Annotated in this window: 54 protein-coding genes and 4 tRNA genes (1 of these 58 running past the window's edge); 50 read left to right on the top strand and 8 right to left on the bottom strand. The window is 62.2% G+C overall.

Annotated features, from left to right (window positions below; translation table 11 throughout):
- Positions 1–288 precede the first annotated feature (288 nt).
- From GC119_RS02505 to GC119_RS02495, 3 genes are all read right to left on the bottom strand, one after another.
- The gene (locus tag GC119_RS02505; RefSeq protein WP_151952336.1) at positions 289–567 is read right to left on the bottom strand and encodes a hypothetical protein; all 279 of its coding nucleotides are present in this window, start codon (positions 565–567) and stop codon (positions 289–291) included.
- Positions 568–765: 198 nt separating this feature from the next.
- Entirely contained in the window at positions 766–1,770 is a 1,005-nt protein-coding gene (locus GC119_RS02500) for an isopenicillin N synthase family dioxygenase (RefSeq protein WP_151952335.1), read from the bottom strand.
- A gap of 190 nt (positions 1,771–1,960) precedes the next feature.
- Positions 1,961–2,866 carry a DUF2268 domain-containing protein gene (locus tag GC119_RS02495; protein WP_151952334.1) on the bottom strand — a complete coding sequence of 302 codons (906 nt, stop codon included), beginning with the start codon at positions 2,864–2,866 and terminating at the stop codon, positions 1,961–1,963.
- Positions 2,867–3,540: 674 nt separating this feature from the next.
- Between GC119_RS02495 and GC119_RS02490 the strand changes: the two genes are divergently transcribed.
- The 3 genes from GC119_RS02490 (at position 3,541) to GC119_RS02480 (ending at position 5,498) form a co-directional block, all read left to right on the top strand.
- On the top strand, positions 3,541–4,353 hold the full coding sequence (locus GC119_RS02490) for a hypothetical protein (protein ID WP_141750122.1): 813 nt from the start codon (positions 3,541–3,543) through the stop codon (positions 4,351–4,353).
- 198 nt (positions 4,354–4,551) lie between these two features.
- Positions 4,552–5,145 (top strand): TetR/AcrR family transcriptional regulator, encoded by a 594-nt coding sequence (locus GC119_RS02485; RefSeq protein WP_151952333.1) that lies wholly within the window; start codon positions 4,552–4,554, stop codon positions 5,143–5,145.
- Positions 5,142–5,498, top strand: a complete 357-nt coding sequence (locus tag GC119_RS02480; protein ID WP_151952332.1) for a DoxX family protein — start codon at positions 5,142–5,144, stop codon at positions 5,496–5,498. Before GC119_RS02485 ends, GC119_RS02480 begins: the two co-directional genes overlap by 4 nt.
- 73 nt (positions 5,499–5,571) lie before the next feature.
- Here the strand turns inward: GC119_RS02480 and GC119_RS02475 are convergent, their stop codons facing one another.
- Both GC119_RS02475 and GC119_RS02470 read right to left on the bottom strand, forming a co-directional pair.
- The gene (locus tag GC119_RS02475; RefSeq protein WP_151952331.1) at positions 5,572–6,111 is read right to left on the bottom strand and encodes a GNAT family N-acetyltransferase; all 540 of its coding nucleotides are present in this window, start codon (positions 6,109–6,111) and stop codon (positions 5,572–5,574) included.
- Positions 6,111–6,959, bottom strand: coding sequence for a DUF3097 domain-containing protein (locus GC119_RS02470; RefSeq protein ID WP_193215591.1), 849 nt, complete (start codon positions 6,957–6,959; stop codon positions 6,111–6,113). Before GC119_RS02470 ends, GC119_RS02475 begins: the two co-directional genes overlap by 1 nt.
- 246 nt (positions 6,960–7,205) lie before the next feature.
- On the opposite strand from GC119_RS02470, the gene hrcA reads away from it, so the two are divergent.
- The 12 genes from hrcA to GC119_RS02410 all read left to right on the top strand — a co-directional run bounded on the left by hrcA (position 7,206) and on the right by GC119_RS02410 (position 15,462).
- The gene (gene hrcA, locus GC119_RS02465; protein ID WP_151952330.1) at positions 7,206–8,210 is read left to right on the top strand and encodes a heat-inducible transcriptional repressor HrcA; all 1,005 of its coding nucleotides are present in this window, start codon (positions 7,206–7,208) and stop codon (positions 8,208–8,210) included.
- Between the two features lie 87 nt (positions 8,211–8,297).
- On the top strand, positions 8,298–9,404 hold the full coding sequence (dnaJ, locus tag GC119_RS02460; protein ID WP_151952329.1) for a molecular chaperone DnaJ: 1,107 nt from the start codon (positions 8,298–8,300) through the stop codon (positions 9,402–9,404).
- Positions 9,401–10,174 (top strand): 16S rRNA (uracil(1498)-N(3))-methyltransferase, encoded by a 774-nt coding sequence (locus GC119_RS02455; protein ID WP_151952328.1) that lies wholly within the window; start codon positions 9,401–9,403, stop codon positions 10,172–10,174. Before dnaJ ends, GC119_RS02455 begins: the two co-directional genes overlap by 4 nt.
- Positions 10,175–10,208: 34 nt before the next feature.
- A complete protein-coding gene (locus tag GC119_RS02450) occupies positions 10,209–11,159 on the top strand; it encodes a PhoH family protein (RefSeq protein WP_226829209.1) in 951 nt (316 codons plus the stop codon).
- A gap of 13 nt (positions 11,160–11,172) precedes the next feature.
- Positions 11,173–11,649 (top strand): rRNA maturation RNase YbeY, encoded by a 477-nt coding sequence (ybeY, locus tag GC119_RS02445; protein WP_070572484.1) that lies wholly within the window; start codon positions 11,173–11,175, stop codon positions 11,647–11,649.
- Positions 11,650–12,909 (top strand): hemolysin family protein, encoded by a 1,260-nt coding sequence (locus tag GC119_RS02440; protein ID WP_070572487.1) that lies wholly within the window; start codon positions 11,650–11,652, stop codon positions 12,907–12,909. It begins immediately after the preceding gene.
- Positions 12,906–13,841 carry a GTPase Era gene (gene era / locus GC119_RS02435; RefSeq protein WP_151952327.1) on the top strand — a complete coding sequence of 312 codons (936 nt, stop codon included), beginning with the start codon at positions 12,906–12,908 and terminating at the stop codon, positions 13,839–13,841. Before GC119_RS02440 ends, era begins: the two co-directional genes overlap by 4 nt.
- Before the next feature lie 72 nt (positions 13,842–13,913).
- Positions 13,914–14,960 carry a cell division protein ZapE gene (gene zapE / locus GC119_RS02430; protein ID WP_151952326.1) on the top strand — a complete coding sequence of 349 codons (1,047 nt, stop codon included), beginning with the start codon at positions 13,914–13,916 and terminating at the stop codon, positions 14,958–14,960.
- 137 nt (positions 14,961–15,097) lie between these two features.
- Positions 15,098–15,170, top strand: a tRNA-Gly gene (locus tag GC119_RS02425).
- A gap of 29 nt (positions 15,171–15,199) precedes the next feature.
- Positions 15,200–15,270 (top strand) — tRNA-Cys (locus GC119_RS02420).
- A gap of 13 nt (positions 15,271–15,283) precedes the next feature.
- Positions 15,284–15,355: transfer RNA gene (locus GC119_RS02415), tRNA-Val, on the top strand.
- A 35-nt stretch (positions 15,356–15,390) separates the two neighbouring features.
- A tRNA-Val gene (locus GC119_RS02410) sits at positions 15,391–15,462 on the top strand.
- Positions 15,463–15,622: 160 nt separating this feature from the next.
- Here the strand turns inward: GC119_RS02410 and GC119_RS02405 are convergent.
- Positions 15,623–16,453 (bottom strand): DUF4352 domain-containing protein, encoded by an 831-nt coding sequence (locus tag GC119_RS02405; protein ID WP_226829185.1) that lies wholly within the window; start codon positions 16,451–16,453, stop codon positions 15,623–15,625.
- A gap of 408 nt (positions 16,454–16,861) precedes the next feature.
- Here GC119_RS02405 and GC119_RS02400 point away from each other — a divergent pair, with 408 nt between their 5' ends.
- The 13 genes from GC119_RS02400 (at position 16,862) to GC119_RS02340 (ending at position 30,957) form a co-directional block, all read left to right on the top strand.
- Positions 16,862–18,025, top strand: coding sequence for a DUF4190 domain-containing protein (locus GC119_RS02400; RefSeq protein WP_151952324.1), 1,164 nt, complete (start codon positions 16,862–16,864; stop codon positions 18,023–18,025).
- A gap of 249 nt (positions 18,026–18,274) precedes the next feature.
- A complete protein-coding gene (gene thrS / locus GC119_RS02395; protein ID WP_370919376.1) occupies positions 18,275–20,227 on the top strand; it encodes a threonine--tRNA ligase in 1,953 nt (650 codons plus the stop codon).
- Positions 20,227–20,808, top strand: coding sequence for an HIT family protein (locus tag GC119_RS02390; RefSeq protein ID WP_070572496.1), 582 nt, complete (start codon positions 20,227–20,229; stop codon positions 20,806–20,808). The genes thrS and GC119_RS02390 overlap by 1 nt, the downstream gene beginning before the upstream one ends.
- Positions 20,795–21,409 carry a phosphatidylinositol phosphate synthase gene (pgsA, locus tag GC119_RS02385; RefSeq protein ID WP_070572498.1) on the top strand — a complete coding sequence of 205 codons (615 nt, stop codon included), beginning with the start codon at positions 20,795–20,797 and terminating at the stop codon, positions 21,407–21,409. The genes GC119_RS02390 and pgsA overlap by 14 nt, the downstream gene beginning before the upstream one ends.
- Positions 21,406–21,903, top strand: coding sequence for an NUDIX hydrolase (locus GC119_RS02380; protein WP_070572500.1), 498 nt, complete (start codon positions 21,406–21,408; stop codon positions 21,901–21,903). The genes pgsA and GC119_RS02380 overlap by 4 nt, the downstream gene beginning before the upstream one ends.
- A 74-nt stretch (positions 21,904–21,977) precedes the next feature.
- On the top strand, positions 21,978–22,733 hold the full coding sequence (locus GC119_RS02375) for a YebC/PmpR family DNA-binding transcriptional regulator (protein WP_070572502.1): 756 nt from the start codon (positions 21,978–21,980) through the stop codon (positions 22,731–22,733).
- A gap of 1 nt (position 22,734) precedes the next feature.
- On the top strand, positions 22,735–23,337 hold the full coding sequence (gene ruvC / locus GC119_RS02370; protein ID WP_070572503.1) for a crossover junction endodeoxyribonuclease RuvC: 603 nt from the start codon (positions 22,735–22,737) through the stop codon (positions 23,335–23,337).
- A 49-nt stretch (positions 23,338–23,386) separates the two neighbouring features.
- Entirely contained in the window at positions 23,387–23,989 is a 603-nt protein-coding gene (ruvA, locus tag GC119_RS02365; RefSeq protein WP_226829183.1) for a Holliday junction branch migration protein RuvA, read from the top strand.
- The gene (gene ruvB / locus GC119_RS02360; protein WP_070572507.1) at positions 23,986–25,056 is read left to right on the top strand and encodes a Holliday junction branch migration DNA helicase RuvB; all 1,071 of its coding nucleotides are present in this window, start codon (positions 23,986–23,988) and stop codon (positions 25,054–25,056) included. The genes ruvA and ruvB overlap by 4 nt, the downstream gene beginning before the upstream one ends.
- A 105-nt stretch (positions 25,057–25,161) precedes the next feature.
- Positions 25,162–25,596, top strand: coding sequence for a preprotein translocase subunit YajC (yajC, locus tag GC119_RS02355; RefSeq protein ID WP_070572509.1), 435 nt, complete (start codon positions 25,162–25,164; stop codon positions 25,594–25,596).
- Between the two features lie 20 nt (positions 25,597–25,616).
- The gene (gene secD, locus GC119_RS02350) at positions 25,617–27,542 is read left to right on the top strand and encodes a protein translocase subunit SecD (protein ID WP_070572510.1); all 1,926 of its coding nucleotides are present in this window, start codon (positions 25,617–25,619) and stop codon (positions 27,540–27,542) included.
- Entirely contained in the window at positions 27,542–28,561 is a 1,020-nt protein-coding gene (secF, locus tag GC119_RS02345) for a protein translocase subunit SecF (RefSeq protein WP_070572512.1), read from the top strand. Before secD ends, secF begins: the two co-directional genes overlap by 1 nt.
- Before the next feature lie 89 nt (positions 28,562–28,650).
- Positions 28,651–30,957, top strand: coding sequence for a RelA/SpoT family protein (locus GC119_RS02340; RefSeq protein WP_070572514.1), 2,307 nt, complete (start codon positions 28,651–28,653; stop codon positions 30,955–30,957).
- A gap of 62 nt (positions 30,958–31,019) precedes the next feature.
- Here GC119_RS02340 and GC119_RS02335 read toward each other — a convergent pair whose 3' ends face one another.
- Together GC119_RS02335 and GC119_RS02330 are read right to left on the bottom strand one after the other, a co-directional pair.
- On the bottom strand, positions 31,020–31,589 hold the full coding sequence (locus GC119_RS02335) for a hypothetical protein (protein WP_070572516.1): 570 nt from the start codon (positions 31,587–31,589) through the stop codon (positions 31,020–31,022).
- A gap of 87 nt (positions 31,590–31,676) precedes the next feature.
- The gene (locus GC119_RS02330; protein WP_226829181.1) at positions 31,677–33,227 is read right to left on the bottom strand and encodes a DUF349 domain-containing protein; all 1,551 of its coding nucleotides are present in this window, start codon (positions 33,225–33,227) and stop codon (positions 31,677–31,679) included.
- Positions 33,228–33,240: 13 nt separating this feature from the next.
- On the opposite strand from GC119_RS02330, the gene GC119_RS02325 reads away from it, so the two are divergent.
- The 22 genes from GC119_RS02325 to pyrF all read left to right on the top strand — a co-directional run.
- Positions 33,241–33,891, top strand: a complete 651-nt coding sequence (locus GC119_RS02325; protein ID WP_070572518.1) for an MBL fold metallo-hydrolase — start codon at positions 33,241–33,243, stop codon at positions 33,889–33,891.
- Positions 33,892–33,938: 47 nt separating this feature from the next.
- Entirely contained in the window at positions 33,939–35,282 is a 1,344-nt protein-coding gene (gene hisS, locus GC119_RS02320; protein ID WP_070776853.1) for a histidine--tRNA ligase, read from the top strand.
- Positions 35,283–35,348: 66 nt separating this feature from the next.
- Positions 35,349–37,130: an aspartate--tRNA ligase gene (gene aspS / locus GC119_RS02315; protein WP_070572522.1), complete on the top strand. Its 1,782-nt coding sequence runs from the start codon at positions 35,349–35,351 to the stop codon at positions 37,128–37,130.
- Positions 37,131–38,555, top strand: a complete 1,425-nt coding sequence (locus tag GC119_RS02310) for a replication-associated recombination protein A (protein ID WP_151952323.1) — start codon at positions 37,131–37,133, stop codon at positions 38,553–38,555. It begins immediately after the preceding gene.
- Positions 38,556–38,779: 224 nt separating this feature from the next.
- Positions 38,780–39,403: a 30S ribosomal protein S4 gene (gene rpsD / locus GC119_RS02305; protein ID WP_070572526.1), complete on the top strand. Its 624-nt coding sequence runs from the start codon at positions 38,780–38,782 to the stop codon at positions 39,401–39,403.
- A 122-nt stretch (positions 39,404–39,525) separates the two neighbouring features.
- The gene (gene alaS, locus GC119_RS02300; protein WP_070572528.1) at positions 39,526–42,183 is read left to right on the top strand and encodes an alanine--tRNA ligase; all 2,658 of its coding nucleotides are present in this window, start codon (positions 39,526–39,528) and stop codon (positions 42,181–42,183) included.
- Entirely contained in the window at positions 42,180–42,656 is a 477-nt protein-coding gene (ruvX, locus tag GC119_RS02295) for a Holliday junction resolvase RuvX (protein WP_070572530.1), read from the top strand. Before alaS ends, ruvX begins: the two co-directional genes overlap by 4 nt.
- Positions 42,653–43,786 carry an endolytic transglycosylase MltG gene (gene mltG / locus GC119_RS02290; protein ID WP_070572532.1) on the top strand — a complete coding sequence of 378 codons (1,134 nt, stop codon included), beginning with the start codon at positions 42,653–42,655 and terminating at the stop codon, positions 43,784–43,786. Before ruvX ends, mltG begins: the two co-directional genes overlap by 4 nt.
- Positions 43,779–44,624 carry a shikimate dehydrogenase family protein gene (locus tag GC119_RS02285; protein ID WP_070572534.1) on the top strand — a complete coding sequence of 282 codons (846 nt, stop codon included), beginning with the start codon at positions 43,779–43,781 and terminating at the stop codon, positions 44,622–44,624. The genes mltG and GC119_RS02285 overlap by 8 nt, the downstream gene beginning before the upstream one ends.
- Positions 44,621–45,370, top strand: a complete 750-nt coding sequence (locus GC119_RS02280) for a prepilin peptidase (protein ID WP_070572536.1) — start codon at positions 44,621–44,623, stop codon at positions 45,368–45,370. Before GC119_RS02285 ends, GC119_RS02280 begins: the two co-directional genes overlap by 4 nt.
- Before the next feature lie 10 nt (positions 45,371–45,380).
- Positions 45,381–46,565, top strand: a complete 1,185-nt coding sequence (gene aroC / locus GC119_RS02275) for a chorismate synthase (RefSeq protein WP_070572537.1) — start codon at positions 45,381–45,383, stop codon at positions 46,563–46,565.
- Positions 46,562–47,194: a shikimate kinase gene (locus GC119_RS02270; protein WP_070572539.1), complete on the top strand. Its 633-nt coding sequence runs from the start codon at positions 46,562–46,564 to the stop codon at positions 47,192–47,194. The genes aroC and GC119_RS02270 overlap by 4 nt, the downstream gene beginning before the upstream one ends.
- Positions 47,191–48,294 (top strand): 3-dehydroquinate synthase, encoded by a 1,104-nt coding sequence (gene aroB, locus GC119_RS02265; protein ID WP_070572541.1) that lies wholly within the window; start codon positions 47,191–47,193, stop codon positions 48,292–48,294. The genes GC119_RS02270 and aroB overlap by 4 nt, the downstream gene beginning before the upstream one ends.
- A 52-nt stretch (positions 48,295–48,346) precedes the next feature.
- Positions 48,347–48,910 (top strand): elongation factor P, encoded by a 564-nt coding sequence (gene efp / locus GC119_RS02260; RefSeq protein ID WP_070572542.1) that lies wholly within the window; start codon positions 48,347–48,349, stop codon positions 48,908–48,910.
- Positions 48,907–49,386, top strand: a complete 480-nt coding sequence (gene nusB, locus GC119_RS02255) for a transcription antitermination factor NusB (RefSeq protein ID WP_070572544.1) — start codon at positions 48,907–48,909, stop codon at positions 49,384–49,386. Before efp ends, nusB begins: the two co-directional genes overlap by 4 nt.
- Before the next feature lie 69 nt (positions 49,387–49,455).
- Positions 49,456–50,016 (top strand): bifunctional pyr operon transcriptional regulator/uracil phosphoribosyltransferase PyrR, encoded by a 561-nt coding sequence (gene pyrR, locus GC119_RS02250; RefSeq protein ID WP_070572546.1) that lies wholly within the window; start codon positions 49,456–49,458, stop codon positions 50,014–50,016.
- Positions 50,016–50,996 carry an aspartate carbamoyltransferase catalytic subunit gene (locus tag GC119_RS02245; protein WP_070572548.1) on the top strand — a complete coding sequence of 327 codons (981 nt, stop codon included), beginning with the start codon at positions 50,016–50,018 and terminating at the stop codon, positions 50,994–50,996. The genes pyrR and GC119_RS02245 overlap by 1 nt, the downstream gene beginning before the upstream one ends.
- Entirely contained in the window at positions 50,993–52,297 is a 1,305-nt protein-coding gene (locus GC119_RS02240; protein ID WP_070572550.1) for a dihydroorotase, read from the top strand. Before GC119_RS02245 ends, GC119_RS02240 begins: the two co-directional genes overlap by 4 nt.
- Positions 52,285–52,767 carry a hypothetical protein gene (locus GC119_RS02235; RefSeq protein WP_070572552.1) on the top strand — a complete coding sequence of 161 codons (483 nt, stop codon included), beginning with the start codon at positions 52,285–52,287 and terminating at the stop codon, positions 52,765–52,767. Before GC119_RS02240 ends, GC119_RS02235 begins: the two co-directional genes overlap by 13 nt.
- Positions 52,764–53,909: a glutamine-hydrolyzing carbamoyl-phosphate synthase small subunit gene (gene carA, locus GC119_RS02230; protein ID WP_070572554.1), complete on the top strand. Its 1,146-nt coding sequence runs from the start codon at positions 52,764–52,766 to the stop codon at positions 53,907–53,909. The genes GC119_RS02235 and carA overlap by 4 nt, the downstream gene beginning before the upstream one ends.
- Positions 53,909–57,181 (top strand): carbamoyl-phosphate synthase large subunit, encoded by a 3,273-nt coding sequence (carB, locus tag GC119_RS02225; protein ID WP_070572556.1) that lies wholly within the window; start codon positions 53,909–53,911, stop codon positions 57,179–57,181. The genes carA and carB overlap by 1 nt, the downstream gene beginning before the upstream one ends.
- Positions 57,178–57,671: the 5' portion of an orotidine-5'-phosphate decarboxylase gene (gene pyrF / locus GC119_RS02220; RefSeq protein WP_070572557.1), read on the top strand. Its footprint extends 343 nt past the window's final position; only the first 494 of its 837 coding nucleotides appear in the window; the start codon lies at positions 57,178–57,180; its stop codon lies beyond the right edge, outside the window. The genes carB and pyrF overlap by 4 nt, the downstream gene beginning before the upstream one ends.

Genomic DNA, 57,671 nt, shown 5'->3' with positions numbered 1-57,671 from the left:
GCCAGTCGTCCCCAACCGATCCCGAGCTCGTTGGCAAGGTCTCGCAACGTGGCGCCAGCCTTTTACTGTCTCTGTGCCACGTCGAGCAGGGCCTTGACGGCGCGAGGGAGCCTGCGCGGGAGTGACTCCTCGCGGCCGGCCTTGAGCACGCGGATGCGAATCGACTGGTGCATCGAACCGATCCGAACCAACGGCGGGCGAGTTTCGACAAGCCTTCCGCAAGGTCCACTTTGTGAAGCCCCGGGGGGGGACATCGTTCACTCGATGTCCCCGGAGGGGGACGCCTGCTTAGCCGTCTTCCGAAAGCGTGAACGACAGCCAATCCGCAATTTCGTCGCGCAGCTGCTCATCAGTTGGCAGGGGGCCGAACAACATCAGCTTCAGCATCTCGATCCAATAGGTCAGCCTGCTGTCTGCCGCGACGTATGCACTCGATGAGTACCCGCTGGGAAACTCCTCGCTCGGGCACGTCAGCCAATGCACGTGCTGTGTCCGCGGGGTAGCTACCACGCGAAAGCGATGCCCCTCGACTTCGAGGTAGGTGGTGCGGCGTCTGCGGAGCTTCATGCATCTCGTTGTATCACGGGCGACTTACAACCGACCCGCGTCCGAAATACGACAGCATCCCCATGCGTGAAGACGGCTAAGCGCCGATTTATCGAGGATATAACCGTCAGCTTATCGCCTCGATACCAGGCAACTTATCGGCAAGCTAGCTGCCAACTTATCGGCTTCGCGCCTGAACGGACACCGCAACAGCACCCCTCACTGCGCTCCGACGAGGTGCGGATAGTGCTTCTCGGTCACATTGGGGTGGCTGCGCAGGCGGGAGGCGAAAGCGTTGTCGCCGTAGACGGTGTGCAGGACATCGAGTTCGTCGACTGAAACTCCGCGCGCTTGAGATGCAAGTTCCGGCGGGAGAGTCACTGCTGGCAGCTGTGCGCTCAGTGCTGGGTTATAGAAGAACGGCACTGAGATTCTGTCCTCACCGGGCTTGGTCGGCAGCACCCTGTGGAGGGTGGCCTTGAGGTAGCCGTCGGTGGCCACTTCCAGCAGTTTGCCGATGTTGACGACGAAGGTGTTCTCAATCGGGTCAGCATCGATCCAGCCGTCAGCTGTGAGCACCTGCAGACCCGAGGTTCCCGGCTGCGGGTACAGCAGCGTGAGAGTGCCAGCGTCGCGGTGTTCGCCCACACCCTGCGTGACGGAGTCATCTTCGGCGGCCGGATAGCGTACGATCTTGATGAACGATTCCGGCTCATTCGCAAATGCGGGTGCGAAGTGGTCAGCCGGCTGCCCCAGGCTCAGCGCCCATTGGCTCAGCAGCTTGTCGCCGACCTCCGTCAGCTGTTCAAACCACCTGTCGGTGATGGTTTTGAGCTCCGGGAGTGACTCCGGGTACTGATTGGGGCCGCGCAGATTGTCGTAATCATGGTCAGGCTCAGCAACGGCAGGACGGTCAGCGCCGATGTCGATCTGTTCACGCCAGTCGACAACACCTCGGGTATGTTCGCCGCCGGTGCGGGTGTAGCCGCGGAAGTGCTTGGAGTGAGTGTTCTCAATTGCGAGTTTTTCTTCTTCCGGCAGGTCGAAGAACTTCTGTGAGACCTCGAGAATCTGTGCGAAGTCCTCAGCGGGTATTCCGTGCCCGGTCAGGTAGAAGAACCCGATTTCGTGTGTGACCCGGCGCAGATCTTCACGAAACTGCTCGGCTGTTGCGGGATCGTCGGCCAAGCTGAGGTTGAGGATGGGAAGCTGTGCGGTGGTCATGGGTTTGCCTCGGCAATCTGTATGTCGATTTCTGGTCATTGCCGACGCTAGACGCTGACGAGGCGTCTGCCCCGGTTCCGCTGTCACGGCAGGAAAGATTCCGTCATCTTGAGGCAAATTCATGACGGCCTTTGACAGTGTGCGACGGCTTATAGCCGATCGCGCAGGCTCTGCCAGCACGACTCTTGAGTCAATTGCCGTGCCGTTCTAGGCCCAACTGCGGCAAGGCAACGTCTAAGATTTCCTCAGCCGGTGTGGTGACACACTCTGCTGCGGTGCGGCTGGTCGTGTCGAGATAGGTCTGCACGATGCGGGTTCCTGCGGCATACCCGGCGCCGGTGGGCAGGCCTACCGGCGTTGAGCCGAACAAACGAGCGGTTGCGTCTCCTAGAACCCATGCGGCGAAGTCCTGCATGCCTGTCACTTCGAGCCCGTGGACCACACGCTGCAGCACCTCGTCGCTCGTCCTGGTCTCGTCAGCAACAAAGTGCGTATAGCCGCGGTCACCATAGGAATGGGCGGCAAAAAGGTCAGCAAGCCCTTCGGCTATGACGTGCTCCCCAACAGTGACGGTCTGTGGGTTCCACATGATGCCTCCGGGTGAGTAGCGGACGTTGTGGTGGAGTTCGTGAAGGGCAATCGCTTCCAGGCGGTTGAGGACTTCGTCGGTCGGCCAGAGCGTGATCGCGATGTATCCGCTGATCCCGCCAAAGGCTGACAGGCCTTTGATCTCGTCCATGAAGTGTCGGTTCGTTGGGTCACCAAGAACCAGCAGCGCAGTCACGTCGGGAATCCGCAGACTTGGGTTTGCAGCAGCCAGATCGGCCGCACCCTGTGCCAGGGCCGCTTCGATGCGGTGCCATGCAGCGGCCTTTTCCAGCCTGCGCAGCGCATCGACCACTTGTTGGCGTGGGGCTTCCGGGCCAAAGCCGAAGTTCTGGCGGTGGACGGCAGCCAAGTCAAGTTCGCCGGGATTGAAAAAATACATGCCGCTCATGGGTTCCCACAGTCGGCGGGCAGCTTCCTGCCATCTTTCGGGAGGGCAGTCCAGCATGGCGCGCATCTTGGCGGCACTGTCGATCATTGAGATTGTCATGCAGCTGACGCTAAAGCCTGACGTTGCGGCAGGGTCAACTGGGCGAGAAGATCCGCGCGAGCGATCAGTACAGCTGTGCACCGATTCTGGTAAGGAGTGCCTCTCATTGAACCAGATCTGAAAACTGGTCGTGTCATCAGTTGCAGAACAGTCGGTGAGCTGAATCGTCGGAAAGCACAGACCGTCTTTCACAAGGTCCAATCTAAGAAGTTTTAGGAGCTGCCGCCTGGAAGCCCGGTTCGAAGAACAGCAAGGTCGCCGCTGAGTATTCGCGAACCTGCGCCAATTACTCGCCCGACTGGGTGACCGTATTCAACCGGGGGTACCTTCAGCCACTCTCCTTAGTTGTGCGGGAATAAGAGATGGTCGCAGCTGTGTAGCGCAGTTCTCTGTGCTCGTCCCTGACCACGTTGCTATTTGCCAGTACAGATGCGAGTGGAATGTGCAAACTCGCCGCAGTTCGTAGTCTGGCTGTGCTCTCTAATGATCTGTCAGTAATGAGGCTTATCGTTCCGATACACAACGCAAGAGCCTGTTCTGCGGCTATTCATTATCAGTCAGTTGGGCTGGTTAAATGATCTTGTCGGTATTATCTGCTTGGTAGGGTCGCATTAATGTTGGCAGTCTCTGACTGAGGAGTGCTGATGCACACAGCCTGCGTTGACGGACAAAGATTGATCGTTGCCATCGAGTATGCGAAGTTGAGCGCTGGTGAACGAGAGGAGCTCCGTGGACGTTTATCCTGCCCCGACCATGCATGTGCTGCTCCGGTCCACTTCCGCTCTCGCAGTGTCGATGGCAGGCCGCCCCTTTTCTACTCCAATGAGCATGCCCCGTTCTGCACCGAAAAATCTCCGGAAACCAAACAGGCCGTCCTTGAAGGCGAAAAGAGGGAAGATGAAGCGATCTGGAACGATGCCAGCGAACTCGTGCTCCGTCTTGACGGCCCCAAAACCGATAGAGCCTCCGTCATTGACGGAATAGGACCAACGGTGACGCAACGGGGGCGCAGACACAATCCCCGGCGCGGGGAACGTCATACGCATGCGAGTTCTATCGGTCTGCGGCCGCTTTTGCGTCGACTGCGAGATGACCCATCATTTCGCGCGTCGACAATGCCATTGACTCTATCGGACGAAACCCAGAGCAGCATCCAAGAAGCCTGCACCCATGTCTCTCACTACGTTCATCGGTTTGGCAAACGTGTTGTTGTGTGGGGTCCGGTTGTCGCGGCACAAAACGGCTGGATTAACAGCGGCTATCGGGAAGAGGAGCTTCCTGCCGTACTGGTACGCGAAAAGTTCATTGCCGAAGTCCTCGGGCGAGTGTACTTAGAGAAATTTGCTGATCTCAATCCTGGCGACCGCGGCTCATTCCACTTCATCGTCGAGGGTCTTTTCAGGATGACGAAACACGATACGCCCTGGGTGACCCTTGAAAGTCCGAACCATCTTGCGCTTCTGCCCGACCCGCCCGCCGGAGGCTAGTGGGTTAAACCAGTGCCAGGAAAACCTAGAAATCCTGGTTTGTTTATCCCGTCTTGGCGGCTGTGCTCCGATCTTCTCTCTATGAGGCACGGTGGCATGCCCTTGCTTCTGATGCTGAAAGTCGCATTGCCTAGGTTGTAGAACGAGGCCGTGAGTCTATACTGAACGTGTTCAGTGAACATGTTCAGGGAGGTTTAGTTGGCTGGTGTTCGCACTTCGGCGCGCAATGAAACCCGCCGCGCGGTGTTAGACGCAGCGGATCGTCTGTTCCATGAACGGGGGTTCCAGGCGACAACTGTGCGCGACATCGCCCGGGAAGCGGGTGTGAGTGCCGGAACGGTCATGTCTGTCGGCGACAAAGAGGCCCTGCTTGTGGAGCTCTTTGACGGGCTCATTGCGGAACGCCAAACTCATGCCGATGCACAGAACTATGCCGCCGATGTCCGCTGCGGCGCAGACGCGGTCGCCATAGTCGAGCCATTTGCGGCGCTGTTCGAGGAGCGCCGCAGCCTCGCCCAGGCCTATGCCTCGATCCTCGTCAGTGGACGACACACATCCGTGGTCTTCACAGATTTCGCACAGAGATTGACCGCAGTGTTCCAGCAGGTCATAACAGTCTGCGGGTGCTCAAATGCGGCTGAAGCAGTCAAACGCGCCGAAGCACTTCACGCCGCCTACATCGGCAGCCTATTCATATGGGCTGCAACATCTGAAACCTCCGCACAGCAGTTCTTGACTCAGCTGCGCGACATCTTCGCGGCAATCTGCCCACATACAGGAGGCAACTCATGACCCTGATCCCAACGTCCTGGATGCTGCCGACGCTTCTGGCCGCTGTCCTCCTTGGGGATGTCGCCCTGTCCATCAAGCCAGTCCGCTTCATTCGCGACTGTCTTCACAGCGTTAACTTCCCCGAAAACTGGTGGTGGTCACTGCTCGTGATCAAGGTGCTCGCAGCAAGTGGCCTCATTGCGGGAATATGGGTGCCCGGGCTTGCTTTCGCAGCCAACGCTGGGGTCATCGCCTACTTCCTCTGCGCTGCCGTGGGGCACATCCGAGCAAAAGCCACCGGCACAGCCTTTTGGATCAACTGCCTGGGGATGTTGGTGCTGTCCTGCGTCACTCTGGCATTGAGCTTTCTATAGACATGGTCGACCAGTCTCGGCGCACGCAGGCTCAGCAACAACAGGCTGCTCCGCTGATCCACAGGCAGAATATTCAGACCTCAGCTGTGATCGCGGAATACACCGCCAGATCGCGGACCTCGCCGCGAAGGACCTCTCCATTGCGGCGCATGCCCTCAAACCTGAAGCCGGCTTTCTCTGCAACCCTCCGGGATGCGGCATTGTCGGGGTGCACACACAGTTCAACCCGCTGTGCACCGCGCGCAAAGGCAAAATCGGTCACAAGTCGCACTGCTGCCGTCATGAATCCCTGCCCGCGTGCCCACGGGGCGGTCATATACCCCAAAGACACATAATGAGCGCCGTGGGCACGCAAATTGACCTGCCCTAAAAAGCGATCAGAGTGCTCTGTTCCCGGGGCCGTTATGACCCACGATGGTTCCGGCGGGTTCGTGCACCAGTCAAGCGCCATGTCGCGGGTGTATTGATGTGGCACCTGCGTCCATTCGACAACCGCAGGGTCCTGGCAGGCTGCGAAAAGATTGTCCGCATCACCCTGCCGGAATCCGCGGAGAACCACGCCGCCGCCGGACAGTTTTCCAGAGCCGAGAAAAGGACTTGCGCTAGGTGCCATCAGTGTCTGCCGACTGTCACAAAGTCAATGAGCTCTTCCACCCGGCCCGACAGCGTCCAGTCGACATCCCCAATGGATTTCACTGAGCCGAGAATCCGCTGCCACGCTCGGGCGGAGTCACGGTGGTCTTCGTGCGGCCAGCCGATTCTGCGCAGGACCCCGAGCTTCCAATCTTCTCCGCGTGGCACCTGCGGCCATTCGGCAATCCCAACCACAGACGGCTTCACGGCCTGCCAAATGTCGACGTACGGGTGGCCCGTGACCCTCACGTGCTCCGCCCACGGCTGGCTGGCAACCTCGCTGACAATCCGCGTTTCCTTCGTGCCTTCGATCAGGTGATCAGCAAGAACCCCAACCCGGTGCTGTGCATCCGGCTGGAACTCGACCAGCGCCTCCATGAGGTCATCAAGACCTCCCAGGGGTTCGACGACAACACCTTCGACCCGCAGGTCGTCACCCCAGATCTTCTCGACCAGCTCGGCATCGTGCTTTCCCTCAACCCAAATCCGGCTGCCCCTGGCAACCCGGGCTTTGGTCTGCACGGCTCTGCTTCCCGAGGCGGTACGGCCGGGTTGCTTGTGCACTGCCGGGCGGGGGCGCACCAGTTCGACCGGTTTGCCTTCAAGCAGATAGCCGAAGCCCAAGGGGAAGGCCTGCGTGCGGCCGCGACGATCCTCCAGGTGGACGAGAAAACCGCCGTTGGTCTTCTCCAGCTTCACCACGGCGCCGACATAGCCGGTCTGAACCTCTTCCACAACCATTCCGCGTTTGATTTCAACCCGCTGGGTCTTGGGTCGTTGGTGGGTGCGGCCAGAGGAGAGGACGTCGCGTCCATAGCGATCAGACATGAGAACCACGATAGCCGTGCGCTGGTATCGCACCGAACATAGCGCGCCGTGGTGTTGCTCGCAGCGTGTTGCTCCCAGAACCGGCGCTGAACTAGTACCAAAGGCAACCGAGGCCAGCCCCAGAAGCAGCGGGCGTTTGTATAGACGTGCACGCATCATTAGAATTGGCACTCTAAGAGTGAGAGTGCCAAAAGCGAGCGCCCGATGTGCCCGTGCAGGGCAGGGCGCGGATGGGAGCGATTCGGGATGAACGACGAGCGGCGCAGCAGAGTTCTGCGGGCGATCGTCGAAGACTATGTGGCCACCAACGAGCCCGTCGGCTCCAAAGCCCTGGTCGAACGCCACAAGCTCGGCGTTTCCTCGGCAACCATCCGCAACGACATGGCCGCCCTCGAACAAGAAGGCCTCATTGCACAGCCGCACACCTCAGCCGGCCGTATCCCCACCGATGCGGGATACCGGGCATTCGTCGACCGCATTGACGATGTCAAACCTTTGTCCAGCGCAGAGAAACGAGCAATCTCCCAGATTCTCTCAAGCACGCAGAGCATTGACGACACCCTCGCCCAGACCGTCCGCCTGCTGTCGCGGCTGACGCACCAAGTGGCCCTCATCCAGTATCCGGTGCGCACCCAGACCACCATTCGGCGCGTGGAACTCGTTCAGCTGAGCCCAGAGCGCATCCTCGTCATCCTCATCACCGACACCGGAGAAGTCGAACAGCGAATAGTCGAAGCACTCGACCCGATTGACGAAGACGATGTACGCGGTATGCGCCGGGCCTTCAATGAGGCGTTGGAAGACACGCGGCTGGATGCCCTCGAAGAGACCCTCAGTGCACTCGCAGTGCCCGTATCACTGGCCCAGACGGCAACCGCAATCGCCGAACGTCTGGTTGAACTGGCCCGCAGCAAACGTCAGGACCGGCTCATCATGGCCGGGGCTGCAAACCTGGCCCGCGCCGGCAGCGAGTTCGGCACCCACATGGGTCCGCTGCTTGAGGCAATAGAAGAACAGGTTGTGCTTCTGAAGCTGCTGGCAGATATGCAGGCCGACGGCATTGCCGTGCAGATCGGCAGCGAAAATCGCTTTGAGGCGCTGGCAGGGGCGTCACTCATCGCAACCGGCTACGGAACAGAAGACACAACGGCCTCATTGGCAGTGCTCGGTCCCACCCGCATGGACTATCCCACCACCATGGCCGCCGTCAGAGCCGTGGCGAAATACGTATCGACCATTCTGTCGGACTGACCAGCTGACTGACCTGACCGATGACTTAATGACAGCACCCCCAAATCCCCGACCTTGTGCAGACGCATCTGAACGAAAGAAGAAGCAGTGAGCGATCACTACGAAACACTGGGCGTCGAACGAGACGCTTCCGCTGAAGACATCAAAAAGGCATACCGGAAGCTCGCCCGGAAGTACCACCCGGACGTCAACCCCGGCCACGAAGACGAATTCAAAAAAGTCTCCGTCGCCTACGAAACACTGTCCGATCCGGACAAGCGACGCCAGTACGACATGGGTGGATCCACCGCTGGCGCTGGCGGCTTCGGCGGTTTCTCCGACCTTTTCGACACCTTCTTCGGCGGGGGAGGACCACGCCGTTCAGGCCCGCCGAATCAGCGTGTGCGCCCCGGTCGCGACGCCCTCGTGGAACTCACGATCGACCTCGAAACCGCTGTCTTCGGCGGAAAAGAAGACATCCGCGTGCAGACGGCAGTCACGTGTGAAACCTGCCACGGCGGCGGTGCGCGCGAAGGCACCAAACCCGAAACCTGCGGGCTGTGCCACGGTGCGGGCACCATTTCGACCGTTCAGCGGACCATCCTGGGTGACATGCGCACCCAGCAGGTGTGCGGCAACTGCTCTGGCTACGGCGATGTCATCAAAGATCCGTGCAACAGCTGCGGTGGCGAAGGCCGCGTGCGCGAAGAGAAGACTCTGTCAGTCAAAATTCCGGCAGGCGTGCACGACGGCACCCGCATCCTGCTGTCCGGCCACGGAGAAGTCGGCCCCGGCGGCGGTCCCGCCGGTGACCTCCACATCGAAGTCACCGTCCGCGAACACGATGTGTTCACTCGCGACGGCGACAATCTGCGCGCCGAACTGTCCGTGCCCATGACCACAGCGGCACTCGGCAGCACCGTGACACTCGAAACCTTTGACGGTCCGCGCGAACTGACCATCGAACCGGGAACACAGACCGGCACGGTCGAAACCCTGGCAGGGCTCGGTGCGGGCCGCCTGCGCCGAGAAACCCGCGGCGACCTGCTGGTGACGGTCGTCGTGCAGACGCCCACCAAGCTCACCGGCGAACAGAAGAAGCTCCTCCAGCAGCTCTCAGAAATGCGCGGCGAAGACACCGTTGAGCACGGCCTGGAGACGAAGTCCAAGAGCGCCTTCAGCCGCTTCCGCGAAAGGTTCGCCCACAAGTCGTGACGCTTCCGGTCTTCTACACTGACGCCCCGCTGTCAGAGGTTCGCCCCGGGCAGCGCGTGCCGATTACGGGACAGGCGCTGCACCACGCCGTGACCGTACGCCGGATGAAGGCCGGGGAAGCGCTCGAACTCACCGACGGGGCCGGTCTGCGGGTTCGCGGAGTTCTTGAATCGGCTTCTAAAGAAGTCGCCGTTCTCGCTGCCGACGAGGTGGAGCACGAGCAGCCGCCCACACCGCGGCTGGGTCTGATCCAGGCTTTGGCTAAGGGCGACCGCGATCTGGCGGCAGTTGAAACCGCGGTGGAAGTCGGCGTCGACGTCGTCGTGCCGTGGCAAGCACAGCGCTCAATCGTCCAGTGGAAAGGTGCGAAAGCGGCCAAAGCACACGACAAGTGGGCCAATCTCATCCAGGCCGCCTCACTCCAGTCCCGCCGCGTGAACTTTCCGAAACTCGAGCAGCTGAGCTCCACCTCGTTCGCGGCCCAGAAGGCCCGCGAAGGCGCTCTCGTCATCGTCTTGCACGAAGCGGGACCCCGGCCCTTTGTGCAGACCCTGCGCAGTGAACTCAGCAGGCGAACAGTCGAAGAGATCTACGTGGTCGTGGGCCCCGAAGGCGGCATAGCCGATGCTGAACGCCAGCAGATGGAAGAAGCCGGAGCCCTCACCGCGGTGCTCGGGCCCACGGTTCTGCGGGCCTCTTCGGCAGGGCCGATCGCACTGGCCCTGACCCAACAGGAACTGGGCCGTTGGGGACCGGCGGACAACGGCTAGGCTGGTAGAAGACAACTGAGGAAAGGAAGCTCTCCTGGACACTGACCAGAGCACCGCACTGTCTGTTCCCGAATCCGTTGACCTCATCGCACTGTACGGGCCGCAGGACCAGAACCTGCGGACAGTCGAAAAGCTGTTCCCGGACGTGAAGATCCACGTTCGCCAGCGCACCATTCAGCTGACCGGCGATCCCACGAGCGTGGCCCGCGTGACCGAAGTGTTCGGCCACATGCGCAAAATCATCGCCAGCGGAGGCCGCCTGGACCCAGAAGCCGTGTCCCGCGTGGCGGGAATGCTCGACGACGGGCAGGACTCGGCAAAGGTCATGACCGACAACATTCTCTCGACTCGCGGCAAGACCGTGCGGCCCAAAACCTACGGCCAACATGAATACGTCACGTCGATCCGCGAAAACACCATCACCTTCGGAATCGGCCCGGCCGGCACCGGCAAAACCTACTTGGCGATAGCCATGGCCGTGCGCGCCCTGCAGAATCAGGAAGTCTCCCGCATCATCCTCGCCCGCCCGGCGGTCGAAGCCGGTGAGAAGCTTGGATTTCTGCCCGGCACCCTTGATGAGAAGATCGACCCGTACGTACGGCCCCTGTACGATGCGCTGCACGACATGATCGAGGCCGAGCGCATCTCCTCGCTGCTGGACCAGGGCATCATCGAAGTGGCCCCACTGGCATACATGCGCGGCCGAACGCTCAACGACGCTTTCATCATCCTCGACGAAGCTCAGAACACCACACCCGAACAGATGAAGATGTTCCTCACCCGCTTGGGCTTCAATTCCCGCATGGTCGTCACCGGTGACACCAGCCAGATCGACCTGCCCGGCGGGACGAACTCCGGACTCAACGTGGTCCAGTCCATTCTGGGCAATGTCGAGGACATCAGCTTCCACCGTTTGACCGCCAAGGACGTCGTCCGCCACTCACTCGTGACGAAAATCGTCCAGGCCTATGAAGAATGGGCGTAGAGCAGCACCGGCAATGAGCATTGAAATCCACAACGAAACACCTGCGGCAATCGACCTTGAGGCGGTGCGCGGCATAGCGGCCCTCACTCTTGAACAGCTGCAGATCCACCCGGACGTCGAACTGTCCATCCAGTTCATCGACACTGAGCAGATGAGCCAGCTGCACGTTCAGTGGATGAATCTCGAAGGTCCCACCGACGTCATGTCCTTCCCAATGGACGAACTGCAGCCGGGCGCTCAGTCCGGCATGCTCGGCGATATCGTCATCTGCCCCGATGTTGCCCAGAGTCAAGCTGAGGCCAACGGCCACAGCCAAGCTGACGAAATCCAGCTGCTCACCGTCCACGGGGTGCTGCACCTGGCCGGCTACGACCACGAAACCCCCGAAGAAAAACAGGACATGTTCGGCAAACAGGCCGATGTCCTCCGCGCCTGGTTCGCTCGAACCGAACCGGGCCGAACCCATCTGCCGATCCCTACGGAGTCATAAGTGGACATAGCCGTGGACTTTATGCTGGCGCTGCTGAGCCTGACGCTTGCGGCGGTGCTCGCCGCGGCTGACGCCGCGTTCTCCACCGTCAGCCACCACCAGGTTGAGGAAGCCGCTGAAGACGGCAAGCGCACAGCCCCGCAGGCCCAGCGGATCCTGAACGACCTGCCCACGCACATCAACGTGCTGACCTTTGTGCGGCAGCTGTTCGAAACCGCCGCCGTCGTATTCACCCTGCTGGGCTTTACCGGCTTCATCGACAGCCTGCCGACAGCGCTGATCGTGACAGCCCTGACATCGGCCGTTGCCGTGTTCGTGATCGCAGGCGTGTCGCCCAGGACAATCGGGCGGCGCAAAAACCTGACGGTGGTGCTCGCCTCCGCGCCGCTGGTGTCCGGCCTGCGCCAAGCGCTCGGCCCGGTGGCCCGCGTTCTTGTGTGGCTGGGCAATATGCTCACACCGGCGAAAGTGTTCCGCGACGGTCCGTTTGTGACCGAAGAACAGCTGCGCGACCTCGTGGACCGTGCCAGTGCCGGAAACATCATCGAAGACGATGAACGAGACATGATCGAAAGCGTCTTCAACCTGGGCGACACCCGGGCGTACAAGGTCATGGTGCCCCGGCCCGATCTTGTGTACCTGCGGTCCGAGAGCACGCTCGAACACGCCATGACCGTGTTCTTGCGCTCGGGCTTTTCGCGCATCCCCGTTGTGGGCAAGGACCTCGATGACGTCCGCGGCATCGTCTTCCTCAAAGACGTCGCCCGTCGCCTGCACACCCACCCGGACGATCGCGACCAGCTGGCTCTCGACATCGCCCGCCCCGTGACCTTTGTGCCCGATACGAAGACCGTGGATTCGCTTCTGCGCTTTATGCAGCTCGAAGCCACGCACATGGTCGTCATCGTCGACGAATACGGCGGCACCGCCGGGCTGGTCACCATTGAGGACATCGTCGAAGAGATCGTCGGCGAAATCGCCGATGAGTACGACAGGGACGAAGACGAAATCGTTCCGCTTGACGGTGGGGCTGTGCGCGTCGCCACGCGCACAGACATCGAAGATGTTGCAGAGTACTTTGACGTGCGGATCGAAGATGAGGACGTCACCACCGTCGGCGGTCTCCTCGCCAGCGAACTCGGCGAAGTTCCCATCGCCGGCTCCGAAGCCGTCATCAGCGGGCTGCGGCTGGTAGCCGAGCCCGGCCAGGGTCGCCGCCACCGCATCAGTCACGTCATCATCACCCGGGAGGAAGAATGAGTCTGTTCCGCGAAGTTCCTGATGACTTCCGCGCAGGTTTCGCCTGCTTTGTCGGCCGCCCCAACGCGGGAAAGTCGACCCTGACGAATGCTCTGGTCGGCACGAAGATTGCCATCACATCGTCAAAGCCGCAGACTACGCGTCACACCATCCGCGGGATCGTCCACCGAGACAACCACCAGCTGGTACTCGTTGACACTCCCGGCCTGCACCGTCCGCGCACTCTGCTGGGCTCGCGCCTGAACGACCTGGTGGCCGACACGCTGCGCAGCGTCGACGTCATCGCCCTGTGCATCCCAGCAGACGAAAAGATCGGTCCCGGGGATCGCTATATTGCCGAACAGCTGGCAGATTCCAGGGGCTCAACACCTGTTGTCTGCATAGTCACAAAAGCCGACAAGGTCGACCGCGCCGGGCTTGTGGAGGCACTGACCGCAGCTGGTGACCTCATGGACTTCGCCGACATCGTTCCGGTCTCCGCCATCGATGACTTCCAGGTCAACACGGTCGACGAGGTGCTCGCCAAGCACCTGCCGCTGAGCCCTCCGCTGTACCCTGACGGGGACATCACGGACGAACCCGAGCGGGTGCTCATTGCCGAGTTCGTCCGCGAAGCCGCGCTCGAGGACATTCGCGACGAACTGCCGCACTCCCTGACAGTGCAGGTTGAGGAGATCCGACCCCGTGAAGACAGGCCGGAAGACCGCCCCCTCATGGAGGTCTACGTCAACATGTACGTGGAGCGGCAGAGTCAGAAGGCCATCATCATCGGCCGAGGCGGATCCCGCCTCAAAGAGGTCGGTCGCCGAGCTCGGCAGCACATCGAGGACATTCTCGGAACGCCGGTCTATCTAGACCTGCACGTGAAGGTCGCCAAAGACTGGCAGCGGGACCCGCGGGCGCTTGGGCGCTTGGGCTTCGATTTCGAATAGGGGAGTGCCCCGGCAGGAGGGCGCACGGGCTGACGTCCGCGGTGTTTGCCGCACCGGGCTACACTTGCCCGCGTGACTCAAGCCGTTCATCTCACCGACCGTGATCCCCGCGTCAACCGCGACGAACTCCTCGCCGACTTCGTTCCGCCTCCGCAGTTTGAAGGTGTGTCCTTCGACAGCTACCGGCCGGACCCGGCACAGCCGTCTCAATCTCAGGCGCGTGACAGCCTGCAGGCCTTTGCACACACGGGCCGAGGCGGGGGAGGGCTGTTCAAAAAGCTCTTCGGCAAGGGCGGAAAGCCAGCCGAGAAGGGCATCTACCTGGACGGCGGATACGGGGTGGGCAAAACGCACCTGCTGGCGTCAGCGTGGCACGCGTCGGACAAGCCCGCAGCATTCGGCACTTTTGTTGAGTACACCAACCTCATCGGCGCTCTGGGCTTTCCGACGGCAAAGGCCGAACTGGAGAAGATGAAGCTCGTCTGCATTGACGAGTTCGAACTCGATGATCCCGGCGACACCGTCATGATGTCGCGGCTGATGCGCGAACTGACCGACGCCGGCACGAAGATCGTCGCAACGTCCAACACCCTGCCCGGCGCGTTGGGGCAGGGGCGTTTCGCGGCACAGGACTTCCTGCGCGAAATCCAGGCGCTGTCGAATCAATTCAACGTGCTGCGCATTGACGGAGAGGACTACCGTCACCGCGAGATCACCCAACCGCCAGCGCCCTTGAGCGAAGATGAACTCAAAACTGCTGAAGATCGTCTGCTGCGCAGTGGTCGGACGCTTGCAGCAGATGACTTCGCCGGCCTCGTTGAGCATCTGCAGCGAATCCACCCGTCGAAGTACCGCAGGCTCATTGACGGTGTTCAGTTTGCAGCGTGGAGGCAGGTCGAGCCGATCGGCAACGAAGGTGTCGCACTGCGCTTTGTGGCGCTGGTGGACCGACTGTACGACGCAGACATCGGGATCGTTAACTCCGGCATTCGCCTGGACCAGATCTTCTCCGAGGAAATGCTGGGCGGAGGCTACCGAAAGAAGTACATGCGCTGTCTTTCGCGCATGACGGCACTGTCGTCGAAGTCGGCTCAGGGGGCTGATCAGGTCGGCAGCTGACCGACTTTCCGCGTTCGTGCAGGGCGATCGGCGCGTGGTGACGAGCGTCACTGTGCGCCGATTTGGCTTTGGGGCAAACGGTGTGTAAAGTTTAGTTCTGTTGCACGGCGCGAAGGAAAACTTCACAAGTGCACTGCGCGGATGTGGCTCAGTTGGTAGAGCATCACCTTGCCAAGGTGAGGGTCGCGGGTTCGAGTCCCGTCATCCGCTCTGGTTCGCCAGATATGGCGGTCGCCTCTGGTGGCGTGGCCGAGAGGCGAGGCAGCGGCCTGCAAAGCCGTATACACGGGTTCGAATCCCGTCGCCACCTCGAAACAGGGCTGGCGCGATTGGCGCAGCGGTAGCGCGCTTCCTTCACACGGAAGAGGTCACTGGTTCGATCCCAGTATCGCGCACGGAGTTCGCTCCACAACTGAATAGCCTTAAACAGGCGCGATTGGCGCAGCGGTAGCGCGCTTCCCTGACACGGAAGAGGTCACTGGTTCGATCCCAGTATCGCGCACAGACAGCCGGGGTTAAAGCCCCGGCTTTTTCTTTGCAAACACGGGAAATCCGCGGGCTTCGGACAGTGGTGCTTAGGGATCCTGTCGGACTCACCGGTCCGAGCGGGAAAGCACAGACGCGGGGCAAAACGATTCTGCCCCGCGTTGCTGTCTGCGTCGTTACTTTACGGCGACGAACACCTTGTCTCCGAACAGTCCGGGAGCGACGGCCAGTACGCCCTCGTCTGCGCTGTCGGCGGGAACAGAGAATGCGATATTGCCTGTGATCGAAGCGCCTTCGTACAGGGTGGTCGTCGAATCGAGCTCATCCGGTGCGACAACGAGCGTGTCATAAGAGTCGACCGTGGTGCCGCTCGCGGTCACGTATTCGATGATCTCGAAAGGCATGGCTCCGTCCGGGTTGGTGCCGGTGTATTTGATCGTTACGTTTGCGAGGATATAAACCTCACCTTTGGATGCAGGTTCGTTGAACTCGTTTTCGGACGCGATGGCCTTGTTGGCGTTGAGGTTCACGCTGTTGACCTTGACCGTCCACTCATCGGTCGAGACCGTGCTGCCCAGCGGGTGCGGGTTGGTGCGGGTGCCCTTTTCGTCGGCTTCTTCAGCCTCGAGGGCATCGTCAGCTGAGGTCGGCTTTTCAACAGGCGCCGAGACTGAGGTGTCGTCGGAGAAGGCACCGCCAACCGCTGTTGCAACCACGGCGATGAAAACGATGAAGCCGATGATGGTGCCGATGATGGAGATGATGAGGCCGGCCAGGCCGAAGCCCTTCTTCTTGTCCTTCAGACACAGGGCAACAATGCTCAAGATGAAGGCAGTCGGCAGGAGAATCCAACCGACGATCAGCGCGAAGGGAATGCACGCGAAAATGAAGCCGACGACAGAGACGATGAACCCGACCAGGCCGACAGTATTGTTTTCCTTCGCCGGGGGTGCGGGGGCAGGGGCATACCAGGACGCTGCGGGGCCGGGTGCATAGGGTGCGTTCAAGTTTTCATGCCTTTCGGGTAGAGCGCGATGAGGACAGGCCCAAAGGCATCTGTCTGCATGCATAGTACCCAGAAAAATTAGTACCGCGGGCCTAGGCGCGCAGGGTTTAGAAAATAGGTCCGGGTAACCGCCAGTCGGGTGTGAACCCCCGAGTTGTCAGTGAGGATACGCGGCTGCGTGTCGGCAGCTTCTGTCGAAGTCTCACGGGTGAAGAATGGGCCGAAGTGCTCAACTGGGAATTGCTCCTCGTGCCTGCTTGCGCGACGAACGCATCACGCCGGTGTCCCACGTGGGTATGATCTGCTCTGGAAATTCTGGGTCCGTTTGGCGCTATGCTGATGAGGTCCTGAAAGTTCGATGTAAATCGGTCTCGAATGAAACGCCCGACTATAAACGTAAGGAAACCCTATGAGCGATACCCCTTCAGGTCAGAACGACTCCAACCCGCAGAACGGTTCCAGCGGGGCTAACCCTGACCCGTCAGGCAGCAGCGTCGGAAACCCCAGTCAGGGCGACTACAGCCAGGGCAGTTACGACGGATCCAACGGGGCCAACCCCGACCCGTCAGGAAGCAGCACCGGAAGCTCCGGCCAGGGCGACTACAGCCAGGGCAATTACGGACAGGGCGACTACGGCAACCAGTATTCGCAGGCTGACTTCGGCAACAGCCAGCCTCAGACGGCCCAGCAGCCTGTCGGCAGCCAGGGTGATTTCGCGGACTACCAGCAGAGCCCGCAGGCCTATGATGGCAACAACATGTACGGTGCTGCCGGCGCGGCCGGTTCAACCGAGAAGAACAGCCTCGGCGTCATCTCGCTGGTTTCCGGTGTTGTGGGCTTCGTTGTCTCGCTTGCTGGCATCGTCGCAATCGTCACGGGCTTCATGAGCCTCAAAGCGGTCAAGAACGGACAGGCAAACAACAGGGGCATGGGCCTGACCGGACTTATTCTGGGCTTCGTGACCACCGCGCTCGGCCTGATCGGCATTGTGGTTCTCATCATCATGATGGCTGTCGGCATCGGATCCGAAAGCAACACTGCTTCGCCGAGCAGCCCCAGCGGTGAGACCCAAGCTCCGGCCGTTCCCGGGGAAGATGACGAAGCTGGAGGGGACTCTGCGCCCGAGGGTGAAGGTGCTAAGGGCGGCGACTTCGATGCAGAGATCGACAAGGCCACCAAAATCGGCACATTCAAGGACATTGAGATTCATGCGCTGATCACCAGCGGCAAGGCTGCAGACACCGTCAGCCCCCAGACGTTCGCCAACCGTGAAGTTCTTGTTATCAAGTACTTCATGAAGAACGTCTCGGACAAGCCGCTGAAGCCCGGCAAGGGCAGGGTCGAATGCTTCGCAGGCGGCGCCGACTGCTCGAATTCCGTTCATGGACAGGTTGGGGACAGGGAGATGTCGAGCCCGATCCTCGACTTCGACAAGAACCCGATCAAGCCTGACGAAGTCGAAGAGTTCTACACTGCACAGGCGATTGAGCCTAAAGCTGCAGAAGAGGCTGAGATCACACTGCTGATGACCAGTGAGGACTACCGCGACCAGCAGTCCTTCAAGATCAAGTGACACCAGCCGAAGCACGGCTATAAGCGCGGGGCGGGAACACTGTGTTCCCGCCCCGCTTCGCTCGTCATCGGGCAGATCACTCACTCAGTGCCCCCGCGCTGCGGCGGAGTTTCCTAATCGAGTGCCGATCAGCAACGAGACCACAGCCGCCAGCGGGTACAGTAGAAGCGCTGAAACGACCACGTATAAGGAGAAGCCGTGTCTGACACGCTGACTGTCGCCGGAGAAGAAATTCCCTACACCGAAGGGATGACGAGCACCGAGCTCTTTGCATCCGACCCGACGACAGTGGCAGTTTGGATCAACGGCGCATCATGCGACCTGGTCCGTCAGCTGCAGCCCGGTGATGTTGTTGAGCCCATCAGCATCAGCAGCGAAGAAGGACTGAACATTCTTCGCCACTCCACCGCACACGTTGTTGCCCAGGCCGTGCAGGAGCTGTTCCCCGGCACCAAACTGGGCATCGGCCCCTACATCACCGACGGCTTCTACTACGACTTTCAAGTCGAAGAGCCGTTCACACCGCAGGACCTCAAAGCCATTGAAAAGCGCTGCCAGCGGATTGTGAAAGAAGGTCAGACCTTCCACCGGGTCGAAGTCAGCGACGACGAAGCCCGCAGCCGCCTGGCAGACGAACCCTTCAAACTCGAACTCGTCGAAGACAAAGGCAAGGGCGCTGAAGGCGCGAGCGTCGAAGTCGGCGGCGGCCAGCTGACCATCTACGAAAACCGCAGCCGCAAGGGCGACATCGTATGGGAAGACCTCTGCCGGGGACCCCATCTGCCGTCAACCAAGCTCATAGGCAACGGCTTTGCGGTCACCAAATCCTCCGCCGCCTACTGGCGGGGCGATCAGTCCAATGCGAGCCTGCAGCGCGTCTACGGAACCGCCTGGCCCTCCAAAGACGAACTGCGCGCATACCAGGAGCGCATCGCAGAAGCTGAACGGCGCGACCACCGCAAACTCGGAGCGGAGCTCGACCTGTTCTCCTTCCCGGACGAACTCGGCTCGGGCCTGCCGGTATTCCACCCCAAGGGCGGCGTCATCAAAAGGGTTATGGAGGACTACGTCCGCCAGCGCCACATCGAAGAGGGCTTCGAGTACGTGGGCACCCCGCACATCTCAAAAGAAGCGCTGTACTACACCTCGGGCCACTTGCCGTACTACGGCGAGAACATGTTTCCGCCGTTCACCGTCGACAAGCACATCGCCGAGGACGGCACCGTCACCCACGAGGGCACTGACTATCGCCTGAAGGCGATGAACTGCCCCATGCACAACCTCATCTACCGTTCCCGCGGGCGCTCCTACCGCGATCTCCCGCTGCGGCTGTTCGAGTTCGGCACGGTGTACCGCGACGAACCGTCCGGTGTGATCCACGGTCTCACGCGCGTGCGCGGCTTCGCCCAGGACGATTCGCACTCCTACGTTGCAGAAGAGGACGCGGCAGCTGAAATCAAGCACCTGCTGGACTTCATGCTGTCCCTGCTGCGGGATTTCGGCCTGGACGACTTCTACCTCGAACTGTCCACTCGCGAAGTCGACGGTGCGAAGAAAGACAAGTTCATCGGCACGGACGAACAGTGGGAAATCGCAACAAACACCCTGCGCGAAGTCGCCGAAGCCACGGGACTTGAGCTTGTTCCGGACCCGGGCGGTGCCGCTTTCTACGGCCCGAAGATCTCCGTGCAGGCCCGTGACGCCATCGGCCGCACCTGGCAGATGTCGACAGTCCAGATGGACTTCAACCAGCCGGAGCGATTCGACCTCGAATACAGCGCCTCAGACGGCACGCGCCGCCGCCCCGTCATGATCCACTCGGCCAAGTTCGGTTCGATTGAGCGCTTCATCGGCGTGCTCACCGAGCACTACGCGGGCGCGTTCCCCGTGTGGCTCTCACCGGTGCAGGCGGTGCTCGTCCCGGTGGCCGATGAGTTCGACGACTACTGCTGGGACATTGCCCAAAAGCTCAAGGCCAGGGGAGTGCGCGTCGAAGTCGACACCTCCGATGACCGCTTCCCCAAGAAGATCCGCAACGCTTCGAAGTCCAAGGTCCCCTACACACTCATTGCAGGCGGCGAAGACCGTGACGCCGGTGCGGTGTCCTTCCGCTTCCGCGACGGCAGTCAGGACAACGGCGTGCAGGTAGACGAAGCCGTAGAGCGGATCGTCAAGGCCATTGAAGATCGGGCGCAGGTCTGATGACGGGCATTCCCGAACCTGAAGCGGCTGCCGGCTTTCCCGGCGAACCCGATGGGCTGCAGAGACTCTGGACTCCCCATCGCTTCGTCTACGTCGGCGGCGAAGACAAGCCCGCCGACTCAAGCGAGCAGTCCTGCCCGTTCTGTGCCGCACCTGAGCGCAGCGACGAAGACGGTCTCATCGTGGCTCGCGGAGAACACGCCTTCGTCATCCTGAACCTGTACCCGTACAATCCGGGCCACGTGCTCGTGTGTCCGTACCGCCATGTTGCCGACTACACGGACCTGACACCCGCGGAAACCGTTGAAGTCGCGCAGATGTCGCAGAAGATGATGCGCGTGATCCGGGCGGTGTCCTCGCCGCACGGCTTCAACTTGGGCATGAACCAGGGTGCGGTCGCCGGTGCGGGGATTGCCGCTCATCTGCACCAGCACATCGTGCCGCGGTGGGGAGGGGATGCAAACTTCTTCCCGATCATCGCCGAGACTAAGGCGCTGCCGCTGGTCCACGGGCAGGTGCAGAAGCTCTACAGCGAAGAATGGAACCGGCAGGAACCCCATAACGGCGATGCTCACCTCTAAGCTCCGAGGTGCGGTCGAAGTCTGCACGCGACCAGTTGCGGCTGTACTCGGCCGATTGGGGCTTACGCCTAACGCGATCACGGTGATCGGGACCGTTGGCACCGCAGTGTCGGCTGCCGTCCTGTACCCGCTGCAGCACTACCTTCTGGGTACTCTCGCGGTGACGTTCTTTGTTCTGTTCGACATGCTCGACGGGACACTCGCCCGACTCCGCGGCACCACCAGCAGGTGGGGCGCCTTTCTCGATTCGACACTGGATCGGATTGCCGACGGGGCGGTGTTCGGCAGCCTGGCCGCAGCGGCCTTCCTCAGCGGCCGGGCGGCCGCGGGAGGACTGGCTCTGTCGGCTTTGGTCTTCGCGTTCACGGTCTCGTACACCCGCGCCCGAGGTGAGGCTGTCGGAGGCGATGGGTCCGGAGGGCTGATGGAGCGCACGGAGCGTTTGATCGTGGTGCTCGTCGCCGCCGGTTGTGTCGGCCTCGGGGCGCCGTATAGTGTGCTCACTAGCGCACTTGCACTGGTTGCCGCCGGTGCCCTTGTGACTGTTTTTCAGAGAATGCGCTCGGTTTTCCTGAGCGTGAAATCGGAGGACACGGTATGAAGGTCCGCACGGCTGCCCGCGTGGTGCTTCTCAATGCTGAAGACGAAGTGTTCATGCTCCAGTGCCGCGACCTGGGGGATCATTCGCGACGCTACTGGTTCACCGTAGGCGGCGGAGCTGAACTGGGGGAGACCTCGAAGCAGACTGCGGCCCGGGAACTCGCCGAAGAGACCGGCATTGAATGTGAACCGTCTGATCTTCTGGGCCCCTTGGCCACGTGCCGTGTGTCCATCCAGTTCTCAACCGGTGTGCTGGTGCAGGACGAGGTGTACTTCGGCATGCGCTTCACCGAAGACATCGATCTTGACGAAGCCATGTGGAGTGATAGGGAAAAGGCCGCCATCACGGGTGCACGCTGGTGGTCGAAAGAGGAAGTCGAGAAGTCTTCCGAGGTGATCTACCCGCCCGAACTGCCTTTCCTCATCGACCTTGTCTGTGCGGGCGTGGAGCCCGTATCGCCGTTGCCCCTGAACGGTCCCGGCGGTGCGGAGTAGACGGCCGGCCGCTTTGCCCCGGTGGTGGTCTTACAATGTAGACCGGACATCAATCGAACGCGAGGAGAGATTTCGTGGCAGGTCACTCAAAATGGGCTACGACTAAACACAAGAAGGCCGCTATTGACGCAAAGCGCGGCAAACTCTTCGCGAAGCTGGTCAAAAACATCGAAGTCGCGGCACGCGCCGGCGGTCCCGACGTCGAAGGCAACCCCACCCTGTTCGATGCGATTCAGAAGGCCAAGAAGAACTCCGTTCCGGCTGACAACATCGAACGCGCAGTCAAGCGCGGCGGCGGTCTCGACGGCGACGGCGTCGAATATTTCCCCATCACCTACGAAGCCTACGGGCCCGGCGGCGTTGGCCTGCTCATCGAGTGCTTGACCGACAACAAGAACCGCGCCGCCTCTGACGTCCGCGTTGCGGTCAGCCGCAACAACGGCAACCTGGCCGACCCCGGTTCGGTCGCCTTCAACTTTGCGCGCAAGGGCGTCGTCGTGGTCAAGCAGTCTGCGGCTGATGACATGGCGATCCTCGAAGCCACAATGGACGCAGGTGCCGAAGAGGTCAAAGACCAGGGCGAAACCTGGGAGGTGATCTCGGAGGCCACCGATCTGGTGCCCGTCCGATCTGCCCTCCAGGAAGCCGGCATTGACTACGACAGCGCTGACCTTGCCTTCGTCCCGAACGTCGAAGTTCCGCTGTCGGTCGAAGACGCACGCAAGCTTGCCGCGCTCGTCGATGCGATCGAAGACCTCGACGACGTGCAGAACATCTACGACAACGCTGACATCTCCGACGACACAGCGGCTGCCCTAGCCGAAGACTGACATGCGTGTCCTCGGCGTCGATCCCGGGCTGACCCGCTGCGGTATCGGGGTCATCGACTCCGGGCGCGCATCCCGGCCGTCGCTCGTGGCAGTCGACGTCATTCGCACCGACGCCTACGGAGCGTCAGATGTCAGGCTGGGCCTGATTGCGGATGCCTTCGACCGCTTTCTCGACGACTGCAGGCCGGACGTCGTTGCAATCGAGCGGCCGTTTGCGCGTTCGGACGTTTCGACGATTATGGGAACAGCGCAGGCTTCGGGGCTCACCATGGGCCTTGCGGCTCGTCGCGGAATCCCGGTGGCCATGCACACCCCATCGGAAATCAAAAAAGCTGTTTCCGGCAACGGGCGAGCGGACAAGAAGCAGGTGACGAGCATGGTCACCCGTATTCTCAGACTTAACGCTCCTCCCAAGCCCGCCGATGCCGCAGACGCCCTGGCAGTCGCCATCTGCCACCTGTGGCGCGGGGCGGTGGGAGCGCAGTCGACCCCCGGTTCGACAAAGGACGTCCTGGCCCGGCGGGCGCAGGGTCTGCAGGGTTCGGGCATGACAAAGGCGCAGGAACAGTGGGCCGCGGCGATTCGGACCGCCAAATCACGCTGACGAAGTGGCATACTGTTTTCGCACACCTGTTCTAAAACTCTGAGGGTTTTTGTTGATCAGCTTTATTCAGGGAAGCGTTGAATCGATCCACGCTGACTCCGTTGTCGTTCTCACCTACGGGATTGGGCGCAAAGTCTTTGTCAGCCCGTCGCTTCTGAGCGGCGTTCGGCACGGTCAAGAGGTCGGCATTCACACGGAGCTCGTTGTTCGTGAAGACGCGCTGACGCTGTTCGGCTTTTCCTCCCGTGATGAACGAGACACCTTCGTTGCCCTGCAGTCGGCATCGGGTGTTGGCCCCAAGCTGGCCATGGCGGTGCTGGCGGTCCTCACCCCCGGCGAGCTCGCCGCCGCGGTAGAAGACGGAGACACCAAGGCCCTTACGCGCGTACCGGGTGTTGGGCCGAAGGTCGCCGGACGCCTGGTGCTGGAGCTATCCGGAAAGATCACGGCCGCACCGACGGGTGCGGGCTCTGCTCCACGGGCTGCTGGCAAACAGTCGATCATCGCAGAAGTCGTGCAGGCGCTTATCGGCCTGGGATGGAAAGAGGCAAACGTCCAACCTGTTGTGGAAGCGGCGGCTGAAGACGATGCCAACAGCGATGTCAGCAGCCTGCTCAAAGCCAGCCTGCGCACTCTCGGGAAGAAGCGATGAGCGACGGCTACGAAATCGACTTCGGCGGCGACGAACCGACGCCGGCCGAACTTGAACGGCTCATGAGCGCCGGCGCCGGTTCGGATGAGCGCGCAGCCGAAGCCGCCCTTCGCCCCAAGGGCCTGGATGACTTCACGGGACAGCCCCAGGTTCGCGAGCAGCTGTCTCTTGTGCTCGATGCAGCGCGAGCTCGCGGCAAGGCTCCCGATCACGTGCTGCTCTCCGGGCCGCCGGGCTTGGGCAAGACAACGCTGGCGATGATTATCGCCCACGAAATGAACTCGCAGATCCGCATCACTTCGGGTCCTGCTGTGCAGCACGCGGGGGATCTCGCCGCGATCCTGTCCTCGCTCGAAGAAGGCGAGGTGCTCTTCATCGACGAAGTGCACCGAATGGCCCGTGCCGCCGAAGAAATGCTGTACGTGGCCATGGAGGACTTCCGGGTCGACGTCATTGTGGGCAAAGGCCCCGGCGCCACCGCGATTCCGCTGGACCTTCCGCCGTTCACTATGGTCGGTGCGACTACTCGCAGCGGTCTGCTTCCCGCGCCCCTGCGCGACCGGTTCGGCTTCACGGGCCACCTGGACTTCTATTCGCCGCAAGACCTGCTCATTGTTCTGCGCAGATCAGCGCGCATGCTCGGCATCGAAGCCGATTCTGAAGGGCTGGCAGAAATCGCCGGACGCTCTCGCGGCACTCCGCGCATTGCCAATCGCCTGCTGCGGCGCGTACGCGACTGGGCCCAGGTGCGCGGAAGCGGCGTCATCGATCTGCACGCTTCCCAGTCGGCCCTGGAAGTCTACGAGGTCGACAGTCGCGGTCTCGACCGCCTGGACCGCGCGGTGCTCGACACACTCTGTCGTCGTTTCGGCGGGGGACCGGTGGGTCTGCAGACCCTCGCGGTGTCAGTCGGCGAAGAATCCGAAACGGTCGAAGAGGTCGCCGAACCGTTCCTCGTGCGCGAAGGCCTGCTGTCGCGCACCCCGCGCGGCCGAATAGCAACCGCGGAAGGGTGGGAGCACATCGGCCTCACCCCGCCCGAGGGTGCTTTTTCTCAAATGTTCTGAGAAGGCCTGCCAACAGGGGCGCTCGACGACGGTTTTCGGAGTGATTGACGTCGACGGTAGAATATCCGAGGTTTGTTCTGACCCCATAAGCGAAAGAGGTTTCCGGTGAACCCCAATGTCCTCATTATGCTCGCCCTCGGCGCGCTGCTGATCTTTATGATGGTCAGCTCCCGCCGCAAGCAGAAGGCCCACCAGGAGCAGATCGCCCGCGGTCTCGTACCCGGTGCACGCATCATGACCGGTGCCGGAATCTTCGGCACCGTCGTCTCGGTTGACGAAGAGACCAACCAGGTGACAATCGAATCCGGCCCCGGAACCCAGCTCATCATCCACCGTCGGTCCATCGGCCATATCGAAGCGAACGAACCGGCAGCACCTGCGGAGCAGAGTTCCCATCAGGGACCCATTCAGCGTGACGACGCCGATGAATCGCCGCTGAAGAACTCCGAACCCAGCATCACCGACGCCGAACTCGACGCTCACAACGAAGCCAAGCGCGCAAAGGGCGACGACGCCGACAGCTCAGACGACACCAAGTAACACCAACCAGAAAGCAGACCGTGTCCGCTTCAGATAAAAAAGCTCGCCCCGGACGCAGCTTCGCAGTGCTTGGGGTCTTCTCAGCACTGCTGGCTGGCCTGGTTGCCCTGGGGGCCGTGTTCTCCTCGGCAACCTGGGCCCCGAAGCTCGCCCTCGACCTCGAAGGCGGCACCTCGATCATCCTGGAACCCCAGATCAAAGATCAGCAGGTGACCAAAGAACAGCTGGAACAGGCAGTCGAGATCATCCGACAGCGCGTCGACTCCACGGGCGTGTCGGAAGCTGAGATCTCCACTCAGGGCGACCGCAACATCGTCGTGAACCTGCCGGGCAACCCTGACGAAAAGACCCGAGACCTCGTCCGCTCATCAGCTCAGCTGTCCTTCCGCCGCGTAGCCTTCGTCGGCCCGCCCGAATCCGCTGCTGCTCAGGAAAAGCAGCAGAAAGAACAAGAGGATTCACAGAAGAAGAAATCCGACGAGCTGTCCGAAGAAGACCAGAAGCGGATTGAGGACCTCATCGGAGATCAGGAAGGTGAGCAGCAGGACGGTGAAGCGCCCCAGGGCGGCGGAACCGCATCCGCTCCGGCTGATGGCGAAGACGCCAAGAAGCCCGCTGAAGAATCGCCCTCTGCCGAGCCCAAAGGCACAGAGGGCAAAGATGACGACGGCAAGCGTCCCCGCTTTGACCCGATGACCGACAACAGCTGGCAGTCGCAGAAGGTGATGAAGGAATTCACCGAGCTCGACTGCACCGATCCGGCCAACCGCACAGGCGGCAAGCAAACCCCGGCTGACGAAGTCGTCGTTGAATGTGCGCAAGACGGATCGGCCAAATTCGTGCTCGGCCCGGTTGAGCTTTCCGGTGAACACGTCAAAGACGCTTCCTACGGCTTCGAAACCTCGTCGTCGGGTCAGCAGACCAACCGCCTGGCCGTCACTATGGAGTTCGACGACGTCGGCCGCAAAGTGTTCGGCGAAATCACGCAGACAATCACCGGCCTGCAGCAGCCGTACAACCAGTTCGCAATCGAACTCGACGGGCTCGTGCTCTCAGCACCGGCATCGCAGTCAGCTGTCACCGACGGTCGGGCGCAGATCACCGGAAGCTTCTCTGAAGAAGAAGCCCAGACGCTGTCGAACCAGCTCAAGAACGGTGCCCTGCCGATTTCCTTCCAGGTGCAGTCCGAAGAGCAGATCTCGCCCACCCTCGGTGCTGACTACCTGCAGAAGGGTCTCATCGCAGGCGCAATCGGCCTGCTGCTCGTGGTCCTGTACTCGGTGCTGCAGTACCGCGCGCTGTCGACTGTGACAATCGCCAGCCTCGTGGCGGCGGGAATCCTCACCTACCTCCTGCTGCTGTTCGCATCCTGGCGCTACGGCTACCGCCTGTCGTTGGCCGGTCTGGCCGGCATCATCATCGGCATCGGCATGACGGCAGACTCGTTCATCGTCTACTTTGAGCGCATCCGAGACGAGATCCGCGACGGCCGTCGTCTGACGTCTGCCGTCGAAGTCGGCTGGGTGCGCGCCCGCCAGACAATCTACGCCTCGAAGGCAGTCAACATGCTGGCGGCGGTCATTCTGTACATCCTCGCCGTCGGTTCGGTGCGCGGCTTCGCCTTCACACTGGGGCTTACGGTGATCGTCGACGTCATCATCGTCGTGTTCTTCACCCACCCGATGCTGCAGCTGTTGGCACGGACGAAGTTCTTCGGTGAAGGCCACCCGATGTCCGGTATGGATCCACGTCAGCTGGGCGTCAAGCCGGCCGCCTACCGCGGTGCCATGGGCCTTGACCTCGAAAAAGCGCGACAGAAGACCACCGGACGCTCCGCCGAGGAAGCTCAGCGGCGAGAAGGTGCGCGCAGGCGCCGGGAGCGCGACACATCGTCATCGCTTGCCGCACGCAAAGCCGCAGCCGCCGAACAGGCAGGAGAAGACTGATGAAGAAGTTCTTTGATTTCGGCAACAAGCTGCACTCGGGCGAAGTTTCGATCCCGTTCGTGCGCAAAGGCAAGCTGTGGTTGGGTCTTGCCGCCCTTCTGACGGTCCTGTCGCTGCTGGTTCCCGTTGTCCGCGGTGCAGCCGGCGCCGAGCCGTTCAACCTGGGCATCGCCTTCACCGGCGGTTCGGAATTCCAGGTCGACCACGTTGACTCCTCAGCTGAAGCGCAGGCCAACAAGGCCGTCAACGACGCGGTGCCCGGTGCCGAACCGCGCACGGTGCCGACGTCGAACGACTCGCTGAAGATCGAAACGCGCCAGCTCAATGATGACGAAATGCAGAAAGTGCGCGATTCGCTCATTGAGTCCTTCGAAGTCAGCCCCGAGAACGTCACCTCGAACTTCGTCGGTCCGCTGTGGGGGCAGAACATCACCAAGAAGATGACGCTCGCACTAGTCATCTATGTTGGTCTTGCGCTCATCATCATGGCGCTGTACTTCCGGACCTTCAAGATGTCGCTGGCTGCGATTGTCGGCCTGTTCTTCGTCATGGTGCTCACCACCGGCATCTACGCGGCAACGGGCTTTGAGATCACTCCCGAGGCGATCATCGGCTTCCTTACGGTGCTTTCGTTCTCGCTGTACGACACGGTGGTGGTCTTCGACAAGATCCGCGAGACCACGAAGGACTTTGAGAAGAACCGCAAGCAGACGTTCTCATCGCTTGTCGAACTCGGCGTCAACCAGACCACTGTCCGGTCGATCAACACGACCGCCATCGGCGCGCTGCCGATCGGTGCGATTCTGTTCATCGGCGTGTTCCTCCTGGGAGCGGGAACTCTCACTGACATCGCCCTGTCGCTGTTCGTCGGCACGATCGTCGCCACAGTTTCGACGCTGTTCGTGGCCTCGCCCCTATACGCGGTTCTGCGCAGGACAGAGCACAAAGTCCGACAGCAGGAGCGCCTGGTGGAGACTGCTGCAGAAGCCGGAAGCGAAAAGGAGCGCGTCGCTTCGTGACGCGCTGAACCGGCGGCTCGTGTTCTGACCCCGAAGGTGCTTCCCCGCGCGTACAATGGGGAAGCACCTTCGGCGTTTCAGAGGGGAAGATGACTCAACAGCCACACTCAGGTTCCGGTCGACGCGGACTCAGCCGTCGCTTTGCTTTTTGGACGGCGCGCGCACAGAACAGTCCGCAGACGCCGAAAGTCCTGGCGCCGCTGCTGCAGATCGTCAAAGAGAACCATCCGAAGCTCGACACGGACGTGATCCTTCGGGCCTACCGCCTGGCAGACAAGGCCCACAAGGGGCAGATGCGCCGAAGCGGCGATCCCTACATCACACATCCGGTGGCGGTCGCGACTATCCTCGCTGAAATCGGCATGCCGCCCATTACGCTTGCGGCTGCGCTGCTGCACGACGTCGTCGAAGACACGGACTATTCACTTGACTATGTTCGCGAAGAGTTCGGGAACGAAATCGCCGTCATGGTCGACGGCGTGACAAAACTCGACAAAATCGAGTACGGACAGGCCGCGCAGGCTGAGACGGTGCGCAAGATGGTCATCGCGATGTCGCGCGATATTCGAGTGCTCGTCATCAAGCTGGCCGACCGGCTGCACAATGCCCGCACGTGGAAGTACGTATCGGCAGAATCTTCGTCCCGCAAAGCCCGTGAGACCCTCGACATCTATGCTCCGCTGGCTCACCGCCTGGGTATGAACACCATCAAGTGGGAACTGGAGGACCTGTCCTTCCAGGCGCTGTACCCCAAGGTGTATTCGGAGGTCGTGCGTCTCGTGGCCGAGCGCACACCCGAACGCGACAAGTACCTGGGCATCGTCGCCAAAGAGCTCGGCGCAGAACTTGCCGAGGCGAACATCGACGCCGACATCACCGGAAGACCCAAGCACTACTATTCGGTCTATCAGAAGATGGTCGTCCGCGGCCACGACTTCGAAGACATCTATGACCTTGTGGGCGTTCGCGTGCTGGTTGAAACAGTCCGCGAGTGCTATGCCGTGCTCGGCCTTGTCCACTCTCACTGGAGCCCCGTCACCGGACGCTTCAAGGACTACATTGCGATGCCGAAGTTCAACATGTACCAAAGCCTGCACACGACGGTCATCGGGCCGTACGGCAAACCTGTTGAGATTCAGATTCGCACCCGCGAAATGCACCGCCGCGCAGAGTTCGGCGTTGCGGCCCACTGGAAGTACAAGAACAGGGGCGGCAACGCCTCGACTCTGGGCACTGCCGGTGCCCGCACCGCTAAAGTCGGCGACGGCGGGGAAGTCGATCAGGTCGCGTGGCTTCGCCAGCTGATGGACTGGCAGAAGGACGTCCAGGACCCCGATGAATTCCTCGACAGCCTGCGCTATCAGGTCAGTGCGCAGGACGTCTACGCTTTCACTCCCAAGGGCGACATCGTGTCCCTGCCATCCGGGGCAACCCCGGTGGACTTCGCGTACACGGTGCACACCGAGGTGGGACACAAGACAATCGGCGCGCGCGTCAACGGCCGTCTGCTTCCGCTGGATACCCCGCTGAGCAATGGCGATGTCGTCGAAGTGCTGACTTCAAAGGACGAAAACGCGGGCCCCAGCCGCGACTGGCTGACCTTTGTGGCTTCGGCCCGAGCGCGCAACAAGATCCGCCAGTGGTTCTCCAAGGAGCGCCGAGAAGAGGCCATTGAAACCGGCCGCGAACAGCTGGCCCGAGCCATGCGCCGGCACCACCTGTCTGCCGAACGGCTCATGAGCAGCGAAGCGCTCGAAGCCGTCACCACCGGACAGCACTATGACAATGTCTCCGCCCTCTACGCCGCCATCGGCAACGGAACCATCTCTGCCGCCCACGTGGTCGACCTGCTGGCTCGCGAAGTCGAAAACGACAGTGAGGATGCCGAAGAGACCACAGCCATCCCGCTGTCGAATGCTTCTGGCCGGTCCCGCGGACACCATTCGTCGACCGCGGGTGTGCGGGTGAAGGGTGTGGACGACATCCTCATCAAACTCGCACGGTGCTGCACTCCCGTGCCCGGTGACGAGATCATCGGCTGGGTCACCCGGGGTGACGGGGTTTCGGTGCACAGGCAGGACTGCCGCAACGTGGCTCAGCTGAAGGCCTCGCCCGAGCGGATCATTGACGTCGAATGGGTGGCCGACGCTCGCGGTGTCTACTTGGTGCAGATTCAGGTTGAAGCACTCGACCGAGCGGGTCTGCTGTCGGATATCACCAAGGTGCTCACCGACAATCACGTCAACATCCTGTCGGCAACGATCGCCACGTCGAAAGCACGCGTTGCCCAGTCGCGCTTCGTCTTCGAAATGGGGGACTCGGGCCATCTGGACACGGTTCTCAAGGCGGTGCGCAAAGTCGATGGTGTGTTCGACGTCTATCGCATCACCGGCTGATAGCCGCGGTCACCGGCCACCGCTGGTGGCCGCGGGGCGACTGCCGAAACCGCCTGCGCAGGTCACAGCCCCGTGTGCGAGGCGGGATCGACCGAGCGCAGAAGTCTGCGGATTTCAACAACCCCGGGACGACGAAAGGAGTCTTCGGCCAATGCTGCCAGGGCTCTGCGCTGCTGCGGGGCGGTCGGTGCAAGAACGGCGCGGGCAGCCCGTCTGCGCCGAGCGAGGTCCTCGATCGGCAGAACGCAGTCGACAACCAGGTCGAACAGCGTTTTGAGCGGTTCGGTCAGGCGACACTCACCCAACTGGCGATACTCCTCGCGGCTGAGACTGCGCTCCCACACCGCGGTGCCTTCGGGGGCTCTGCGCACGCGGCGCCGGCTCAGAGTCGTGACGTCCAACAGCGCCGGAGCCTGCGCTGTGCCCCACCACACCCAGTGCGCCGCAGCGTGTGAAAAGGCGGTGCCGTGCACGGGCGGGGCTCCCAGAGCTGCCGCGCGCAGCGCAGGGGTCAGCACCGCGCCCGATCGAATCCACGCGGTGTCAGTCAGCTGTATCAGCAGGCCATCGCGCCTGAGCGAATACAGTTGGAGTGCGCTCAGCGGATGCCCGGTGCGAATGATCGTGTCCATGCATCCACTTTCTGAGGTCAGCGCCGACGAAACAAGAGGCCCCCGAAAGCTGTGGATAACTTCCGGGGGCCGTCAGCCGTTTAGCGGTCAGCTGAAGTCAGCAGCTGTGCGGCGCAGCTGATCGAGCCACTGCTCCTTGGTGGCCAGCTCTTCGCGCAGTTCTGCGGCCGTGGCAGAATCGCCGGCGGCTTCTGCCTTGTCGGCCTCGTCCTTCAGCTGGGCGGTCTGCTGCTCCAGCTGGGCGAGCATGCCCGAGGCGCGGTCCTGCTTGTCTGGGTCGGTGCGCTTCCATTCGGCGTGTTCTGCCTGGTCGATTGCGCGTTCGACTTCGCGCAGTCCGCTTTCCATGCGGCTGATGTCAGCCCGGGGGACAGGACCGGCTTCTTCCCACTTGTCCTGAATGGTGCGCAGCTGCTGCTTGGCCTTCTTGTGGTCTTCAACCGGCAGAAGCGCCTGCGCTTGGGCCAGCAGCTCCTCTTTCACCTGGAGGTTTCCGCGGTATTCTTCGTCGCGCTCGGCTTGATCAGCGCTGCGCGCACCGAAGAACGTGTCCTGGGCGGCGCGGAAGCGCTCCCACAGTTTGTCGTCGTCCTTGCGCTGGGCGCGCGGTGAGGCCTTCCACTGGTTCATGAGTTCGCGGAAGCGGCTGCTGGTTTCGCGCCACGCGGTCGAATCAGCGAGCTGTTCGGCTTCTTCGACGATCTTCTCTTTGATCTTCTTGCCTTCAGCGCTGCGCTTGTCGAGTTCGGCGAAGAACTCGCGGCGCATCTTTTCGAAGGTTCCGCGCGCTGATTTGAAGCGGTCCCACAGTTCTGTGTCCTGTGCGCGGGGAATGCGTGGGAAGCTCCTTTGGATCTCCTTCCATTCGTCGAAGAGTTCGCTCATCTTCGCCGAGGTGTTCTTCCAGTGGATGCTGCCGGGCGCCTGGGCAATGAGCCCTTCTGCACGCTCAATGACGCTCACGCGCTTCTTCACGCCTTCTTCGCGTGCTTTCTCGTGATCTGCGGCCTGGTCTTTCGCAGCGTCCTCCGCGCGCTTCTCGAGTGCGTCGAGGCGCTCCTTGAGCCCTTCGACGTCGCCGACAACACGGGCCTCTTCAAGGTCGGTTCGCGCCTTTGCCGCCGAGCGGATGATGTCCTCCGCCTTCGTGCCGGCGGCCAAGCGCTCTTCCAACAGGTCAACCGCTGAGGCGTGTTCGAGGAACCTGCGCGCGTAGAACTCAAGCGCCTGCTCTTTCGAGGCCGACGGGTACTGGCCGACTGCGACTTCGCCTTTGGAGGTTGTCAGGTACACATTGCCTTCGTCATCTGCGCGTCCGCAGTTCATTGCCGCAATGAGCGCCTGCGAGCTCGGCTGAGCGGGGGCTGCGGCGGCTGGGCGAGGAGCCGGCTTGGGGACGGGGCGCGGTTTGGGAGCGGGTGAGTCGGTCATCGTCTGCCTTCGGGTTGTCTGTCGGACGGCGCCTGCGGCGCGAAACACTGCCAGCATAGCGATTCTTCCGTTTTTCTGTTCGAATGCGGCGGCCTGTTCGGCAGCCGGGGCGCCGTTTTCCCTCCTGTTCTTCTGCGCCGGGCGGCTTAAGCGCGGGCCGAAAGCGGCGGGGCTGGACCCGCTGTGCGCCGTGTCGGCGACGGTCATTAGACTGTCGGCTATGCGCATCCTCAATTCAGAGGCCCCTTTTCTAGGCGTCAACTGCTATGCCGCCGCCGCGGACACAGGCGGCGAATGCGTGCTTTTCGACGCCGGTTTCGGAAACACGGATGCTCTTGCAGAGGGACTGAAGCAGCACGGGCTGACCCCCGTGGCTGTTCTTCTGACTCACGGCCACATCGATCACGTTTTGGGTCTGCCCGACTACCGGCGGCACTGGGATGTTCCGGTGTGGCTGCACGAGGCCGACGTCTACCGGCTGGATGATCCCGCGGCGACCATGTCCGCGCAGTTCCAGCCCATGCTTGCCGACGTTCTGCACGGCTGGGAGCCACCGGAGGTCGAGCTATTTGTCGATGGTCGTGAATGGGAGCTTGCCGGTCTGCGCATCGCGGCCCACCATCTTCCCGGCCACACGGAGGGCTCTACCGTGTTCTGCGTCACAGATGACTCTGACGCGGTCTACTTCAGCGGTGATGTTCTGTTCGCCGGATCCATCGGCCGGACTGATCTTCCCGGGGGAGACCACGCCACGATGGAGGCGTCCCTGTCGAAGCTGCGCACCTTCACCCCAGCGCCGGTCTATCCCGGACACGGTCCCAGCACTGAACTGGCCCGCGAAATCGCTGCCAACCCGTTTCTTGTCGGCTGAGCCCGATCCACCTTTTTCGAACCACGGATCTTTCAAGGAGCACTGTCATGTCCAAAGCCGCAAAGCTCTCGGGTTTCCCCGAATGGCTTCCGCAGGACCGGATCATTGAGGAGCGCGTCCTCGATCTGCTCAAACACACCTTTGAGCTCAACGGATTCGCCGCCGTGAACGTGCGCGCTGTCGAACCGCTGTCGATCCTCGCCAAAGACGGTGAAATCGACAAAGAGATCTTCACCCTCGGCAGGTTGCACTCGGAGGGCAGGGAGCGCAACCCGCTGGGTCTGCACTTCGACCTCACAGTGCCGACCGCCCGCTACGTTCTGGAAAACGCCGGCCACCTGAACTTTCCGTTCAAGCGCTACTCCATCCAGCCGGTGTGGCGCGGTGAACGTCCGCAGGACGGGCGGTTCCGCGAATTCATCCAGGCCGACATCGACGTCATCGGGGACGAAGTTCTCGCCGACCACTTCGAAGTCGAGATCCCGCTGGTCATGGTGCAGGCGTTTGACGCGCTGCGCGAATTGGGCGTACCGGAAGCGGGAATTGTCGCCAACAACCGCAAACTCCTCGAAGGCTTTGCCCGTGGGCTCGGCTTGGAGGATGTCACCTCGGTTCTGCGCGCTATCGACAAACTCGACAAGATCGGACTGGAAAAGGTCGAGGAACTGCTGATCGAAACCGCTGGCGCTGATCACGTCCAGGCCAAGCAGTGCCTGCGTCTGGCCGAAATCGAATCTGCAAGTTCGGATTTTGCCGAAGACGTCATCGCCCTCGGTGTGGAGCACCCGCTGCTGGACGAGGGGATCGCCACCCTTGTCACCCTTCTCGACTCTGCGAATCGTCTACGCCCCGGAGCCGTCAAAGCGCAGCTGAAAATCGCTCGCGGTCTCGACTACTACACGGGAACCGTGTACGAAACCTTCCTCAAGGGCCACGAATCTCTGGGCTCGGTCGCCTCCGGCGGTCGCTATGACGCACTGGCCAAGACTGACAAGAAGGTCTACCCCGGCGTGGGCATGTCGCTGGGGGTTTCCCGGCTCATGTCCCGGCTCGTCGGCGCCAACCGGACACTCACCGCAACTCGCGGCGTGCCGACCGCAGTTCTCGTCGCAGTCACCGCAGAAGACCAGAGACCGGAAGCCGACCAGATCGCCGCGGCACTGCGCAGCAGGGGCATACCGGTCGATGTCTCACCGTCGGCTGACAAGTTCGGCAAGCAGATCCGCTACGCAGAACGCCGTGGGATTCCATTCGTGTGGTTCCCTTCGGCCGAAACCGGCAGCGAAGTCAAAGACATTCGGACAGGCGAACAGGTTTCTGCTGACCCGGACCTGTGGGCACCGCCAGAAGACGACATCTGGCCGCGCGTGCTGCGCGTCGACGCTGAGTGAGCCCACTGCCGTGACGGCTAAACTGAACACAGACACCCTCGAAACAAACCCCAAGGAGACCGCGCAGTGCTGAGAACCCGCGAAGCAGGATCCCTGCGTCTGACCGACAAAGGTCAGACCGTCACCCTCACCGGATGGGTCGATCGGCGCCGTGACCACGGCGGTGTGGCATTCATCGACCTCCGCGATGCCTCGGGCATTGTGCAGGTGGTCGTCCGCGAAGACGTTGCCGACCGCCTGCGCAGTGAATCCGTCATCAAAGTGACAGGAACCGTCGAAGCGCGCCCGGAAGGCAACGCCAACCCGCAGCTGCCCACCGGTGACATCGAAGTGGTCGACACCCAGGTCGAACTGCTCAGCCTGGCAGAAGCCCTTCCGTTCCAGGTTTCCGACCACGCCGAAGACTCAGGCCAGGTGGGCGAAGAAACCCGCCTGCGCTACCGCTACCTCGACCTGCGCCGTTCCGAGCAGGCAAAGCGAATACGCCTGCGCTCCAACGCCAACCGCGCGGCTCGCCGCGTGCTGGATCACCACGGCTTCATCGAAGTCGAAACCCCCACGCTCACCCGCTCCACCCCTGAAGGTGCGCGCGACTTCCTCGTGCCGGCCCGCCTCAAGCCCGGTTCCTGGTACGCCCTGCCGCAGTCTCCGCAGCTGTTCAAGCAGCTGCTTCAGGTCGGCGGCATCGAGAAGTACTACCAGATTGCCCGGTGCTACCGCGACGAAGACTTCCGCGCTGATCGCCAGCCGGAATTCACACAGCTGGACATCGAAGCGTCCTTTGTCGAACAGGAAGACGTCATCGCCATCGCCGAAGACATCCTGCGCGAAGTGTGGGCTCTTATCGATGTGGAACTGCCCGCCTCAATTCCGCACATGACCTACCACGAGGCCATGGCCCGCTACGGTTCGGACAAACCGGACCTGCGCTTCGACCTCGAACTGACCGAACTGACAGAATTCTTCAAGGACACGCCGTTCCGTGTGTTCCAGGCTCCCTACGTCGGCGCTGTCGTCTACCCGGGCGGTGCTTCGCTGCCGCGCCGTCAGCTGGATGCCTGGCAGGAATGGGCCAAGCAGCACGGTGCGAAGGGGCTGGCCTATGTGCTCATCGGCGAGGACGGCGAACTCGGCGGTCCCGTCGCCAAGAACCTGTCGGAGACCGAACGCGCTGGCCTGCAGGAGGCAGTCGGGGCGTCGGGCGGCGACGCAATCTTCTTTGCCGCCGGCGAAAAGGGCGCATCGCGGGCCCTGCTGGGGGCTGCGCGCGGTGAAATCGCCGAACGCACCGGCCTGATCAAAGACGGTGACTGGGCCTTCGTCTGGATTGTCGACGCCCCCATGTTCGAATCAGCCGAAGAGGCCGAAGCCGCCGGCGACGTCGCTGTCGGCAGCGGAAAGTGGACGGCCGTTCACCACGCCTTCACAGCACCCAAGCCCGAACACCTCGACACGTTCGACCAGGACCCCGCTTCGGCTCTGACAAACGCCTACGACATCGTGTGCAACGGCAACGAAATCGGCGGCGGATCGATCCGCATCCACCGTCGCGACGTGCAGGAGCGCGTTTTCAAAGTCATGGGGCTGGACGAACAAGAAGCGCAGGAGAAGTTCGGATTCCTGCTCGAGGCATTCAGCTACGGCGCGCCCCCGCACGGCGGCATCGCCTTCGGATGGGACCGCATTGTGGCCCTGCTGGCGGGCACCGATTCGATTCGCGACGTCATCGCCTTCCCGAAGACCGGTGCGGGCTTCGACCCGCTGACGGCTGCACCAGCGCCGATCACCGCTCAGCAGCGCAAGGACGCCGGCGTTGACGCAGGGCCGAAGGAATCAAAGGACGCCTGATTGGCTGACCTGTTCTCCGCGGAGCCCGAACCGCAAGACGGTTCGGGCTCCGCGTCTGCTCTCGACCCGCTGGCGGTGCGCATGCGCCCGCGGACAATGGACGAAATAGCAGGGCAGAAGCACCTCACCTATCCGGGGTCCCCGCTGCAGCAGCTGGCCACCTCGCAGGCCGGTTCAAAGGCCGGCCCCAGCTCCGTCATCCTGTTCGGCCCGCCGGGGGTCGGCAAGACCACAATCGCCCACGTGGTGTCACACGCCCCAGACCGTTCTTTTGTCGAACTCTCAGCCATTTCGGCAACTGTCAAGGACGTGCGCCAGGTCATCGAAACCGCGCGCAATGATCGCGACCTCTACGGGCGCACAACAGTCCTCTTCCTCGATGAGATCCACCGATTCACAAAAGCCCAGCAGGACGCACTGCTGCCGGCGGTGGAGAACCGGCTTGTGGTGCTGGTTGCCGCGACAACCGAGAACCCGTCCTTTTCCGTTATCGCCCCGCTCGTTTCGCGATCGCTGGTGTTGCAGCTCGAACCGCTGGCAGAAGACGACATCCGCGCACTTATTGACCGCGCTCTGCACTCACCGCGCGGTCTGGCCGACGGCTACAAACTTCAGAACGAAGCCCTCGAGCACATTGTGCAGACCGCGTCCGGTGACGCACGCAAGTCACTGACCGTCCTCGAGGCCGCCGCAGGCATCGCAGAGGCTCGCGCAGATGCCGGAACTCCGGTGATCACAGAAGCTGAGGTCCGCGAAGCCGCCAATGAAGCCCGCGTGCGCTATGACCGCGCGGGGGACCAGCACTACGACGTCGTCTCGGCGTTCATAAAGTCGATTCGCGGCTCCGACCCCGATGCCGCGCTGCACTATCTTGCGCGCATGATCTCGGCGGGGGAGGACCCGCGGTTCATCTGCCGCAGAATAGTGATCTCCGCATCCGAAGACATCGGCATGGCTGACCCGCAGGCACTCACGGTGGCAGTGTCAGCACAGACTGCGGTTGAGCGGATCGGCATGCCAGAAGGACGCATACCCATGGCGCAGGCAGTTGTCTACCTGGCCTGCGCGCCGAAGTCGAACGCATCCTACCGAGCAATCGGGGAAGCGCTGGCCGACATCAAGAAGGGCAGCTTCGGCGAAGTTCCCAAACCGCTGCGCGATGCCCACTATCCCGGTGCAAAAGCACTCGGTCACGGCGTCGACTACCGCTACTCACACGACTACCCGTTCTCAGTTTCACCGCAGGAGTACATGCCCGAACCGCTGCGCGGCAGGCGCTACTACCGGCCCACCGGCAACGGCGCAGAGCGCTCCATGGAGGACCGTCTGATTGCCCTCGAACAGCTGCGCAGCGGAAGATCGCCCCGCACGGCCGACGCTGAAAGGGGTGAGCCGGCACAGGCAGAAGGCGAACAGGAAGACTGACAGCGGCACCTCGTCAGAGGAGTGTGGGCGCTGACACGCCAACCCGCGTTGTGTCGCGGGAGGCGAATGAACTAAGATTGGTCGCTGTTGTGCCTCATATGAATAGGCGGTCGTGATCATTCGACCTCGCGATGATCACCTCTTTCCCACAGGGGGAAACAACAGCTTCTGATCCGACCGAGGCATGTCGGCCGAAGCACAATACTCTGAAATGAAAGGTGAACATGGCTCCGTCACGTTCACGCCGACAGGTCCGCCTGTCGCGCGCTCTCGGCATCCCGCTGACACCGAAGGCTGAAAAGTACTTCGAACGCCGTCCCTACGCTCCCGGTGAGCACGGCCGTGCTCGTCGCCGCAACGACAGCGACTACTCGGTCCGCCTGAAGGAAAAGCAGCGCCTCCGCGCTCAGTACGGCATCCGCGAAGCTCAGATGCTCAACCTCTTCAAAGAAGCAGCCCGCACCCCCGGTCTGACCGGTGAAACGCTGGTCGAGCTGCTTGAAATGCGCCTGGACGCCCTCGTCCTGCGCGCCGGATTCGCACGCACCATCGCGCAGGCACGCCAGTTCGTCGTTCACCGTCACATCATGGTGGACAACCAGCTGGTCGACCGCCCTTCCTACCGCGTCAAGCCGGGTCAGATGATCCGCGTACGCGAACGTTCGGTCAGCATGGACCCGTTCCAGGTTGCCGCTGCCGGTGCACACCGCGACGTTCTTCCGACCGTTCCCGGCTACCTGACCGTGAACCTTGAGGCTCTGCAGGCCACTCTGGCCCGCCGCCCCAAGCGCGAAGAAGTTCCCGTCACCTGTGACGTCCAGATGGTCGTCGAGTACTACTCGCGCTGATCTGCTGATTCAAGTGCCCGGGCCGTGTCGGCCCGGGCACTTGTTGTTTGTCTGTGCACTAGACTCGACAGCGCACGTATCCTGCCTTGCAGGCTGCAGACACCCGAATGGAAAGGCCCGGAATGAAAACTGCTGAGATCAAGCGCCGGTGGCTCGAGTTCTTCGAGTCGAAAGGGCACACCGTTGTTCCCTCGGCCTCAGTGATCAGCAACGATCCGTCGATTCTGTTCAACATCGCGGGCATGGTGCAGTTCATTCCCTACCTTTCAGGCGACGTTCCAGCCCCCTACCCGCGGGCTACGAGCGTGCAGAAGTGCGTGCGCACGGCCGATATTGAAGAGGTCGGAAAAACCACCCGCCACGGCACGTTCTTCCAGATGAACGGCAACTTCAGCTTCGGCGACTACTTCAAGCGCGAAGCGATTGGATTCGCGTGGGAGCTGCTGAGCACACCGGAAGACAAGGGCGGCCTGGGCTTCGACCCCGAACGCCTGTGGGTCACCGTCCACCGCGAAGACGAAGCGTCGATCGAACTGTGGTTGGAAGAAACCGATATTCCGCGTGAGCGGATCCAGTCCCGCGGCAGCGAAGACAACTTCTGGCACACCGGCCAGCCCGGCCCGGGCGGCTACTGTTCGGAAATCTACTTTGACCGCGGCCCCGCCTACGGTGTGGAGGGCGGCCCGGAAGCCGACGAAGACCGCTACATCGAGATCTGGAACCTCGTGTTCATGGAGTTCGAACTCTCCGCGGTCCGTTCGAAGACCGACTTCGACATCAAAGGCGAGCTTCCCGCCAAGAACATCGACACCGGGATGGGCCTGGAGCGCGTGGCGTTCCTCAAACAGGGCGTCGAGAACATGTACGAGGTCGACGAAGTCTTTCCCGTCATCAAGGCTGCGGCTGGCATGGCAGGGATCTCCTACGGCGACGATGAAGAGCACGATGTGCGGCTGCGCGTTGTGGCCGACCACGTCCGCTCTGCGCTTGTCATCATCGGCGACGGTGTGCGTCCCGGCAACGAAGGCCGCGGATACATCCTCCGCCGTCTGCTGCGTCGCTCGATTCGCGCTATGCGGCTGCTCGGCGTCAAAGACGAGGTTCTGCCCTCGCTGCTGCCGGTGTCACGGGATGCGATGAAAGACTCCTATCCGGAACTGGAAAAGGACTTCAAGCGCATTTCTCAGGTTGCCTACGCCGAAGAGCGGGCATTCCTGCGCACTTTGGAATCCGGCACCCAGCTGCTGGAGAACTCCGTCGCACAGATCAGCAGCGGCGGAACGCTGTCCGGCGATGTCGCCTTCGCCCTGCACGACACACACGGCTTCCCGATTGACCTCACCCTCGAAATGGCGGAAGAAGCCGGGGTGAAAGTCGATCGCGAAGGCTTTGAAGCGCTCATGGCGCAGCAGCGCACACGCGCCAAAGCCGATGCAAAGGCCAAAAAGGGCGGCCTGCAGACCGATCTGAGCGCTTTTGCCGCCCTGCGTGAAAACGGTCCGAGCGAATTCGTCGGATACGACGCCCTCGTTGCTGATTCGACCGTGCGCGGCCTGGTTGCCGACGGCACGGCGGTTCCGGTTGCACGCGCCGGTGACACAGTAGACGCTGTCCTCGACCTCACGCCGTTCTATGCCGAATCCGGTGGTCAGACATCTGACATCGGCATCTTCGTGGGCGACGGCTTCAAAGCCCGGGTCCACGATGTTCAGAACCCGGTTGCCGGTCTTGCCGCCCACCGCATCGAAATCCTGGAGGGCGAACTCGAAGCGGGTGCCAGCCTGTCGGCGCAGGTCGACTCCGAACACCGCTACCAGGCCCAGCAGGCCCATTCGGCAACCCACATGATCCACGCGGCCCTGCGTGAGGTTCTCGGCGAGACCGCAACGCAGGCCGGTTCGCTCAACCAGCCCGGCTATCTGCGCTTTGACTATTCTTACCCGGAGGCCATGACCGCGCAGATGCGCGCAGAAGTTGAGGAAGCCGCCAACCTGGCGGTGCGCAATAACTTCGAAGTCGGGTATGAGTACATGTCCTACGAGGACGCCAAGAAGTCCGGCGCCACCGCGCTGTTCGGCGAAAAGTATCCCGAGACCGTCCGCGTCGTCGACATCGGCGGTCTGTGGTCGCGGGAACTGTGCGGCGGCACGCACGTGAAGTCGACCGCCGAGATCGGCCCGATCTCGCTGTATTCCGAAAGCTCGGTAGGTTCCGGCACCCGCCGTGTTGAAGCCAGCGTCGGTCTTGACGCAATCCGCTCCCTGTCGAAAGAGCGCGCAATCGTGCAGGCCCTCTCAGACCTTCTCAAAGTGCCCGGTGCGGAAGTCTTTGACCGGGTCGGCGGTCTGCTCGGGCGCATCAAGGAAGCCGAAAAGACCATTGCACAGCTCGAACGCGACAAGGTCCTTGCCGGTGCGGGCCAGGCCGCCCAGGAAGCGCAGACTGTCGGCAGTGTGCGCTTTGTCGGCGTCAACCTCGGCGAAGCCGGCGGCGGTGACGTCCGCACATTCGCGCAGGACGTCAAGCAGCGGCTAGGGGACACGGCTTCCGTCGTCGCAGCCTTCGGTGCGGCCGGCGGACGCCCGACGGTCGTTGTGGCAGTCAGCCCCGCCGCACAGGAACTGGGCTTTAAAGCAGGTGAGCTTGTCAAGACCGCAACCGGGGTGCTCGGCGGCGGTGGCGGCGGCAAGCCCGACCTCGCTCAGGGCGGCGGTCAGGACGCTTCGAAGATCGACGAGGCCATTGTGGCTGTTCGCCGTGCACTGGAGGATCACGGGTGACGTTTCGACGGGGAAGACGAGTCGCGGTTGATGTCGGTACGGTGCGCGTGGGGGTCGCCGCGTGCGATCCCGACGGCATTCTCGCAAGTCCCGTCGGGACCCTGTATCGGCGCGAAGGGGATGACACGGTGCTGAGGCAGTTTGCGCAGCTCATCGAAGAGTACGAGCCGATCGAGATCATCAGCGGCAAACCCACCTCGCTCGACGGAAAACAGCGGGCCTCAGCGCACAAGGCACTGGCATTCACCGAAGCGCTGTCCCGTGCCGCCCGTATGCCGATCAAACTCATGGACGAACGCTTCTCCACTTCGCAGGCGCACGCACAGTTGGCCGAAGCGGGGCGGAATTCAAAGCAGCGCCGCGAAATCGTCGACGCACAGGCCGCTGTCATCATCCTGCAGAGCGCACTCGAATATGAGCGCGCCAACGGGCCGCTGGCAGAATCGGTCGGTGCTGTGGAAGGGCAAGCATGAACAGCCTCGCGGAGGAATTCGACGCGGTCCCGATGACCCGGGCCGAACGCAGGGCGAAAGAGCGGCGCAGGAAGTTCCGCAGGCGGCGCATGGTGGCGATTTTCGTCGTCGCCACACTCCTGCTCGGCGGCGGCGCCGTTGTCGGCCTGCTCTCGACAAAGAACTCTCTGGGCAATGTGTTTCTCAGCCGGGGAGACTACGAGGGCGAAGGAAAAGAAGAAGTCAAGGTCACGATCGCGCCTGGAACATCTGCCCGCCAGGTTGCCAACCAGTTGGTTGAAGAGGGGGTCATCAAAGCCGCTGGCCCGTTCCTTAAGCAGATCGAGGAACGCAACATCGTCATTCAGACCGGAACGTTCACCATGCGCCGCGAAATGAGCGCCCAGGCTGCCGCAGACGTCCTCGAGCAAGCCGACGCGGCCAACAAGATCACGCTGGCCGAAGGCAACACCATCGATGACCTCAAAAAGAAGCTCGGAGAACACGAATTCTCTGAATCCGAGATCAACGCGGCACTTGACGACAAAAAGCCGAAGGACTACGGACTCGAAGTCGACGCACCCAGCCTCGAAGGCTACCTGCACCCGGCGACTTACGAAATCCACGGTGACACGACGCCGGAAAAGCTCGTGCAGTCTATGGTTGACGGCACGAAGAACATGCTCAACGAGCAGGCCATCACCAATGATGATGCGAACTACTTCATGACGCTGGCCAGCCTGATCGAGATCGAAGCAACTGGCGACCCCGAAGTCCGCGCCAAGGTCGCCCGGGTGTTCATCAACCGCCTGTCCAAGGACTCCGAAACCGATGGCTATCTGCAGTCAGACGCAACCGTGGCCTATATCTTCGGGGCCCGCCAAGACCTCACGACAACGCCGGAGCAGCGCAAATCCGACAACCCCTACAACACCTACAAGCACAAGGGTCTGCCGCCCGGTCCCGTGAACTCCCCGTCTGACGGTGCCTTTGCCGCGGCGAAGAATCCGGCGGAGGGCAAATGGGAGTACTTCGTGGCGACTGATCCCGACAAGGGGGAAGTGAAGTTCGCCGAAACCTATTCGGAGCATGAAAAGAACGTCGAGGAGTATCAGAAGTGGCTTAGGGAGCACCGCGAGAAAAATGGCTGACGCACGGCTTGCTGTACTCGGTTCGCCGATAGACCACTCGCAGTCACCGGCGCTGCACGTCGCTGCCTATCGCACCCTGGGGCTGGACTGGGAATACGGGCGTTTCGAGGTGGCCGAGGCCGAGCTCGCCTCGTTTCTCGACGCGCACGACGACTGGGCGGGCTTTTCTCTGACGATGCCGCTGAAGACGGAACTTGTTCGCCTGGCCGATGAGCGCGGGTGGGCCGTCGACGACACCGCACGGCTGACCGGCGGCGCAAACACGTGGGTCAACGGCCCGGTGCCCGGCGTTTACAACACCGACGTGCACGGCATTGAACAGGCTCTGCGCGAAGCCGGGGCGAATGTGTCACGCTGCGCGGTTCTCGGCAGCGGAGCCACAGCGAAGTCTGCCGTGTTGGCTGCCGCGCGGCTTGGAGCACAGCACATTGAGATCTTCGCCCGATCGCAGCACAAGGCCCGAACACTCGCCGACTTCGCTCAGTCGCTCGGGGCGCGGACGGGGACAGCGGCACTTGGGCAGCTCCAGCTGGACGACTGGTCGACAGTCCTGTCGACTCTGCCCTCGCAAGTTCTGACGGAGGATTCGCTCCGACTGCCAGCGCACTGCACAACAGCGGTTTTCGAAGCGGGCTATGCCCCCGGGGGCTTTTCCCTCGCCACAGCCGCCGCCGAGCGCGGGGGCACGGCGATACCGGGTCAGCGCATGCTCATCCACCAGGCCATCCGCCAGATTGAGCTGTTCGGCATCGCCCGGGCAGCGCTGACCGGCACGTTTGACGCCGAGACCGTCACCAGTCTGGAGAAGACGATGACGAAGGAGGCACAGGCACTGTGAATGACACTCTGACGCTTGGGTTGGCTCTGCTCATATGCTCGGCTCTCAGTGTCGGAACGAGCTATGTCATCCGCTTTCGCTTTGCCGAAATCATCCACGACGAAGCCGGACTGCGCCTGCTGATCGGCCAGACGACCTGGCCGCACAAACCGCCGCGGTTCCTCGCGGTGGTGTTTACGGCTGTTGCCTTTGTCCTCGCGTGGCTGGCTGCTTTCATGTCCCCGGTCGTCTTCGGCAATGAACTGGGCACTCTCTTTCCCGTATCCGCCCTGTCACTTCTTGCAGGAGCCACCGGGTGGCTGTTTTGGATTGACAGCAGAATCCACCGTCTGCCGGACAGACTCGTGCTTCCGTTGGGCGCAGCGATGTTCCTTGTCACCGCCATCGGTCTGGTTGTGGGCTATTTCGAAACGGTCAAGGCCGCGCAGACAGCCGGTGTTCGCGGGCTGATCGGCGCAGTGATCGTCGTTGCCGTCTTCGGGATCCTCAACCTCGCAGCACGTGTGGGCCGCTGGGAGACGATCGGCTTGGGCGATGTGAAGCTCGGCGCGCTCATCGGTCTGGCCGTCGGCATGGTCAGCCTGTGGGGACTCGCTGTGGTGCTTGTGGTCGCCAACGCATCAGCGCTCGTGTACTGGATCAACACCAAGTTCATCAAGCGCACCAAGATCACCCACATCGCGTTCGGCCCGCATCTTCTCATCGGCACGTGGACTGCCGTCCTGCTGACGCCGCTGGCTTTGTAGACTGTGGAGAATGTTGAGATGGTTGACCGCCGGTGAATCGCACGGCGAAGCTCTGACGGGCATTATCGAAGGCCTGCCCTCCCACGTTCCCGTGACATCGGAAATGATCTCCAACGCGCTGGCCAGGCGGCGTCTGGGCTACGGGCGCGGGGCGCGGATGAAGTTTGAAGCTGACGCCGTTCGGGTGCTCGGAGGCGTTGTCCACGGCCGCAGCCTCGGTTCGCCGATTGCAATTGAGGTCGGCAACACCGAATGGCCCAAGTGGGAAAAGGTCATGAGCCCCGATCCCGTCGACCCCGCTGAGCTCGAAGGTCAGGCGCGGGCACAGGCCCTCACGCGCCCTCGCCCGGGACACGCTGACCTGGTGGGCATGGAGAAGTACCGGTTTGACGAAGCCCGGCCCATCCTCGAGCGTGCATCTGCCCGCGAAACCGCCATGCGCGTTGCTCTGGGCGCCGTTGCGCAGTCGTTTCTTGCCGAACTGGGCATCACGCTGGTTTCGCACACCGTGTCGCTTGGGCCGGTCGAAGGATCGCGCGCTGCGGCACGGCCGACGGCCGCTGATGTCGAAGCTCTCGATGCGGATCCCATGCGGTGTTTTGACCAGGAATTGTCAGCCCGCATGGTCGCTGAGGTTGATGACGCCAAAAAGTCAGGAGACACCCTGGGCGGCGTGGTCGAGGTCATCGCGTACGGACTGCCGGTCGGTCTGGGCTCGCACGTGCACTGGGACCGTCGCATTGACTCCAGGCTGGCAGGGGCCCTCATGGGCATTCAGGCCATCAAGGGCGTCGAGGTCGGCGACGGCTTCGAAACCGCTCGCCGCCGCGGATCGCAGGCGCACGACGAGATCGGCCTCGACGGCGACAAAGCCGTACGCGCAAGCAACCGCGCCGGCGGCACCGAGGGCGGTATGACGACCGGCGAACCTCTTGCAGTGCGGGCGGCCATGAAGCCGATCGCCACTGTGCCGCGCGCCCTGGGCACAATCGACGTGCAGAAGCGAGAAACAGCCAAGGCACACCATCAGCGCTCAGACGTCTGTGCCGTTCCAGCCGCGGGTGTTGTTGCCGAAGCCATGGTGGCGCTCGTCATCGCCGAAAGCGTGACCGAAAAGTTCGGTGGGGACTCCCTCGAGGAGACCAAGCGCAACCTTGACGCCTACGTGGCCCAGCTGAACTTCCCAACGACATGACCGAACGGCCGCTGCCACGACCGACCCCGCCTGTCGATCCCGTCCCGGCGGCCGGAGCGCGCATTGTCATGGTCGGCCCTCCCGCGGCCGGAAAGTCAACAATCGGGCGGCTGATCGCCGAGCGGCTCGGCGTGCCCTTTGTGGACACCGATCATCGGATTGCCGATCTCTACGGCCCGATCCCGCAGATCTTCGCAGAACGCGGCGAAGACCGATTCCGGGAATACGAACGTGCTGTTGTGCGCCGCGAGCTGCGGCGTCTGCTCGAGCGGCCGGGAGTCGTCTCACTTGGCGGCGGAGCTGTGCTCAACCCGGGTACGAGGGCTCAGCTGAAACACCCCGCGATCAAGACGATCGCTATTGAGATCGACAGCACCACCGCCGTGCAGCGCCTGGGCGGTTCCAAAAGGCCCCTGCTGGATGACAGTGATGATCCCGCAGCGCGCTGGCAGCGAGTCTTCGACGAACGGCGAAGCCTTTACGAAGAAGCCGCAACGGCAGTCATTCAGGCCGATGATGGCCCGCCGTCTACGGCGGTCAACCGCATCGTCGGGATCATCACCGGTCTCCAGCGGGCCGAAGAATACGAAAAATTCCGTGAAAGCAGCCAGGAACAGGAGTTTCAGTGACAGAAGCAGTCGTGCCGGTCAGCGCCGGGGGGGACTACGACGTTGTGATCGGGCACAAGCTCATGCACCGACTGCCGGAGCTCATCGGCGGTCGTGCGCAGAAAGTGCTCGTGATCTATCCGCGAGCTCTGCGGACGACGGGGGATCTGGTCCGCGATGACCTGCAGGCGGCAGGCTACGAGGCCCTTGCCGCAGAAATCCCCGATGCCGAAGAAGCCAAGCACGGCCGGGTGGCCGAATTCTGCTGGAAGATCCTCGGCCAGTCTGACTTCACCCGCACTGATGTCATCGTCAATGTGGGAGGGGGAGCGGTGACCGATTTGGGGGGCTTCGTGGCCGCCACGTGGCTGCGCGGAATCCGCTATATCAACATCCCCACGACCGTGCTCGGCATGGTCGATGCCGCCGTCGGAGGCAAAACCGGCATCAACACCGAGGAGGGCAAGAACCTGGTCGGCGCTTTTCACGCGCCGGCAGGCGTCCTGTGTGATCTTGAAACACTCGCCACACTGCCGCCGAATGAGCTCTTCACCGGCTTGGCCGAAAGTGTGAAGTGCGGTTTCATTGCCGACCCCGAAATCCTTGACCTCATCGAAAATACACCCAAGGATTCACTCACAGATCCCGCATCGCCGGAGCTGTTTGAGATCATTCGCCGTTCCATCGCGGTGAAGGCAGACATTGTCAGCGAGGATTTTCAGGAATCTGGCAAGCGTGAGTTCCTCAACTTCGGGCACACCCTCGGTCACGCCATCGAACGCCTGGAACGCTACCAGTGGCGCCACGGGGCCGCTGTGGCCGTCGGCATGATGTTCGCCGCAGAACTGTCGGTTCTCACCAAGAACCTGTCGGAAGAAAACGTCACCCGGCTGCGCACCGTTCTTGAGCACCTGGGTCTGCCGACCGGCTACCGCGGCGACAAGTGGCCGCAGCTGCTGGACACAATGCGCAGGGACAAGAAGGCTCGCGGCTCTCTCCTGCGATTCATCGTCCTGGAGGACATCGGGCGTCCAGCTGTTCTTGAAGCAGCGGACACATCGCTGCCGTTCAGCGCCTACACCGCAATCGGAACGGATTCGCCCGTCACGCGGCTGAGCTGAGCACTGATACAATCGACGGGGTTTTCGGCCATTCATCGGATGAAGGAGAAACGTGGCAACGACGAATGATCTGAAGAACGGCATGGTGCTGGTTCTCGACAACGAACTGTGGCAGGTGCTTGAGTTTCTGCACGTCAAGCCCGGCAAGGGCCCGGCCTTCGTCCGCTCTAAGATCAAAAACGTTCTGTCTGGAAAGATCGTCGACCGCACGTTCAACGCGGGCACCAAGGTTGAGACCGCCACGGTCGATCGCCGGGACATGCAGTACCTGTACAACGACGGCACCGACTACGTCTTCATGGACGAAAAGGACTACGACCAGGTCTCCATCGGTCCTGAACTCGTTGGCGACGCCGCGAACTTCATGCTGGAAAACCAGTCGCTGCAGATCGCTTTCCACGACGGCAGCCCGCTGTACGTGGAACTTCCGCCGATCGTCGAACTCACGATTACACACACCGAACCCGGTCTGCAGGGCGACCGCTCCTCTGGCGGCACCAAACCCGCAACCCTGGAAACCGGATACGAAATCCAGGTTCCGCTTTTCCTCGAAGAGGGCACCGCTGTGCGCGTCGACACCCGCTCCGGTGAGTACCTCGGGCGCGTTCGCGATTGAGCGCCCGCAGTCGCGCCCGCCGCAGGGCGCTTGAACTTCTCTTTGAAGCCGGAGAGCGCAAGCTGGATGAAAACGAGCTCATCCAGCTGCGCTCCGGTGACCCCGAATACCCCATGAAGGAATACGCCGTCGAGATCGTGCGCGGTGTTGTCGAACACCGCACCGCCATCGACGCCACTCTGCGGGAGTATTCGGAATGGAACGTCGACCAGCTGCCGAAGGTCGATATCGCTCTGCTGCGCATGGGCCTGTGGGAAGTTCTCTACAATGACGAACTCGACGATCCCGTTGCGATTGACGAAACCGTCAGCCTCGCTGCCGCCTACTCGACCGATGATTCACCGGCCTTCATCAACGCGCTGCTTGACCGTGTGAGCAAAGAGGGCAAGAAGGACCGCAGCACTCCAGACCAGGCTGTGCAGCAGCCGCAGCCGGAATCAGCACAGTCCGACGAAGGCTCAGCCGAACAGGACTGAACCGGTTCGGCTATGCTGATGAAAATCGCTCCTTTAATGACCGTCCAGTGAGGCGGGGAAGGGGGACTGATGCGCACAGCCGAAGTTTTCGACGCGAGTGAGATCTCGCGTGCGCTGACACGCATTGCCCACGAAATTCTCGAATCCAACAAGGGTGCCGATGGCCTCCTGCTCCTTGGCGTTCCAACCCGCGGTGTGCCTTTGGCGCAGCGACTGGCCCAGCGGATCGCCGCGATCGAACCCGGTGTGAGTTCAGACAGGATCGTCGGAAGCATTGACGCGACGATGCACCGGGACGACCTCAACACCGGCAGGCTCCGCCCAGCGCTGCCCACTCAGCTGCCCGAAAGCGGAATCGACGGACGTACCGTCGTCCTGGTCGATGATGTTCTCTACTCGGGGCGCACCGTGCGCGCAGCACTCGATGCGCTGCACGACTACGGACGCCCGCAGGCGGTCCGCTTGGCTGTTCTCGTTGATCGCGGGCACCGTCAGCTGCCCATCCGCGCTGATTTTGTCGGCAAGAACCTGCCGACCTCTGCCGAAGAGCGCGTCGCGGTGTCGCTGTCAGAAACCGACGACGCCTGCGACCGGGTCATCATCACCTCCCCAGAACGAGGTGAGGGGTGATGCGCCACCTTCTTGGCACCTCGGGCCTGGGCAAGGCCAATGCGGTCGACCTGCTCGACATTGCCGAAGCCATGACCGTTTCCGGTGGGCAGGCGGTCAAGAAGCTGCCCGCCCTGCGGGGGCGCACAGTTGTCAATCTGTTCTTTGAAGACTCCACCCGAACGCGCATTTCCTTTGAGGCCGCCGCCAAGCGCCTGAGTGCGGACGTCATCAACTTCTCCGCCAAAGGCTCTTCGGTTTCCAAGGGCGAAAGCCTCCAAGACACCGTCCAGACGCTCGGCGCCATGGGCATTGATGCGATCGTCATCCGCCACCCCGGGTCCGGAACACCGCACTTCCTGGCCGGCAGCGAATGGACGGACGCGCATATTCTCAACGCCGGCGACGGTATGCACGAACACCCCACACAAGCACTGCTGGACGCCTTCACCCTGCGCCGCATACTGTCTGACGAACCTGTTTCCGGGCCCTCTGAGACCAGCTTCGGCAAGGACCTGGCCGGTATGCGAGTGGCAATCGTGGGCGATGTTCTGCACTCCCGCGTAGCCCGCTCAAATGTGCACCTGCTGGAGACCCTGGGGGCTTCTGTCGTTCTCATCGCTCCGCCCACCCTGCTGCCGTGGGGAGTGGAAGGCTGGCCGTGTGAAATCCGCTACGACTTCGATACCGCCCTTGAAGAGTTCGACTTCGACGCCGTCATGATGCTGAGAGTCCAGCGCGAGCGCATGCATCAGGCATTCTTCCCCGGCCCGCGCGAATACACGCGGCTGTGGGGCCTCACCGAGGAGCGCTACCGCAGACTGCCTGAAGCTGCCGCAATACTGCACCCCGGACCTATGAACCGCGGTTTTGAAATCTGTGCGGCCGCAGCCGATTCGCCCCGCGCCGCTGTCCTCGGACAGGTGGAGAACGGCGTCTACGTGCGCATGGCTGCGCTCTATCGTCTTTTGACCGGTCGCACTTCGGAGGACATGCAATGACATCGCTGCTCATCACCAACGCTCAGCTGCCCGACGGCAGCACCGGCTCGATTGCGGTGCGCGACGGCCGGATCGTCGAATCTGTCGAGGCTGCCGACACCACGATCGACGCGACGGGGCTGGTGGCCCTGCCGGGCCTGGTCGACATGCACGTCCACCTGCGCGAACCCGGAAAAGAAGACGCCGAGACAGTTGCCACTGGTTCGGCCTCGGCCGCTCGGGGCGGCTTCACCGCAGTCAACGCCATGGCGAACACACAGCCGGTTGCTGACACCGCCGGTGTTGTCGAGCAGGTGTGGCACCTGGGCCGCGAGGTGGGGCTGACGGAAGTCGCGCCGATCGGAGCGGTCACGGTCGGACAGGAGGGCGCCCAGCTGGCAGAGCTCGGTGCGATGGCGGCCAGCGCCGCGCAGGTGCGCGTCTTCTCCGATGACGGTCTGTGTGTCCACGACCCGCTTCTCATGCGTCGCGCCCTCGAGTACGTCAAAACCTTCGACGGCATCATCGCCCAGCACGCGCAGGACCCTCGCCTGACCGAGGGCGCCCAGATGAACGAGGGCACGATCTCAGCAAAGCTCGGCCTGCCGGGCTGGCCCGCCGTTGCCGAAGAGTCGATCATCGCCAGGGACATTCTTCTGGCCGAACACGTGGATTCGCGCCTGCACGTGTGCCACCTGTCGACTGCAGGTTCCGTGGACCTCGTGCGCTGGGCGAAATCCCGCGGTGTCCGGGTCACGGCCGAGGTCACACCGCACCACCTGATGCTCACCGACGAACTCGTCGAAACCTTCGACCCTGTGTACAAGGTCAATCCGCCGCTTCGCACTCGCCGCGATGTCGAAGCCGTCCGCGAAGGGCTGGCCGACGGCACGATCGACATCGTCGCCACCGACCACGCACCCCACCCGGCCGAACACAAGTGCTGCGAATGGTCGGCTGCGGCCATGGGCATGGTCGGCATGGAATCGGCTCTGCCGATCGTGGTCGAGGCCATGCGCGACTACGACTTCGGCTGGGCCGATATCGCCCGCGTCATGAGTGCGAATCCGGCGGCTATCGCCGGGCACGCAGAACACGGTTCCCTCGAGGTCGGAACGGGTGCGAACATCATTCTGGTCGACCCGAGCTCACCCGGTGTGATCGAACCCGACACCCATGCAACCAAGGGCCGCAACAACCCCTTCCGCGGTCTGGAGATCAACACGCGCGTCGTCCACACCGTCCTGTACGGCACACACATCGTCGAAGACGGTTCGATTGTGCGCAAACACGAACTTCGGGAGGGCTCGTGGATCGCCTGATCCCCGTCCTCGTCCTCGCTGCAGTCGCGGTGGCCGTCCTGCTGCTCATGCGCTGGGGGTGGAAGGCCAGACAGAATCGCCAGGCGGACATCCCGGCCCCGCAATCGGCCGAGCCCACCGACAGCGGCTATGACGGCTACTACATTGCCACCACCTTCGCCGACCAGCACCTCGAGAGGATCAGCGTCCACGGCCTCGGCGTGCGCACGGGCGCTGGGCTCGACATCCAGGATGACGGTGTTGTGTTCAGCCTCGACGGCCGTACGCCCTTTCGGATTCCCGCCGAAGACATCGTGGATGTGTTCTTCGGCTCGGGCATGATCGGCAAGTTTGTAGAGAAAGACGGAATCGTCATCATCCGCTGGAACCTCGGTGACCACGAAGTCGACACCGGCTTCCGCCCAAGGGAACACAGCGCTAAGAAGACCATCGCCGCAGAAATCGAGATACTCAGAGGTAGGAGACGATGAGCCTGCGCACACAGCCGGCCCGGCTTGTTCTGGAAGACGGCACGCACTACACGGGATACGCGTTCGGCGCCCTGGGGACAACGGTTGGCGAGGCGGTCTTCACCACCGCTATGACCGGCTACCAGGAGACCCTGACGGACCCCTCGTATCACCGGCAGATCGTGATTCACACGTTCCCCCACATCGGCAATGTCGGGGTCAACAGCGAAGACAGCGAATCGGGCCGGTACTGGGCCGCCGGGGTCGTCGTCCGCGACCCTTCTCGGATCACGTCGAACTGGCGTGCCGAAGGCGACTACGAAGAGCATCTTAAATCGATTGGGCTCGTGGGAATCTGCGATGTCGACACTCGCGCACTCACACTGCACCTGCGCGACAAGGGCGCCATGCGGATGGGCGTCTTCTCCGGCGATGACGCCCAGAAGTCCCTGGATGAGCTGCTCGAGATCGTCCGCCGGGCCCCGCAGATGCAGGGCGCGGACCTCGCCTCGGAAGTCACCTGCCAGGAGCCGTACACCGTCCCCGCGGAAGGCGAGAAGTGCTTCTCGGTTGTCGCCTACGACCTCGGTGTGAAGAAGACAACGCTGGACCAGCTGGCCCAGCGCGGCCTCGAAGTGACTGTGGTGCCTGCAGGCACGACGGTCGATGAGCTCACGGAGCTTGCCCCCGACGGCGTGTTCTTCTCGAACGGACCGGGTGACCCCTCGGCCATGAAGCAGCCGATCGCAGTACTGCAACACGTGCTGAAAGAGCGCATCCCGTTCTTCGGCATCTGCTTCGGCAACCAGCTGCTGGGCCGAGCACTGGGCTTTGACACCTACAAACTGACTTTCGGCCACCGCGGTTCGAACCAGCCGGTTCTCGACGTCGCATCGGGGCGTGTCGAAATCACCACGCAGAATCACGGTTTTGCCGTCGATGCGCCGCTGGGCGATCCGGGCACGGCACCGAACGCTGAGTACGGCAGGGTGCAGGTTTCGCACATCGGCATGAACGACCAAGTAGTCGAGGGATTGACATGCCTCGACATCCCGGCGTTCTCGGTGCAGTTCCACCCGGAGTCAGCGGCGGGACCGCACGACTCGCGCACCCTTTTCGACACTTTCGCCCAGCTGTTGGCTGACAACGCCAAGGAGAACTGATGCCGCTGCGTACAGACATCAAAACCGTCCTCGTGATCGGCTCTGGTCCGATTGTCATCGGCCAGGCCTGCGAATTCGACTATTCCGGCACTCAGGCCTGCCGCATCCTGCGCCGTGAGGGCATGCGGGTTGTGCTCGTCAACTCCAATCCGGCGACGATCATGACCGACCCAGAACTGGCCGACGCCACCTACGTTGAGCCGATCGACCCCGATGTCATCGAAAAGATCATCGAAAAGGAGAAGCCCGATGCGCTCCTGCCCACCCTCGGAGGGCAGACGGCACTGAACGCCGCAATCAATCTGCACGAATCGGGTGTTCTCGCCAAGCACGGTGTGGAGCTCATCGGCGCTGATGTCGACGCGATTGAACGCGGCGAAGACCGCCAGCAGTTCAAAGACGTCGTCGAACAGTGCGGCGCCGAAGTCGCCCGGTCCTATATTGCGAACACAATGGACGAGGTGCTCGACGGTGCTGCGAAGCTCGGCTACCCGCTGGTGGTGCGTCCGTCATTCACGATGGGCGGCCTGGGCTCTGGCATGGCCTATTGCGAAGAGGACCTGCGCCGAATTGCCGGCGACGGTCTGCACGACTCGCTGACAAACGAGGTGCTGCTGGAAGAGAGCATCCTCGGGTGGAAGGAGTTCGAGCTTGAACTCATCCGCGATAAGAACGACAACGTCATCGTCGTGTGCGCAATTGAGAACTTCGATCCCGTCGGCGTGCACACCGGTGATGCCATCACGGTGGCGCCGTCGTTGACTCTGACCGACGTCGAATACCAGAAAATGCGCGACATCGGGATTGCGATCATCCGCGGTGTCGGGGTGGAGACCGGCGGCTGCAACATCCAGTTCGCAATCCACCCGGAGACCGGCCGAATCGTCGTCATCGAAATGAACCCCCGCGTGTCCCGGTCGTCGGCCCTGGCGTCGAAGGCAACCGGCTTTCCGATTGCGAAGATCGCAGCGAAGCTCGCGGTGGGCTACACGCTCGATGAGATTCCAAACGACATCACCGCAACAACTCCGGCCGCATTCGAACCGGCCCTGGACTACGTAGTCGCGAAGATTCCGCGCTTCGCCTTCGAGAAGTTCCCCGCCGCCGACCCGACCCTGACGACCACCATGAAAGCCGTCGGCGAAGTCATGGCGCTTGGCCGCAACTTCACGACGGCGCTGCAGAAGGCTCTGCGCAGCCTGGAGAAGAAGAATTCCGAGTTCGCCTTCGATGCGGCGTTCAACCTCGAAGACAGCAGTGTCCGCGCAGAGGTCGAAGCCAAACTCGCACACGCGACAGAAGACCGCATCTACACGGTCCAGCGTGCTCTCATGTCGGGCATGCGCATTGACGAGGTCTTCGAGCACACCAAGATCGACCGGTGGTTCCTCGATCAGATTGCGCTGATCAACGAGGTCGCCGACTACGTCCGCGCAGCCGAAGAACTCAGCTTCGAAGTTCTCGTCATAGCCAAGAAGCACGGTTTCTCCGATAAGCAGATCGCACAGCTGCGCAGCCTTGACCCGGCCGTTGTCATGGGTGTGCGCCACGCATTGGGCGTTCGCCCCGTCTACAAGTCGGTAGACACCTGCGCCGGAGAATTCGAGGCGAAGACTCCGTACTACTACTCGAGCTATGACGCGACCAGCGAAGTTGCGCCGCGGAATCGGGAAGCCGTCATCATTCTGGGCTCGGGTCCCAACCGCATCGGGCAGGGAATCGAATTCGACTATTCCTGCGTGCACGCGGCGATGGCGCTCGAATCCGCCGGCTACGAAACCGTCATGGTCAACTGCAATCCGGAGACCGTGTCGACGGACTACGACACCGCTGACCGCCTGTACTTCGAGCCGCTGACACTCGAGGACGTCCTCGAGGTGTACCACGCCGAGGCGCAGGCCGGCCCGGTCGCCGGTGTCATCTGCACCCTGGGCGGGCAGACTCCGCTGGGTCTGGCGACTGCGCTCAAGGAAGCGGGCGTGCCGATTCTCGGCACGCAGCCCGAAGCGATTGACCTCGCTGAGGACCGCGGCGAGTTCGGCCGGATCATGGCCGAAGCACATCTCGTCGCTCCCAAGCACGGAACCGCCGTGACCTTTGATGAGGCCGTCGACATTGCCGAAGACATCGGCTATCCGGTGCTCGTGCGCCCCTCCTATGTGCTGGGCGGTCGCGGTATGCAGATTGTCTACGACTCCGAGCAGCTGCGCTCCTACATGGAGACCGCCACCGAAGTTTCGTCCGACCGTCCGGTGCTGGTCGACAAGTTCCTCGACGACGCGGTCGAAATCGACGTCGACGCACTGTTCGACGGCGAAGAGCTCTACATCGGCGGCATATCCGAGCACATCGAAGAAGCCGGCGTGCACTCCGGAGACTCCACGTCTGTCCTGCCGTCGATCAGCTTGGGCGAAAGCGTTCTGCAGCGTGTGCGCGAAGCGACTCTGGCGATTGCCCGCGGAACGGGTGTTCGCGGCCTGCTCAACATTCAGTTCGCGGTGGCCGCCGACATTCTCTACGTCATCGAAGCCAATCCGCGTGCTTCGCGCACCGTGCCGTTCGTGTCGAAGGCAACCCATCGCCAGCTGGCCAAGGCAGCAGCCCTCATAGCGGTCGGCCGCACTATCAGCAAGCTGCGCGGAACGATCCTGGCAGAGGAGTCCGACGGCTCTTACCTTCCGCTGAACCACCCCGTGACAGTCAAAGAGGTCGTCCTTCCGTTCCGCCGCTTCCGCACCCCCGACGGTAAGGCAGTCGATTCGATTCTCGGCCCGGAAATGCGCTCAACCGGCGAAGTCATGGGCATCGCCCCGAACTTCCCGGAGGCTTTCGCAAAAGCCCAGCTGGGCGCTTCGACCGCTCTGCCCACCGAAGGGCGGGTGTTCGTGTCGATCGCAGACCGCGACAAGCGCTCTATCGTCCTGCCGGTGAAAACCCTTGCCGACATGGGCTTCGAAATCGTCGCCACCGCCGGCACTGCTGATGTCCTGGCCCGCCACGGCGTGCCGAGCACCCGCATTGCCAAGCAGCACGAAGCGGCCGAGGGCGAGGACACCATTCTGCACAAGATCGACCAGCGGGAAATCGACCTCGTGGTCAATGTGCCGTCGGGACGCCAGGAGCGCTCCGACGGCTATGAGATTCGCGCGGCCGCTGTCGCTGCGAACGTTCCGATTATGACGACGACAGCGGCGTTCTCCTCGGCTGTCGGCGCTATTGACGTGCGCCGGCGCAACACCGCCGAAGTCCGTTCGCTTCAGGACTGGGCATGACGTTCACACAGTGGCACGACGCGGCCTGGGCAAGCCCCTTGTGCGTCGGAATCGATCCGCACCCGGAGCAGATCGCACAGTGGGGTCTGCCGGACAGTCCGGACTCACTCAGCACATTCTCAAACAATGTGCTGAGCGCTGCGGCCGGACGGGCGAGGTTCATCAAACCCCAGTCGGCGTTTTTCGAACGCCACGGCTCAGCCGGCATCGCCGTTCTCGAAGATCTGCTCGCCCAGGCTCGCGAGGCTGGTCTGCTGTCGATTCTCGATGCCAAACGCGGTGATATCGGTTCGACGATGGCCGGCTACGCAGACGCCTACCTCAATCCCGCACGCCCCCTCGCCGCCGACGCTTTGACCGTGTCGCCCTATCTGGGAGTGGGGTCCTTGCGACCTGCCATGGAAGCCGCGGCCGAGCACAGCAAGGGCCTGTTCGTGCTGGCGCTGACCTCGAACCCCGAAGGCAGAGAAGTCCAGCACGCGCGCACTCC

The organism is Brevibacterium sp. Marseille-P9724 (assembly GCF_902500275.1).
Taxonomy (GTDB): domain Bacteria; phylum Actinomycetota; class Actinomycetes; order Actinomycetales; family Brevibacteriaceae; genus Brevibacterium.
Note: the sequence above shows the minus strand (reverse complement) of the source record. Positions and strands in the feature narration are given on the sequence as shown.

Bases quoted from the DNA above. Each gene is read 5' to 3' on its own strand.
- GC119_RS02505 (WP_151952336.1), bottom strand. From the start codon at position 567: ATGAAGCTCCGCAGACGCCGCACCACCTACCTCGAAGTCGAGGGGCAT.
- GC119_RS02500 (WP_151952335.1), bottom strand. From the start codon at position 1,770: ATGACCACCGCACAGCTTCCCATCCTCAACCTCAGCTTGGCCGACGAT.
- GC119_RS02495 (WP_151952334.1), bottom strand. From the start codon at position 2,866: ATGACAATCTCAATGATCGACAGTGCCGCCAAGATGCGCGCCATGCTG.
- GC119_RS02480 (WP_151952332.1), top strand. From the start codon at position 5,142: ATGACCCTGATCCCAACGTCCTGGATGCTGCCGACGCTTCTGGCCGCT.
- GC119_RS02475 (WP_151952331.1), bottom strand. From the start codon at position 6,111: ATGGCACCTAGCGCAAGTCCTTTTCTCGGCTCTGGAAAACTGTCCGGC.
- GC119_RS02470 (WP_193215591.1), bottom strand. From the start codon at position 6,959: ATGTCTGATCGCTATGGACGCGACGTCCTCTCCTCTGGCCGCACCCAC.
- hrcA (WP_151952330.1), top strand. From the start codon at position 7,206: ATGAACGACGAGCGGCGCAGCAGAGTTCTGCGGGCGATCGTCGAAGAC.
- ybeY (WP_070572484.1), top strand. From the start codon at position 11,173: ATGAGCATTGAAATCCACAACGAAACACCTGCGGCAATCGACCTTGAG.
- era (WP_151952327.1), top strand. From the start codon at position 12,906: ATGAGTCTGTTCCGCGAAGTTCCTGATGACTTCCGCGCAGGTTTCGCC.
- GC119_RS02400 (WP_151952324.1), top strand. From the start codon at position 16,862: ATGAGCGATACCCCTTCAGGTCAGAACGACTCCAACCCGCAGAACGGT.
- thrS (WP_370919376.1), top strand. From the start codon at position 18,275: ATGACGAGCACCGAGCTCTTTGCATCCGACCCGACGACAGTGGCAGTT.
- GC119_RS02390 (WP_070572496.1), top strand. From the start codon at position 20,227: ATGACGGGCATTCCCGAACCTGAAGCGGCTGCCGGCTTTCCCGGCGAA.
- pgsA (WP_070572498.1), top strand. From the start codon at position 20,795: ATGCTCACCTCTAAGCTCCGAGGTGCGGTCGAAGTCTGCACGCGACCA.
- GC119_RS02380 (WP_070572500.1), top strand. From the start codon at position 21,406: ATGAAGGTCCGCACGGCTGCCCGCGTGGTGCTTCTCAATGCTGAAGAC.
- ruvC (WP_070572503.1), top strand. From the start codon at position 22,735: ATGCGTGTCCTCGGCGTCGATCCCGGGCTGACCCGCTGCGGTATCGGG.
- ruvB (WP_070572507.1), top strand. From the start codon at position 23,986: ATGAGCGACGGCTACGAAATCGACTTCGGCGGCGACGAACCGACGCCG.
- secF (WP_070572512.1), top strand. From the start codon at position 27,542: ATGAAGAAGTTCTTTGATTTCGGCAACAAGCTGCACTCGGGCGAAGTT.
- GC119_RS02340 (WP_070572514.1), top strand. From the start codon at position 28,651: ATGACTCAACAGCCACACTCAGGTTCCGGTCGACGCGGACTCAGCCGT.
- GC119_RS02335 (WP_070572516.1), bottom strand. From the start codon at position 31,589: ATGGACACGATCATTCGCACCGGGCATCCGCTGAGCGCACTCCAACTG.
- GC119_RS02330 (WP_226829181.1), bottom strand. From the start codon at position 33,227: ATGACCGTCGCCGACACGGCGCACAGCGGGTCCAGCCCCGCCGCTTTC.
- GC119_RS02325 (WP_070572518.1), top strand. From the start codon at position 33,241: ATGCGCATCCTCAATTCAGAGGCCCCTTTTCTAGGCGTCAACTGCTAT.
- hisS (WP_070776853.1), top strand. From the start codon at position 33,939: ATGTCCAAAGCCGCAAAGCTCTCGGGTTTCCCCGAATGGCTTCCGCAG.
- rpsD (WP_070572526.1), top strand. From the start codon at position 38,780: ATGGCTCCGTCACGTTCACGCCGACAGGTCCGCCTGTCGCGCGCTCTC.
- alaS (WP_070572528.1), top strand. From the start codon at position 39,526: ATGAAAACTGCTGAGATCAAGCGCCGGTGGCTCGAGTTCTTCGAGTCG.
- mltG (WP_070572532.1), top strand. From the start codon at position 42,653: ATGAACAGCCTCGCGGAGGAATTCGACGCGGTCCCGATGACCCGGGCC.
- GC119_RS02285 (WP_070572534.1), top strand. From the start codon at position 43,779: ATGGCTGACGCACGGCTTGCTGTACTCGGTTCGCCGATAGACCACTCG.
- aroC (WP_070572537.1), top strand. From the start codon at position 45,381: ATGTTGAGATGGTTGACCGCCGGTGAATCGCACGGCGAAGCTCTGACG.
- GC119_RS02270 (WP_070572539.1), top strand. From the start codon at position 46,562: ATGACCGAACGGCCGCTGCCACGACCGACCCCGCCTGTCGATCCCGTC.
- pyrR (WP_070572546.1), top strand. From the start codon at position 49,456: ATGCGCACAGCCGAAGTTTTCGACGCGAGTGAGATCTCGCGTGCGCTG.
- GC119_RS02245 (WP_070572548.1), top strand. From the start codon at position 50,016: ATGCGCCACCTTCTTGGCACCTCGGGCCTGGGCAAGGCCAATGCGGTC.
- GC119_RS02240 (WP_070572550.1), top strand. From the start codon at position 50,993: ATGACATCGCTGCTCATCACCAACGCTCAGCTGCCCGACGGCAGCACC.
- carA (WP_070572554.1), top strand. From the start codon at position 52,764: ATGAGCCTGCGCACACAGCCGGCCCGGCTTGTTCTGGAAGACGGCACG.
- carB (WP_070572556.1), top strand. From the start codon at position 53,909: ATGCCGCTGCGTACAGACATCAAAACCGTCCTCGTGATCGGCTCTGGT.